53 protein-coding genes (1 of these 53 running past the window's edge) are annotated in these 56,405 nt (G+C 60.9%); 30 read left to right on the top strand and 23 right to left on the bottom strand.

All coding sequences use genetic code 11. The features are described 5' to 3' along the window. Positions 1–234 precede the first annotated feature (234 nt). From H2Z84_RS19625 to H2Z84_RS19640, 4 genes are all read left to right on the top strand, one after another. Complete coding sequence (locus H2Z84_RS19625; RefSeq protein ID WP_181837481.1) at positions 235–1,635, top strand: sensor histidine kinase; 1,401 nt, start codon at positions 235–237, stop codon at positions 1,633–1,635. 139 nt (positions 1,636–1,774) lie between these two features. Continuing rightward, a complete protein-coding gene (locus H2Z84_RS19630; protein ID WP_181837482.1) occupies positions 1,775–2,290 on the top strand; it encodes a hypothetical protein in 516 nt (171 codons plus the stop codon). Continuing rightward, entirely contained in the window at positions 2,287–3,633 is a 1,347-nt protein-coding gene (locus tag H2Z84_RS19635) for a sigma 54-interacting transcriptional regulator (RefSeq protein ID WP_181837483.1), read from the top strand. Before H2Z84_RS19630 ends, H2Z84_RS19635 begins: the two co-directional genes overlap by 4 nt. A 237-nt stretch (positions 3,634–3,870) precedes the next feature. Further along, positions 3,871–4,203, top strand: coding sequence for a BON domain-containing protein (locus H2Z84_RS19640; RefSeq protein WP_181837484.1), 333 nt, complete (start codon positions 3,871–3,873; stop codon positions 4,201–4,203). A 68-nt stretch (positions 4,204–4,271) separates the two neighbouring features. On the opposite strand, the gene H2Z84_RS19645 is transcribed toward H2Z84_RS19640, so the two are convergent. Beyond that, a complete protein-coding gene (locus H2Z84_RS19645) occupies positions 4,272–4,625 on the bottom strand; it encodes a DsrE/DsrF/TusD sulfur relay family protein (RefSeq protein ID WP_181837485.1) in 354 nt (117 codons plus the stop codon). A 289-nt stretch (positions 4,626–4,914) separates the two neighbouring features. Here H2Z84_RS19645 and putA point away from each other — a divergent pair, with 289 nt between their 5' ends. The 5 genes from putA to H2Z84_RS19665 all read left to right on the top strand — a co-directional run bounded on the left by putA (position 4,915) and on the right by H2Z84_RS19665 (position 11,431). Next, positions 4,915–8,511 carry a trifunctional transcriptional regulator/proline dehydrogenase/L-glutamate gamma-semialdehyde dehydrogenase gene (gene putA, locus H2Z84_RS19650; protein ID WP_181837486.1) on the top strand — a complete coding sequence of 1,199 codons (3,597 nt, stop codon included), beginning with the start codon at positions 4,915–4,917 and terminating at the stop codon, positions 8,509–8,511. A 203-nt stretch (positions 8,512–8,714) separates the two neighbouring features. After that, a complete protein-coding gene (locus tag H2Z84_RS19655; protein ID WP_181837487.1) occupies positions 8,715–9,944 on the top strand; it encodes a branched-chain amino acid ABC transporter substrate-binding protein in 1,230 nt (409 codons plus the stop codon). A 136-nt stretch (positions 9,945–10,080) separates the two neighbouring features. Further along, positions 10,081–10,824: a metallophosphoesterase gene (locus tag H2Z84_RS19660; protein WP_181837488.1), complete on the top strand. Its 744-nt coding sequence runs from the start codon at positions 10,081–10,083 to the stop codon at positions 10,822–10,824. Between the two features lie 125 nt (positions 10,825–10,949). Beyond that, positions 10,950–11,081: a hypothetical protein gene (locus H2Z84_RS21385; RefSeq protein ID WP_258869503.1), complete on the top strand. Its 132-nt coding sequence runs from the start codon at positions 10,950–10,952 to the stop codon at positions 11,079–11,081. Then, a complete protein-coding gene (locus H2Z84_RS19665) occupies positions 11,078–11,431 on the top strand; it encodes a cysteine-rich CWC family protein (protein WP_181837489.1) in 354 nt (117 codons plus the stop codon). Before H2Z84_RS21385 ends, H2Z84_RS19665 begins: the two co-directional genes overlap by 4 nt. A 14-nt stretch (positions 11,432–11,445) precedes the next feature. On the opposite strand, the gene H2Z84_RS19670 is transcribed toward H2Z84_RS19665, so the two are convergent. Then, positions 11,446–12,579 (bottom strand): M14 family metallopeptidase, encoded by a 1,134-nt coding sequence (locus H2Z84_RS19670; RefSeq protein WP_181837490.1) that lies wholly within the window; start codon positions 12,577–12,579, stop codon positions 11,446–11,448. 410 nt (positions 12,580–12,989) lie between these two features. Between H2Z84_RS19670 and H2Z84_RS19675 the strand changes: the two genes are divergently transcribed. Continuing rightward, entirely contained in the window at positions 12,990–13,811 is an 822-nt protein-coding gene (locus H2Z84_RS19675) for a response regulator (RefSeq protein ID WP_181837491.1), read from the top strand. A 66-nt stretch (positions 13,812–13,877) separates the two neighbouring features. Here H2Z84_RS19675 and H2Z84_RS19680 read toward each other — a convergent pair whose 3' ends face one another. The 12 genes from H2Z84_RS19680 to H2Z84_RS19735 all read right to left on the bottom strand — a co-directional run bounded on the left by H2Z84_RS19680 (position 13,878) and on the right by H2Z84_RS19735 (position 26,801). After that, a complete protein-coding gene (locus H2Z84_RS19680) occupies positions 13,878–14,813 on the bottom strand; it encodes a p-hydroxyphenylacetate 3-hydroxylase reductase component (RefSeq protein ID WP_181837492.1) in 936 nt (311 codons plus the stop codon). Between the two features lie 31 nt (positions 14,814–14,844). Further along, entirely contained in the window at positions 14,845–16,014 is a 1,170-nt protein-coding gene (locus H2Z84_RS19685; protein ID WP_181837493.1) for a p-hydroxyphenylacetate 3-hydroxylase oxygenase component, read from the bottom strand. Positions 16,015–16,340: 326 nt separating this feature from the next. After that, a complete protein-coding gene (gene hpaX / locus H2Z84_RS19690; RefSeq protein WP_181837494.1) occupies positions 16,341–17,678 on the bottom strand; it encodes a 4-hydroxyphenylacetate permease in 1,338 nt (445 codons plus the stop codon). A 143-nt stretch (positions 17,679–17,821) separates the two neighbouring features. Continuing rightward, positions 17,822–18,622 carry a 4-hydroxy-2-oxoheptanedioate aldolase gene (hpaI, locus tag H2Z84_RS19695; RefSeq protein WP_181837495.1) on the bottom strand — a complete coding sequence of 267 codons (801 nt, stop codon included), beginning with the start codon at positions 18,620–18,622 and terminating at the stop codon, positions 17,822–17,824. A 132-nt stretch (positions 18,623–18,754) separates the two neighbouring features. Beyond that, positions 18,755–19,558, bottom strand: coding sequence for a 2-oxo-hept-4-ene-1,7-dioate hydratase (gene hpaH / locus H2Z84_RS19700; RefSeq protein ID WP_181837496.1), 804 nt, complete (start codon positions 19,556–19,558; stop codon positions 18,755–18,757). After that, complete coding sequence (locus tag H2Z84_RS19705) at positions 19,552–21,021, bottom strand: NAD-dependent succinate-semialdehyde dehydrogenase (RefSeq protein ID WP_181837497.1); 1,470 nt, start codon at positions 21,019–21,021, stop codon at positions 19,552–19,554. Before H2Z84_RS19705 ends, hpaH begins: the two co-directional genes overlap by 7 nt. A gap of 5 nt (positions 21,022–21,026) precedes the next feature. After that, positions 21,027–22,220: a Bcr/CflA family multidrug efflux MFS transporter gene (locus H2Z84_RS19710; protein WP_181837498.1), complete on the bottom strand. Its 1,194-nt coding sequence runs from the start codon at positions 22,218–22,220 to the stop codon at positions 21,027–21,029. A 7-nt stretch (positions 22,221–22,227) separates the two neighbouring features. After that, positions 22,228–22,608, bottom strand: a complete 381-nt coding sequence (locus tag H2Z84_RS19715; protein ID WP_181837499.1) for a 5-carboxymethyl-2-hydroxymuconate Delta-isomerase — start codon at positions 22,606–22,608, stop codon at positions 22,228–22,230. A 63-nt stretch (positions 22,609–22,671) separates the two neighbouring features. Beyond that, positions 22,672–23,520, bottom strand: coding sequence for a 3,4-dihydroxyphenylacetate 2,3-dioxygenase (hpaD, locus tag H2Z84_RS19720; protein WP_181837500.1), 849 nt, complete (start codon positions 23,518–23,520; stop codon positions 22,672–22,674). A gap of 226 nt (positions 23,521–23,746) precedes the next feature. Further along, positions 23,747–25,207 carry a 5-carboxymethyl-2-hydroxymuconate semialdehyde dehydrogenase gene (gene hpaE, locus H2Z84_RS19725; RefSeq protein ID WP_181837501.1) on the bottom strand — a complete coding sequence of 487 codons (1,461 nt, stop codon included), beginning with the start codon at positions 25,205–25,207 and terminating at the stop codon, positions 23,747–23,749. 53 nt (positions 25,208–25,260) lie between these two features. Next, entirely contained in the window at positions 25,261–26,040 is a 780-nt protein-coding gene (locus H2Z84_RS19730; protein WP_181837502.1) for a fumarylacetoacetate hydrolase family protein, read from the bottom strand. Continuing rightward, positions 26,037–26,801 carry a fumarylacetoacetate hydrolase family protein gene (locus H2Z84_RS19735; RefSeq protein WP_181837503.1) on the bottom strand — a complete coding sequence of 255 codons (765 nt, stop codon included), beginning with the start codon at positions 26,799–26,801 and terminating at the stop codon, positions 26,037–26,039. The genes H2Z84_RS19730 and H2Z84_RS19735 overlap by 4 nt, the downstream gene beginning before the upstream one ends. Positions 26,802–27,160: 359 nt before the next feature. On the opposite strand from H2Z84_RS19735, the gene hpaA reads away from it, so the two are divergent. Then, positions 27,161–28,048 (top strand): 4-hydroxyphenylacetate catabolism regulatory protein HpaA, encoded by an 888-nt coding sequence (hpaA, locus tag H2Z84_RS19740; protein WP_181837504.1) that lies wholly within the window; start codon positions 27,161–27,163, stop codon positions 28,046–28,048. A gap of 7 nt (positions 28,049–28,055) precedes the next feature. Here the strand turns inward: hpaA and H2Z84_RS19745 are convergent, their stop codons facing one another. Further along, positions 28,056–29,006, bottom strand: a complete 951-nt coding sequence (locus H2Z84_RS19745) for a helix-turn-helix domain-containing protein (RefSeq protein WP_181837505.1) — start codon at positions 29,004–29,006, stop codon at positions 28,056–28,058. Between H2Z84_RS19745 and H2Z84_RS19750 the strand changes: the two genes are divergently transcribed. From H2Z84_RS19750 to H2Z84_RS19785, 8 genes are all read left to right on the top strand, one after another. Then, complete coding sequence (locus H2Z84_RS19750) at positions 29,005–29,370, top strand: hypothetical protein (protein WP_181837506.1); 366 nt, start codon at positions 29,005–29,007, stop codon at positions 29,368–29,370. The two genes, H2Z84_RS19745 and H2Z84_RS19750, sit on opposite strands and share 2 nt — an antisense overlap. Before the next feature lie 182 nt (positions 29,371–29,552). Continuing rightward, positions 29,553–31,052: an aldehyde dehydrogenase family protein gene (locus tag H2Z84_RS19755; protein WP_181837642.1), complete on the top strand. Its 1,500-nt coding sequence runs from the start codon at positions 29,553–29,555 to the stop codon at positions 31,050–31,052. A 130-nt stretch (positions 31,053–31,182) separates the two neighbouring features. After that, entirely contained in the window at positions 31,183–32,514 is a 1,332-nt protein-coding gene (locus H2Z84_RS19760) for an aspartate aminotransferase family protein (protein WP_181837507.1), read from the top strand. Positions 32,515–32,576: 62 nt separating this feature from the next. After that, positions 32,577–33,311 (top strand): helix-turn-helix transcriptional regulator, encoded by a 735-nt coding sequence (locus H2Z84_RS19765; RefSeq protein WP_181837508.1) that lies wholly within the window; start codon positions 32,577–32,579, stop codon positions 33,309–33,311. Between the two features lie 118 nt (positions 33,312–33,429). Further along, positions 33,430–34,941 carry an APC family permease gene (locus tag H2Z84_RS19770; RefSeq protein ID WP_181837509.1) on the top strand — a complete coding sequence of 504 codons (1,512 nt, stop codon included), beginning with the start codon at positions 33,430–33,432 and terminating at the stop codon, positions 34,939–34,941. Beyond that, on the top strand, positions 34,922–35,533 hold the full coding sequence (locus H2Z84_RS19775; RefSeq protein WP_181837510.1) for a DUF3156 family protein: 612 nt from the start codon (positions 34,922–34,924) through the stop codon (positions 35,531–35,533). Before H2Z84_RS19770 ends, H2Z84_RS19775 begins: the two co-directional genes overlap by 20 nt. Before the next feature lie 37 nt (positions 35,534–35,570). Then, positions 35,571–37,247 carry an arylsulfatase gene (locus H2Z84_RS19780; RefSeq protein ID WP_181837511.1) on the top strand — a complete coding sequence of 559 codons (1,677 nt, stop codon included), beginning with the start codon at positions 35,571–35,573 and terminating at the stop codon, positions 37,245–37,247. A gap of 1 nt (position 37,248) precedes the next feature. After that, positions 37,249–38,265: a formylglycine-generating enzyme family protein gene (locus tag H2Z84_RS19785; RefSeq protein WP_181837512.1), complete on the top strand. Its 1,017-nt coding sequence runs from the start codon at positions 37,249–37,251 to the stop codon at positions 38,263–38,265. Here H2Z84_RS19785 and hpaR read toward each other — a convergent pair. Further along, the gene (gene hpaR, locus H2Z84_RS19790; RefSeq protein WP_103522847.1) at positions 38,262–38,738 is read right to left on the bottom strand and encodes a homoprotocatechuate degradation operon regulator HpaR; all 477 of its coding nucleotides are present in this window, start codon (positions 38,736–38,738) and stop codon (positions 38,262–38,264) included. The two genes, H2Z84_RS19785 and hpaR, sit on opposite strands and share 4 nt — an antisense overlap. A gap of 158 nt (positions 38,739–38,896) precedes the next feature. On the opposite strand from hpaR, the gene H2Z84_RS19795 reads away from it, so the two are divergent. Further along, the gene (locus H2Z84_RS19795) at positions 38,897–39,685 is read left to right on the top strand and encodes an SDR family NAD(P)-dependent oxidoreductase (RefSeq protein ID WP_181837513.1); all 789 of its coding nucleotides are present in this window, start codon (positions 38,897–38,899) and stop codon (positions 39,683–39,685) included. Between the two features lie 168 nt (positions 39,686–39,853). On the opposite strand, the gene H2Z84_RS19800 is transcribed toward H2Z84_RS19795, so the two are convergent. The 3 genes from H2Z84_RS19800 to fabI form a co-directional block, all read right to left on the bottom strand. Next, complete coding sequence (locus H2Z84_RS19800; protein WP_181837514.1) at positions 39,854–40,633, bottom strand: SDR family oxidoreductase; 780 nt, start codon at positions 40,631–40,633, stop codon at positions 39,854–39,856. A 9-nt stretch (positions 40,634–40,642) separates the two neighbouring features. Then, positions 40,643–41,476: a MoaF C-terminal domain-containing protein gene (locus H2Z84_RS19805; RefSeq protein ID WP_181837515.1), complete on the bottom strand. Its 834-nt coding sequence runs from the start codon at positions 41,474–41,476 to the stop codon at positions 40,643–40,645. A 175-nt stretch (positions 41,477–41,651) separates the two neighbouring features. Continuing rightward, the gene (fabI, locus tag H2Z84_RS19810; protein WP_103522851.1) at positions 41,652–42,440 is read right to left on the bottom strand and encodes an enoyl-ACP reductase FabI; all 789 of its coding nucleotides are present in this window, start codon (positions 42,438–42,440) and stop codon (positions 41,652–41,654) included. A gap of 330 nt (positions 42,441–42,770) precedes the next feature. On the opposite strand from fabI, the gene H2Z84_RS19815 reads away from it, so the two are divergent. The 8 genes from H2Z84_RS19815 to H2Z84_RS19850 all read left to right on the top strand — a co-directional run bounded on the left by H2Z84_RS19815 (position 42,771) and on the right by H2Z84_RS19850 (position 51,426). Further along, positions 42,771–44,558 (top strand): extracellular solute-binding protein, encoded by a 1,788-nt coding sequence (locus H2Z84_RS19815; RefSeq protein WP_181837516.1) that lies wholly within the window; start codon positions 42,771–42,773, stop codon positions 44,556–44,558. Between the two features lie 2 nt (positions 44,559–44,560). Further along, positions 44,561–45,610 carry a microcin C ABC transporter permease YejB gene (locus H2Z84_RS19820; RefSeq protein ID WP_103522853.1) on the top strand — a complete coding sequence of 350 codons (1,050 nt, stop codon included), beginning with the start codon at positions 44,561–44,563 and terminating at the stop codon, positions 45,608–45,610. Further along, the gene (locus tag H2Z84_RS19825; RefSeq protein WP_181837517.1) at positions 45,607–46,638 is read left to right on the top strand and encodes an ABC transporter permease; all 1,032 of its coding nucleotides are present in this window, start codon (positions 45,607–45,609) and stop codon (positions 46,636–46,638) included. Before H2Z84_RS19820 ends, H2Z84_RS19825 begins: the two co-directional genes overlap by 4 nt. 1 nt (position 46,639) lies before the next feature. Then, entirely contained in the window at positions 46,640–48,211 is a 1,572-nt protein-coding gene (locus H2Z84_RS19830; protein WP_181837518.1) for an ABC transporter ATP-binding protein, read from the top strand. A gap of 157 nt (positions 48,212–48,368) precedes the next feature. Then, entirely contained in the window at positions 48,369–48,695 is a 327-nt protein-coding gene (trxA, locus tag H2Z84_RS19835; RefSeq protein ID WP_045847065.1) for a thioredoxin TrxA, read from the top strand. 122 nt (positions 48,696–48,817) lie between these two features. Next, the gene (gene rho / locus H2Z84_RS19840; protein ID WP_103522856.1) at positions 48,818–50,074 is read left to right on the top strand and encodes a transcription termination factor Rho; all 1,257 of its coding nucleotides are present in this window, start codon (positions 48,818–48,820) and stop codon (positions 50,072–50,074) included. A gap of 90 nt (positions 50,075–50,164) precedes the next feature. Beyond that, positions 50,165–50,803 (top strand): trimeric intracellular cation channel family protein, encoded by a 639-nt coding sequence (locus H2Z84_RS19845; protein WP_439823310.1) that lies wholly within the window; start codon positions 50,165–50,167, stop codon positions 50,801–50,803. Between the two features lie 14 nt (positions 50,804–50,817). Further along, positions 50,818–51,426 (top strand): CoA pyrophosphatase, encoded by a 609-nt coding sequence (locus tag H2Z84_RS19850; protein WP_181837520.1) that lies wholly within the window; start codon positions 50,818–50,820, stop codon positions 51,424–51,426. 1 nt (position 51,427) lies between these two features. Here the strand turns inward: H2Z84_RS19850 and H2Z84_RS19855 are convergent, their stop codons facing one another. Together H2Z84_RS19855 and nadC are read right to left on the bottom strand one after the other, a co-directional pair. Continuing rightward, positions 51,428–53,296, bottom strand: coding sequence for a sensor domain-containing diguanylate cyclase (locus H2Z84_RS19855; RefSeq protein WP_181837521.1), 1,869 nt, complete (start codon positions 53,294–53,296; stop codon positions 51,428–51,430). A gap of 132 nt (positions 53,297–53,428) precedes the next feature. Then, the gene (nadC, locus tag H2Z84_RS19860; RefSeq protein WP_181837522.1) at positions 53,429–54,271 is read right to left on the bottom strand and encodes a carboxylating nicotinate-nucleotide diphosphorylase; all 843 of its coding nucleotides are present in this window, start codon (positions 54,269–54,271) and stop codon (positions 53,429–53,431) included. A 107-nt stretch (positions 54,272–54,378) separates the two neighbouring features. On the opposite strand from nadC, the gene H2Z84_RS19865 reads away from it, so the two are divergent. Together H2Z84_RS19865 and H2Z84_RS19870 are read left to right on the top strand one after the other, a co-directional pair. Beyond that, positions 54,379–55,050 carry an energy-coupling factor ABC transporter permease gene (locus H2Z84_RS19865; RefSeq protein WP_181837523.1) on the top strand — a complete coding sequence of 224 codons (672 nt, stop codon included), beginning with the start codon at positions 54,379–54,381 and terminating at the stop codon, positions 55,048–55,050. Between the two features lie 45 nt (positions 55,051–55,095). After that, the gene (locus H2Z84_RS19870; protein WP_181837524.1) at positions 55,096–55,476 is read left to right on the top strand and encodes an MAPEG family protein; all 381 of its coding nucleotides are present in this window, start codon (positions 55,096–55,098) and stop codon (positions 55,474–55,476) included. A gap of 13 nt (positions 55,477–55,489) precedes the next feature. Here the strand turns inward: H2Z84_RS19870 and H2Z84_RS19875 are convergent, their stop codons facing one another. Next, a complete protein-coding gene (locus tag H2Z84_RS19875) occupies positions 55,490–56,119 on the bottom strand; it encodes an HAD family hydrolase (protein ID WP_181837525.1) in 630 nt (209 codons plus the stop codon). A gap of 27 nt (positions 56,120–56,146) precedes the next feature. Next, positions 56,147–56,405, bottom strand: partial view of a UDP-N-acetylmuramate dehydrogenase gene (gene murB / locus H2Z84_RS19880; protein WP_181837526.1) — the end only. 767 nt of this gene lie beyond the right edge of the window; only the last 259 of its 1,026 coding nucleotides appear in the window; its start codon lies off the right edge, out of view; its stop codon occupies positions 56,147–56,149.

The raw sequence follows: 56,405 nt of genomic DNA on the forward strand, positions 1-56,405 counted from the left end.
AGGACCGTGAAACGCCTTAGCGCCGATGATAGTGTGGCATTCGCCATGTGAAAGTAGGACACCGCCAGACTCCCCATTAGAAGCCCAGCTCAATCGAGCTGGGCTTTTTGCATGGCGGTGCTGCATTTCGGGCCCCCTGGGCGCGATGCCTCCGTAAGCCGCCCCCGTGCAGATTTGTTGTGCTGCCAACTCTGGCAGACAATAGCCCATCCTGTTGCACGCATGAGAGACATAATGCTATTGCGCCATTTGTCCTTTAAGACCTTGCTGGTTGCCAGCTTGTTTGTTGTTACTCTGATTCCATCCTTGGCTCTGGTGCAAACCTGGTGGCATTTGCAGCAATTGGCTGAATTAGTCGAGCAAAGCCAGAAACAGGCAGAGGGATTGGCAGAGCTGCAGCGCAGTTATGCTGAACAGAGCGATCTGTTTGAGCGGTCGACCCGTCAGTGGAATGTTCTGCACGAGGAGGCCTTTTCCCGTACCGCTACGCAGGCTGTCCTGAGTTTGCAGCAGTTAGCCGGACGTTTGCAGCAGCTGGATGAGGCCCGATTGCAGCAGTTGGGTGGCCGCCTGGTGGCATGGTGTGGGAAATCACGTAGCCTGCTGCTGGGTGCCGCTAGTCAGACAGAGCCATGGTCTGGTCAATATGAAGAACTGTCGCGGCTTGGCAATGAGCTGGATGCTCAGGTGAAACGTGTGAGTGCTGCGCGACGTCTGCAGTGGGATAGCAGTTTGCGTGAGAAGCGCCAACAAGCCGACCGGGTGGCGATATTGTCTTTGTGTCTGGCGGTATTGCTGGGACTATTGCTGGCATGGTTGCTGGTACGGCCCTTACAGCAGTTACGCGGCAAGATTGGCAGGCTGGCGTTGGGGCAGCGTGGCCAGCAATGGGGCATGTCGGCTCCAGCGGATATCTTGCAATTGGCAGCAGCCTTGCGTGAGCTGGATGGGCGGCTGGCACAGCTGGAACAAGATAAAGCCAGTTTTTTCCGGCACGTTTCACATGAGCTGAAAACTCCGCTGGCTGCAATTCAGGAGGCTTCCTCCTTACTGCATGATCAGATTCCCGGCCCCTTATTACCCTCACAGCAAGAAATCATTGGTATTACGCTGTCGAATACCCGCTTATTACGTCAGCGTGTAGATGCCTTGCTGCAACATGACGCAGCGAACTGGCTGGATCGTCCGCTGATGATGGCGGCGCATGATGTGCGCGATCTGGCCCAGCAAGCAGCCGCAGCCATGCAGCCTCTGTTACAACAAAAAAAATTACGGCTGAAGCTGCCTGAACAAGCCGTCGTATTGGAGGTTGATCAGGAAAAATTCCGAACCATTATTGATAATTTGCTTTCTAACGCCATACGATTTTCGCCGGAAAATGGCGTTATTTCTGTTGAGGCAGGGAGAAGTAATGATCAGTCATGGCTGCTGGTCGCCGATCAGGGGCGCGGAATTTCCGAACAGGAGCATAGCCTGATATTCCAGCCTTTCTATACCGGGAAAGTCCCTGCTGGTGAGTCGCCAGGTAGTGGTATCGGGCTGACCATGGTTAAAACTTTTGCCCAACTGATGGGGGGCGATGTCGAAAGTCTGCCTACCGAAAAGGGAGCAAGGCTGCGTGTCTGGTGGCCTTAGCGCGGCTAGCAAAACCCCTGCTACGGCATTTACTTGCTGGCCGTACTCTCGTGCAGTCTGCGTCGGCAGGCCTTGCCGCAGCAATGCTGCGCTATTTTGTTAGCGACTCATAATAACGATTGCAGGGCAGGAAAACAGAATGATGAAAAGATTGATGAGTGCCATGCTGGTGCTATGTGTACTGGCGGCTTGTAGCAACTTGGGCAGGCCGACTAGGGAGTCATCTGCAGCGACGGCTGGGAAATCGCTGGCCAGAGCCTGTCATGATGCTGAAGCCGTCTTGTCCGGGGTGCGTCGTGGTCGGGAACTGACCTGGCCCGGTAAGGATAGCTGTGCAGGCGAGCGCCTGCGCTATGTGGCGGTACAGCTGCTGAATACGGAGAGTAGGCCTGATATGGCACGGCTGCAGCAGCAACTTGACCTGGCTGCTGGGCAACTGCGTCAGGAGCCCTCGGATGGCTTGACCGGCCTTGCCGCATTATTGGCATCCCAGTTGAGTGAGCGCCGGCGTCATGACGAGACCGCTGCGCGGATAAGCGCACAATGGCTGGAGCAGCAGCGCCGTGCCGATGAGCTGGCAGCCAAGCTGGATGCTTTGCGTCTGATCGAACAGTCCATGGCCGACAAGGCCCAGAAAAAGAAGATACAACCATGAGACGAACCGGGCGGGTATTGCTGGTTGATGATGATGCCGACTTGCTGCGGCTGTTGAGTTTGCGGTTGGAGGCGGCTGGGTATCTGGTGGACAAGGCAGCCTCGGCTGAGGCTGCGCTGAGTGCGCTGGCCGTGCGGCGGGCCGATGTGTTGCTGACCGACTGGCGCTTGCCGGGAATGGATGGAATGGCCTTGTTTGAGCTGGTGAAGAAGAGTTATCCGGCGCTGCCGGTAATTATCCTGACCGCGCATGGCACGATTCCTGATGCGGTGGAGGCAGTAAGCCGAGGTGTCTTTGGTTATCTGGTGAAGCCCTTTGACAGCAAAGCCTTGCTCAGTAAAGTAGAGCAGGCCTTGTCGCTGTCCTCTCCTGCGGTATCCCAGGCCGGACAGGAGTACTGGCGTACCGAAGTGGTGAGTTGTAGCCCACTGATGGAAGAGTTGCTGGCGGAGGCGCGGCTGATTGCCGCCACCGATGCCAGCGTGCTGATCCGTGGTGAGAGCGGAAGTGGCAAGGAGATACTGGCACGGGCCTTGCACAGGGCCAGCCCACGAGCAGCCGGACCCTTTGTGGCAGTCAATTGCGGAGCGATTCCGGATAATTTGCTGGAAAGCGAATTGTTCGGCCATGAAAAAGGAGCATTTACCGGTGCGGCGACACGGCATGAGGGTTTGATTGCCCAGGCGGAGGGCGGCTCGCTGTTTCTGGATGAGATTGGCGACATGCCACTGGCCCTGCAGGTAAAGCTGCTGCGCGTGCTGCAGGAGAGAGAGTTACGGCCCGTGGGAGCCAGTAAATCGCGTGCGGTGGATGTGCGAGTGATTTCGGCGACGCATCGTGATCTCGAGGCGCTGATCAGTGATGGCCTGTTTCGCGAGGATCTGTTTTACCGGCTGAATGTGGTGGCCTTGAATCTGCCGCCGCTGAGCGAGCGGCGGGAAGATATCCCCTTGCTGGCGCAGCATTTCCTGACACAGCTGGCCGAGCGCTATGGCAAGGAGGTGGCCGGTTTTGCCCCAGATGCGATGGAGTATCTGTGCAGCTTGCGCTGGTCGGGCAATGTGCGGCAGCTGGCCAATGCGGTTGAGCAATGCTGTGTGTTGAACACCTCTGGCCTGATTCCGCTGACTGCAGTGCAGAAAGCGGTTTCCGACGGCATGGCCAGCATTGCCACGTTGGCCGAAGCGCGGCGGCAGTTTGAACGGGACTATCTGGAAAAGCTGCTACGGGTTAGCGCTGGCAATGTCAGCGTGGCAGCACGGATTGCTGATCGTAATCGCACCGAATTTTATCGCCTGCTACAAAAGCATGATCTGGTGGCTGCGGCCTTCAAGGACTTCTGAAGTCGTTGCGCTACCCGCGAACCCCTGTCGTTAATCAGCGACAGGGGTTTTTTCATATAAATCAGCAGCTTGGCGTGGAAAGCCTGTCAATTTGTCGCCATTTGGCGACAAATTGACAGGTATTGATAGCCTGTTTTTGTAGATTTTTATTCTAAGTATTTGATTTTTAATTGATTTATTTCCCTGGCATGGCGCTTGCAATACGTAGTGACAAACTGACCTGTCGGGAGTCATGCAATGAAAATAAATCATCTTGGATTAATGCTGTTGGTGCTGTTGCCGCTCAACCCGGTGCGGGCCATGGGCATGCTGTCGATTGATCCGGTGGCGGAGCATGTGGCAGTGTCGAATATTTCGGCTGATGAAAAAATTGCTTGGGAATTGAATGAAGTATTGAAACCACTGGCCGATGGCTCGGGCTCGGTGGTACGACCGCAGGTCAAGGCGGGGATGGTGAAATTGCTAGGCTCCAGCCCCAGCCGCGATACCGTGCGTCATTTGCTGGAAGTGGCCGCCAATGTACCTGGTGTGCGGGAGGTTCGCTCGGAAATACTGATACGTCCTATCTGAATCCTTGTTGCTTGAAGTGAACTGCCCTTTGGCCTGCCTTCCCCCCGAGAGGCAGGCCTCTTTTTTATTCAGAAGCTGAGCACCTTGTCGGCGGCCAGTGTCCATTCAGCCAGCTCAGGCATGGTGCCAATCTGCACCCCGGGCAGCAAGCGCTCTGCCAGCAGTCCGCGGGCATCGGCACAGCTACGGCAGACGTGTACCTGGGCCCCAAGTGCGATGGCTTCGCTCAGCATTTCTCCCAGATTGGGTGGTGTGGCGACAAGCTGCTGGTTCATGGCGGTGCTGACGGCATCGGACAGCAAAAATAGCCGGACACGGGCTGCGTCGGGGTGGTTGAGCAAGGCAAGAGTCAGCCGCAAGGCGCTGAGCATGCGCTCGCTACCATAAGGGCTGGCATTGACGGTCAATAAAATAGTTTGCATAGGGCTTCCTGTGATCGACTAAAACACTTGCAGGGGTGAGTGGCTGTGGCATGGGGCCGATTATTGACTGGCATGAGGTGCTGACGTTGTGGTCATGCAACAAAGCGGCATGCGCGGTCTGCTGTCGATAATAGGACAAGCAGCTTGATTTTCCTTGATCTGCGGCCAGTCACTAGTCGTGTCGCTACAAGAATATTTTATATTGTCGAACAAAGAAAAATACAATTGTATACAATAGGCAAATCTTAACCGGTACAAACCGGGCTGCGAACAAAATCGGGAGTTTTCCATGCAATTCGAGGTGTTTGCCCTAAACCAGAGCGCTTTGCGCGATGCCATTACATCCGCATATCGCCGTGACGAACAGGAATGTGTGCAAGCCTTGCTACCGCAAGCTGCCTTGCAGCCGGCCCAGGTCACTGCCACCCAGGAACTGGCGCGCCGTCTGGTCAGCCAAGTGCGTCGTGAGCGTACCCGCTCCAGCGGGGTGGATGCCCTGATGCATGAATTCTCGCTGGACAGCGCTGAGGGTATTGCCCTGATGTGTCTGGCCGAAGCGCTGCTGCGCATTCCTGACAAGGAAACCGCCGACAAGCTGATCCGCGACAAGATCTCCCGTGGCGACTGGAAAGCCCACCTGGGTAATAGCTCTTCGCTGTTCGTGAATGCCGCAGCCTGGGGCCTGGTGGTCACCGGTAAACTGGTGTCCTCGCATAGTGAGCAGGGCCTGTCCGCCGCCATGACCCGCCTGATTGCCAAGGGTGGCGAACCGCTGATCCGCAAGGGCGTGGACATGTCCATGCGCATGCTGGGCAAGCAGTTCGTTACTGGCGAAACCATCGAACAGGCGCTGGAAAACGGCCGTGAGCGTGAAGCCCGTGGCTATCGTTTCTCCTACGACATGCTGGGGGAAGCCGCCATGACCGAGGACGATGCCCAGCGCTACATGAAGGACTACGTGATGGCGATTCACGCCATCGGCAAGGAGTCCGCTGGTCGTGGTATCTACGATGGCCCAGGTATTTCGGTAAAGCTGTCCGCTATCCACCCGCGTTACAGCCGTGCCAAGCGCGAACGGGTGATGAGCGAACTGTACGACCGCCTCAAACAGCTGTTGTTGCTGGCCAAGCAATACAATATCGGCCTGAATATCGATGCCGAAGAAGCCGACCGCATGGAGCTGTCGCTGGACCTGCTGGAACAGCTGGCTTTTGATCCGGACCTGGCCGGTTGGAACGGTATCGGCCTGGTGGTGCAGGCTTACCAGAAACGCTGTCCTTTCATTATCGATTATCTGGTGGATCTGGCACGCCGTTCTGGCCACCGCTTCATGGTGCGTCTGGTCAAGGGCGCGTATTGGGATGCCGAGATCAAGCGCGCTCAGGTGGATGGTCTGCCGGGCTACCCGGTATACACCCGCAAGGTGTACACCGATATCTCCTATCTGGCCTGCGCCAAGCGCTTGCTGGCCGCGCAGGATGCCATCTACCCGCAGTTTGCCACGCACAACGCCTACAGCCTGTCGGCCATCTACCAGCTGGGTCAGGGCCTGGATTACGAATTCCAGTGCCTGCACGGCATGGGTGAGACCCTGTACGACCAAGTGGTAGGCAAGGACAATCTGGGCAAGGCCTGCCGTATCTATGCACCGGTAGGTTCGCATGAAACACTGCTGGCCTATCTGGTACGCCGCTTGTTGGAAAATGGTGCGAACAGCTCCTTTGTTAACCGCATCGTCGACGAAAATGTATCCATTGACGAACTGGTGACCGATCAGGTGGCCGAAGCGGCCAGCCATGCCGGTCAACCGCATCACAAGATTGCCCTGCCGGTTTCCCTGTATGGCAGTGAACGCCAGAATTCCAAGGGTTTGGACCTGTCCAGCGAGCACGTGCTGGCCGCGCTGCAAATGGGCCTGCAAGCCTCCGAGCAACAGCAATGGGCAGCCTTCCCGCTGCTGGGTGATGCTGATGTCAGCTCAGGCGACAGCCAGCCGGTACGTAACCCGGCCGATCATGCCGATATCGTCGGTCAAGTGATCGAAGCGACCCCGGAGCATGTGGAACGCGCGCTGCAACTGGCTGAATCTGCGGCTGCCCGTTGGGCCAATACCCCGGTTGTCGACCGTGCGGCCTGCCTGAACCGCATGGCTGAGCTGATGGAAGACCACATGCCGGCGCTGATGGGCCTGGCGGTGCGTGAAGCCGGCAAGACCCTGAGCAATGCCATTGCCGAAGTGCGCGAAGCGGTAGACTTCTGCCGTTACTACGCTGCACAAATCGTCGCCAACTTCGACAACGCTACCCATCAGCCGCTGGGTCCGGTGGTGTGTATCAGCCCGTGGAACTTCCCGCTGGCCATCTTCATTGGTGAAGTAACCGCCTCGCTGGCCGCCGGTAACCCGGTACTGGCCAAACCGGCCGAGCAGACCAACCTGATCGCCGCTTACGCCGTGCGCTTGCTGCACGAAGCCGGTGTGCCGCGTGACGTGCTGCAATTGCTGCCAGGCCGTGGCGAGATCGTCGGTGCCGCGCTGACCAGCGACCCGCGTATCCATGGCGTGATCTTTACCGGCTCCACCGAAGTGGCGCAGATCATCAACCGCACCCTGGCCAAGCGTGGCGAGGATGTGGTGCTGGTGGCCGAAACCGGTGGCCAGAACGCCATGATCGTCGACAGTTCGGCGCTGCCGGAACAAGTAGTGACCGATGTGCTGAGCTCGGCTTTCGACTCGGCTGGTCAGCGCTGCTCCGCACTGCGCGTGCTGTATCTGCAAAGCGATATCGCCGACAAGGTGATTGCCATGATCAAGGGTGCCATGGCCGAACTGACCGTGGGCAACCCGGCTCAGCTGAATACCGATGTCGGCCCGGTGATCGATGCCGAAGCCCAGGCCGGCCTGCTGGCACACATCGACAAGATGAAGTCGCGTGCACGCTGGACTTATCAGACCCCGCTGACCGAGGCTTGTCAGCACGGTACTTTCGTGGCGCCTACCCTGTTTGAAATCGACAACCTGTCCGATCTCACCCGCGAAGTGTTCGGCCCGGTACTGCATGTGCTGCGTTTCGAAGCCAATGAGCTGGATAAGGTGGTAGCCGAAATCAACAGTACCGGCTATGGCCTGACCCACGGCATCCATAGCCGTATCGACGAAACCATCAACGACATCGTCAGCAAGATCAAGGTGGGCAATGTCTACGTCAACCGCAATATCGTCGGTGCCGTCGTGGGTGTGCAGCCGTTTGGTGGTGAAGGCAAGTCTGGTACCGGCCCCAAGGCTGGTGGCCCGTTCTACCTGTATCGCCTGACCCGTGCCCGCTGGCAGCCCAAGCTGGCCTTGCAGCCGGTGAGTGCCGACCTGTCTGGTCTGGACAAGCTGGCTGGCCTTGCCACCAGCCTGGGAGTGAATGGCCTGGATGCGCGTATCGCAGCTGCCCGCCGTGCTTCGCCGCTGAGCCATCAGGTGTGCCTGCCCGGCCCGACCGGCGAAAAGAACACGCTCTGCTTTGCCGCCCGCGGCAGGGTAGGGTGCGTGGCCAGCAGCAGTGCAACGCTGGCCGAACAACTGGTGGCCGTACTGGCCACCGGTAATCTGGCAGTGCTGGCGGACTCGCCGGCCAATCGCCAACTGGCCAGCGCGCTGGCCGGCCACGTCGAGCTTACGCAAGACGTGCTGGCCGCAGAGCTGGATGCCGTGCTGTACGAGGGTGATGCAGCCGCCAAGGCGCGCCTGCAACTGGCGCAACGTGATGGCGCGCTGATTCCCCTGCTGTTGGCCGGTGAAGAAGGCTACAACCTGCATCGACTGGTGGTGGAGCGTGCTGTCAGCATCAACACCACGGCGGCAGGCGGTAATGCCAGCCTGATGAGTATCGGCGACTGATGTTTCACCCTCCCGCGACTACCCCGCTGTTTGGCGAGATTGGTCACAAAGCGGGAGGGATAATGACAATCTGTCAAACGCCACTTGTCATGTGCTGTCGGCATTGGAATAATGCCGCCAGCGTTTTAACTTACAACAAGCTCGCTGCATGAGATCTGTCCGCCACAAGCGGACAGGAGAGACCGAAAGATAGAGGATTCAAGATGCAATTCACCAAGCTGACTACCGTTACCATCGCTGTCGCTGCCGCTCTGGCACTGTCTGCATGTGGCAAAAAAGATGACGCAGCCGCCCCGGCTGGCGCTGCTTCCGCTCCGGCTGCTGCCGCTGCCGGCGATAGCGTCAAGATCGGCTTCGCCGCTCCGCTGACCGGCCCGCAAGCTCACTACGGTGAGGAATACAAGAACGGCGTGACCCTGGCCATCGAAGATGCCAACGCCGAGAAGCCGACTATCGGTGGCAAGCCGGTGATTTTCGAACTGAACGCCCAGGATGACCAGGCCGACCCGAAAACCGCTACCCAACTGGCACAGAAGCTGGTGGACGACAAGGTTGCCGGTATCATCGGTCACTTCAACTCCGGTTGCGCGATCCCGGCCTCCAAGATCTACTCCGACGCCGGCATTCCGATGATCTCCATGGCGACCTCGCCGGTGTTCACCGCACAAGGCTTCAAGAACACCTTCCGCTCGATGACCTCCGATACCCAGCAGGGTAGCGTGATGGGCAAATTCGTGGTGGATACCCTGAAGGCCAAGAAAATCGTCATCGTTGACGACCGTACCGCTTACGGCCAAGGCCTGGCTGACGAATTCGAAAAAGCCGTCAAGGCTTCCGGTGGCGATGTAGCCAAGCGCGAATTCACCAACGACAAGGCAACCGACTTCGCTGCCATCCTGACCTCCATCAAGGGCGTGAACCCGGATGTGGTGTTCTACGGTGGTGCTGATGCTCAGTCCGCTCCGATGGCCAAGCAGATGAAGCGTCTGGGTCTGAAGGCTCCGCTGATTTCCGGCGAAATGACCAAGACCCCGAACTTCCTGCAACTGGCTGGCAAGGACGCTGAAGGCAGCATTGCTTCGCTGGCTGGCCTGCCGCTGGAACAAATGCCCAAGGGCAAGGAATACGCCGACAAGTACAAGGCACGTTTCAAGACCGACGTAGCCACCTACTCGCCGTACGGCTATGACGCTACCCGCGCCCTGATCCAGGCGATGAAGGATGCCAACTCCACCGATCCCAAGGCTTATCTGCCGGTGCTGGCCAAGATCAAGTACTCCGGTGTGACTTCGGCCAACTGGACTTACGATGACAAGGGCGACCTGAAAGACGGCGGCATCACCGTGTACAAGGTTGAAGGCGGTCAGTGGAAGGTTATGCAAACCATCGGTGGCGGCGCAGCTGCTCCGGCGGCCGCTTCCGCTGCACAATAAGTTAGGGTTTACGCAATATGCCAACGGCGCCGATTCGGCGCCGTTTTTTATTGCCCGTGGCAAGACTCCTTCCCGCAACAGCTGGCGAGCCGGGCATAATGGATGCCGTATAGCCATCAGATCGGTGTGATTTCGCATGAGTGAGTTGTTTGTCAGCCTGCCGGCCAATCAGCTGGGACGGGATTTTGTCGTGGGCGATGTCCACGGTTGTTTTACCGAGTTGCGCGCCTTGCTGGAGCAGGTGGTGTTTGACGGCAGCCGGGACCGCCTGTTTTCGGTGGGAGACCTGGTGGACCGTGGCCCGGAGTCGCGCCAGGTGCTGGAGTGGCTGGCCAAGCCATGGTTTTATGCGGTGCGTGGCAATCACGAGCAGATGGCGCTGGATTTTGATCTGGCCGATACCGATGGCTGCGAACGCTATCTGCATAATGGCGGTGGCTGGTTTATCTGCCTGGATGAGCTGGACAAGCAGGCTTACCGCACTGCGTTCAGCCGCTTGCCGCTGGCCATCGAACTGCCCAGTCCGCACGGGCTGATCGGCTTGCTGCATGCTGATTGTCCACAGGACGACTGGAGTGCGTTGCGTGAGCAGTTGTCGCTGCCCCAGCCATGGGGTGAGGAGGGCGGGCGGCTATTGCGGCAGATCACCTGGTGCCGTCTGCGCGCTCGTGGTACGCCACGCCAGCCGGTACGCGGTGTGTTCATGCTGTGCGTAGGTCATACCCCACAGCGGGAAGTCCGCAGCATCGACAATGTACGCTACTTGGATACCGGTGGTGTGTATGGCCGTAGCCTGAGCATGCTGCAGCTGGATACGCTGCAGGTACACAGCATTCCGGTTGCCAACAAGGGCTATTCCAGTACCGAGCTAGATGGTTGAGTGCAGATTGTCTGCTTTAAATCACCATGTCATGCTGTGCCATTGATATCATGTCGTCTGTATTTCGGGTGCCTGGTCCCGCGTGACGGGTTAGTGCTGTTCCCCTTGTTACAGATTGTGCCTTCATGCATTTCTCTTCTAGCATTTCCGGTTTTGCCATGCCGGCCGTTGCCCGTGGCAAGGCTGCATTTCTCTCTATTTCCCTGCGCTGGCCTACTGGCATGCTGCCTGAGCCTGGCTGCGGGGTGGTGGCATGAGCGACACCATTCCTTCTCCTTGCCAGCAGCGCTGCCAGCTGGATGATGCTGGCGAGAGTTGCCTGAGCTGCCGCCGTACCCTCAAGGAAATTGCCGGCTGGCCCGGTTTCAGCGATTTCGAGAAAAAAGCCGTGTGGAATCGTCTGTTGGCCTTGCCGCCGCAGGGACAGTGCAAGCAGTGTCCGACGTGCGGCAATAGCTTCACCTGTCGTGCTGGCGATGCGGCCGTGGAGTGCTGGTGTGCCAGATTGCCGCACATCATGCCCTTGCTGCCTGAGGGTAGCGACTGCCTGTGTCCCGCCTGCCTGCTGCAGGCCATGGCCACTCAGCCACCCGCAGCAGACGTGTAAGGCGAACTGTCGCTTCAGGCCGACAGCAGCTTGCCTGATTTGAAGGCCTGTGCGGTGGCTACCTTGGCCACCGTCATGCCGGCCGTGGCATAGGGGTGCAGCTCATGGGCATACAGCATGCCGCCATGTGCCGAGCTTAGCACGCTTACCTTATCCTGCAAGGGGTCGATGACTTCTGCCACCGGCTGCCCGGCAGCCACCACATTGCCAGGCGCGATCAGGAAACTCACCACGCCAGGGTGGGGCGCAACCAGGTTTTCCGAGCCAGCCAGTGGCGTGGCCGGATAAGGCAGTGCTGGCTGCGCGGGGAGGCTGTCCGCGGCGATCAGGCCGCGAAAACGCAGGAAGTCCAGAATGGCTGCCGCATCCTGCCGCGCCAGCTGCGGGCTGACCTGATGCTGGCCGCGCAGCTCTACCGTGACCGACAGGCAGGCCATTTCAATCGGCACATCCAGCCCGTCTTGCTGGCACCGTGCCTGTAGTTCCCACCAGGTTTGGCTACACGCTTCATCGAAAGGATAGTCGCCGGATTCGGTGGCCAGCAGTTGCGCATGCGACTGCAGATAGCGCGCCAGCGGTTCGCATTGTTCCCACAGCGGGGTGCCGGTATACACGTGCAGGGCGGCGTTGCAGTCGCAATGCAGGTCGAGCACGATGTCGGCGTCGGCGGCCAGCTGCATCAGGTTTTTGCGCAGGCTGACCAGTTCGGTCGGCTCGGCCAGTTGTTGCAGATGCTGGCGGATGGCTGTGCGGATCAGGCGGGTATTGGCCTTGGCATCTGCTCCCAGATGTTCTTTCACGGCGGCATAGACTGCCGTGGTCAATTGCGGGTAGTGGCGGTTGAAATTCTGCCCGCTGGCCAGGTCGAAACGACCCATCTGGTAGCCCTGGATCGACTGCGCATGACCAATCGGATTGGCCTGTGGCACCAGGATGATTTCCCCGACAATTTTCCCCTGTTGTTCCAGTGCGCGCAGTGCCAGCTTCAGTTCCCAGGCAGTCAGCATGCCGGGTAGTTCGTCGGCATGCAGCGAGGCCTGGATATAGGCTTTGCCTGCCGGGCTGCCTGGCTGGCCAAAGTGGAAGCTGGATAGCTGACGCTGCGTGCCCAGGCAACTGGATGTCAGGGGATGCTGGTGGTGAATCATGCTTGCTCCGTGTTTGCCGCAATAATGTGCTGGCCTTGTGGCCTCTGACAGCAATGTAGCGCTTTGTATAGCGGCTGTCTGCACCGATGGCCGTCCCTGCGGCTGCGAACAGCCACTACTGGAGGCTGCTGTTGTCGGCTGAGGCTGCTTTGCCACACTGCCGGCCTGCCCCGGCACTATTTTTCTGCCTCGGGCGGTGGCGGTGGAATGATCAGAATTTTCCTATTGTTTGTTAGGAAAGAACCCGGATAGTGATGCCGTTCCCCTTTCTAAGCTTAAACAGGCGGCAGTGGGGCCGTGTAGTGCAGGCGGGCAGGCCGTAACATGATCTGCAGCTTGCCGGGGGTGGGAGTGTCTGGATAATTCAGAAAACAGGTGTCAGTGTCATGTCAAATAATCAAATGCTTTCGATGATGCGCGGTCTCGCCAGCAAACTGCTGGCCGGGGTGTCGGAATCCAGCCCTGGCGGCTATGGTCAGCCCGAGCCGCAAAATGTGCCGGAAGGTGCGCTGTGGGCCGAGGGCTTGCAGCCGCATGTTCTGGTGGCCGAAGATAATCTGGCCAATCTCTTCCTGCTCAACAGCCAGTTGCAGCGCCTGGGATGCAAGGTGATGGCCGTTAGCAACGGGCAGGAAGCTCTGGAGCAATGGCGGCAAGGGCAGTTCGACTGCCTGCTGACCGACCTGAGCATGCCGCAGCTGGATGGCTTCTGCCTGGTACAGCAGTTGCGCAGTGAGGGGGATCTGCGGCCGGTGATCGGCATCTCTGCGGATCCCACCGAACAAGATCAGCAGCGGGCCATGGCGGTTGGCTTCAATATACTGCTGGCCAAACCCGTGGCGCTGCCTACTCTGCATACCACCTTGCTGCGTTTCAGCCTGGGCAGCAGCATGCAGCGATTGCCGGTGTATGCCGGCAGCAGTCTGGCTGCCTTGTTTGATGGCGATGCGGTGCTGATGCGCAAGTTTGTGGCCAAGCTGCTGGCTAGCAATGAGCAGGATCTGGCCGAGGCGCAGTCCTTGTTCCGCGAGCGGCAACTGACCGAGCTGACACACGTCCTGCACAAGATCAAGGGTGCAGCCCGCCTGATTGATGCCCAGCAAGTGGGACGTGACTGCGAGCAGTTAGAGAAAGCCTGCAAGGCGGGTAATCCGGAGCAGATCGACATCTTACTGCAGGATCTTGCCTGCCGCCTGCAGGAGTTGGCGCAGCGTCTGCAGCGCATGGTGTAGCTGCAGTAAGGAAACAAGGGCAGGGAGCCTGGCTCCCTGCCCTTGTTGTTTGCAGCTGGCTTTTGATCAGCGCTGGCGGATGATGGCGCGCAGGATGTTCTTTAGCGCGGTCACCTCCGATTCGCTGAAGCCTGCCAGCATTTCCCTTTGCTGCTGTTCGGCCAGATCGTGTAGTGCCTCTGCCTGTTGCATGCCTTGTGCTGTCAGCTGGTAGTGCTGTTGTTGCCGACAGATCAGCTCCTTGCGTTGCAGCATGTCTATGGCCTGTTCCACTTCGCGCTCCGGCATATTGACTTCGCCATGCAGGGCGGCGGCCTCCAGGCCGTGCTCCAGTACCAGCAACATGCGCGCCTCGCTGATGCGCAGGCCGGTTGCCATCTGGCGTGGCTGGTAGTGGTGCTGGTAGGCCCGCACCGCCTGGGTCAGCAGGTAATAGATATTGTCATTCAGCCGCCGTTGCAGTGAATCACAGGCCGGTGGCGGGGCATCTTTTTTCTGCTGCAGGCTGTGGGGAAAGGCCATGGCATAACTGCCCTGGTGATACAGCAGCGGGGCGCGGCCAAAATCATCCAGTGCCACCACCTTGCCGATCACGATCCAGTGATCGCCCCCCTCATGCAGGGCGTGGCGCTCGCAGACAAAGCGCGCGGCACAGTCTTCCAGCAGCGGCACGCCGCCGGCTCCGGTTTGCAAGGCCAGGCCGGCAAACTTGTCCTCGGCCGGACGGGCAAAGCGGTTGGACAGCTCGATCTGGTCTGCCGCCAGGATATTCACGGCAAAATGGCTGGCATCGCGAAACACCGGGTAGCTGCCGGAGCGCTTGTCTATGCTCCACAGGATGAGTGGCGGATCGAGCGAAACCGAATTGAAGCTGTTGGCGGTAACGCCAACCTGCTGTCCGTCCGGCCCGCAGGCAGTCATCACCGTGACCCCGGTGGCGAAATTACCCAGGGCACGGCGGAACAGGCGCGGGTCATTGGCGCTGGCTGGTGTGTGAGTCATGCTGGTCTCCTTTATTATTTTCTTGCCGGCCTCAGACCATGCTCGGATCAGGCTCCAGGCCCATCAGCTCGCGTCCCAGTATCTGGGCGCAGACATCGTAATCGGTGTAGGCATGGGCGCCGGTCATGTGCGAATCGCGGAACAGGCGTTGCAGCTCGTTGCCCTCCATCCAGCTGGTGGCCCCGGCAGCGCTGAACAGGCGGTCTACTGCTTCGATGCACATCTTCACCGCATAAGCCTGATTGGTACGCCAGAAGGCCAGCGTCTCGCGGCTGGGGTATTCATGCCGACGGCCATGGGCGGCGTGGTCCTGCCAGGTTTTTTCCAGAAAGGCGCGGGCAGCGGCAATCTGGTGGGTGGATTCGGCCAAGCGCATCAGCGCCGGGGTAGCGGTGCCGACATTGACGCCGGTATAGGCCCGCACGCGGTTCAGGGTTTTCTCTTTGAAGGCCTGCAGCATGCGTTCGGCAAGGCCCAGGCTGATGGAGGCAAAGCCGCTGGCAAAATAAGGGCGATAGGGGGTATAGAAAATAGCGCTGTCCGGGTAGAGACCAAAGCCGCTGGAGCGGCCTTCCATCATGTCCTTGGCGGCTTCGATGCGGTGGTTGGGGATGAAGGCATTGCGGATCACCAGCATTTTGGAACCGCTGCCTTTCATGCCCATGGCGTACCAGTTGTCGCGGATTTCGTAGTCGCTGCGCGGCAGCACGCCAAAGCTGTATACCGCTTCGCCGGCGGCATTTTTGCGACGCATGCCGACAATGGCCCACTCGGCGTGATCGCAGCCGCTGCTCCAGCCCATCTCGCCGCTCAGATACACCCCGCCTTCGGCTTCTTCGATCTGACTGAAAGGAGCGATGCTGCTGCTGGCGGTGGCATCCGGATTGCTGCCCCATACTTCGTCTTGCAGACGCTGCGAGAACATGGCCAGCTGGTGGCTGTGGGTGCACAGCAGGCTGAAGGCCCAGGCGGTACCGCCGCAGGCACCGGCCAGCGCGGCGACGCAGTCGGCAAATTCCGGCAGGGAAATTTCCAGCCCACCATATTTTTTCGGCTGGAAGGCGCGGTGCATGCCTATGCTTTTCAGCAGGCGGATATTCTGTTCCGGTACCTGGCGTAGTTGTTCTGCTTCGTTGGCATTGGCGGCGATTTCCGGCAGGATGCGTTGCACTTCTGCCAAGAGGGGGTTGTTGGCGCTCATGATGTTCTCCTGTTGCAGCTGGATATTTAATTAACAAGTTAAGTAGTTGCCCGGGCCTGGGATGGCGGGCAGCTGCATGGCTTGTATAAAGGATGATGTTGTTGTTATCGGGACGAGACGAAACTGCATGGCGCAGATTCAGCATGCATTATGTGCTGCGGTTTTTTGCCATGAAATACAAGTTTCAGGTGCTTGCTTGTACTTTTCATGGAATACCGGCGTGGCAATCATTCTGGCGGGGCAGGGGTGCTGACAAAAAATCAGCAGGGCCGCGGACGCTACCCTGCTGTCAAAGGAGCTGCTGATGTGCTTGTGGGCAGCATGCCTTAGCGTGGTGCTGGTTTGACGATGGGGATCAGATAGATGATCAGTGCACCCAGCAGCAGGGCGGCGGCGCCAAACAACAGCCCGGAGCTAAAGCTGTGGGTAAGGTCTTTCAGCCAGCCCACCACCACCGAGCTGAGTGCCGAGCCGACATTGCCGGTGGCGTTGATGACGGCAATGCCGATGGCCTTGGCCTTGAGTGACAGCACCGCGTCTGGCGTGGTCCAGAAAATGGTCATGGCAGTAAAGGCCCCGGCCGAGGCCATGACGATGCCGGTCAGCCTCAGCAAGGGGTCATCGCTCCAGGCGCACAGCAGCCAGCCCGCCGCGGCAAACAGCATGGGCTGGATGGTGTGCCATTTGCGCTCTTGCTTGCGGTCCGAGCGTGCGCCCCACCACAGCATGGCGAGGATGGTGCCGATTTGCGGTATCGCGGCCAGCAAGCCGATGGTGGCATTGCTGCTGCCGACATTGAAGCTTTTGACGATTTGCGGCACCCAGATATTCACCATGCTCAGGGTGTTCACCAGGCAAAAATAGCCCAGCGCAAATTTGATGATGCTGGGGCTGAGCATTTCGCGCCATACGCTTTGCGGCCGAGCCGGGGGTGGGGTGGCGTCCTGTTCGGCCTGCAACAGGCCCTGCAGGCAGTCTTTTTCCGCGGTGCTCAACCAGCGAGCATTGGCTGGCTTGTCATCCAGATAAAACCATACGGCAATGCCGAGCAGGCAGGCGGGCAGCCCCTCCACCAGAAACAGCCATTGCCAGCCATGCAGGCCCCACAGCCCGTTCAGCTCCAGCAGATAGCCGGACACGATGGAGCCCGCGGCCGCAGTGACCGGCATGGCAATCATGAACAAGGCATTGGCGCGGGCGCGATAGCTGCGCGGAAACCAGAAGGTGAGGTAAAGCAGCATGCCGGGCAGGAAGCCGGCCTCGGTCACCCCCACCAGCGCGCGCAGGATATACAGGCTGTGCGCATCATAGGCAAACAGGGTGGCGGTGGAGGCGATGCCCCAGGCCACCATGATGATGGCGATCCAGCGCCGGGTGCCAAAGCGGCTGAGAATGATGTTGCTGGGAATGCCGCACAGCACATAGGCCACATAGAAGATGGTGGTGGCCAGGCCAAACATGGTGGCGCTCAGCCCCAGGTCCTGGCCCATGGTGAGGCCGGCAAAACCGATATTGATACGGTCCAGAAAGGAAAACACGAACAGGATGAACAAAAACCAGATCAGCCGTTTCGATACCTTGGCGATGACTTGCTGTTCCCGTTGCTGCTGCGTGGTGGTCAGTGGCGGATTGCCCGCCGTGGTGCTGCCTGAATTCGGGGTCATGCTGTTCTCCTCATGCTATGGCGCTACGCTCTGTGGCGTGTATGCAGTACTGTCGGTGTGAACTGTCCAAAAGTGAAGATATTAACTATGCGGGCCTCTGCTGCCTGCCGGCGGAGCCATGGCGATAGCTCCGCCGGCTGCTGCTAGTACACGCCGCTGCTGCCGACTGTGGAGCTTGTTGACTTGAAGCGGGCAGCCAATGCCTCGCTGCTGCGCGCCAGCACGGTGCTGTCCACGCCAACTGCAACAAACTGTGCGCCCAGCTCGATATAGTGACGGGCCAGTTTTTCGTCGGCCATCAAAATGCCAGCCGCCTTGCCCTGGGTGCGGATGCGGGCGATGGCCTGCTCGATGGCAGCTTGCACCTCGGGATGAGTGGGCTGACCGATATAACCCATGTCGGCAGACAAATCCGCCGGGCCGATGAATACGCCGTCCACCCCCGGCGTGGCGGCGATGGCATCCAGATTGTCCAGACCCTGTCGCGTTTCAATCTGCACCAGCACGCACAGTTCTTGCTCGGCCTGTTTCAGGTAGCCCTCGATACGGTTCCAGCGCGAGGCGCGGGCGATGGCGCTGCCCACGCCACGAATGCCATGTGGCGGATAGCGGGTGGCGGCTACCGCCAGCGCGGCTTCCTCGGCAGTCTGCACCATGGGCAGCAGCAGGGTTTGCGCACCGATATCCAGAATCTGCTTGATGCGCACCGGGTCGTTCCATACCGGCCGTACCACAGGGTGGCTGGGGTAGGGGGCGATGGCCTGCAACTGGCCCAGCATGTCATTCAGTTCATTGGGCGCGTGTTCGCCGTCGATCAGCAGCCAGTCGAAACCGGCGCCGGCCAGCAGCTCGGCGCTGTAGGGGCTGGCCAGGCTCAGCCACAGGCCGATCTGCACTTCGCCGTTTTTCAGCGCCGCCTTGAAGCGGTTGGGTGGGTTCTGCATGGAGTTTTCCTTAAAAAACAAGAGCAGCTAACAAAATAGCGCAGCGCCCCTGATGCAAGGCGCGCCGACGCAGACAGTACAAGGTGTACGGCCAGGAGGCGCAACGCAGCAGCAGGGTTTTTGTTCGCTGATCTAAACAAAGCGGCAGCTGATGGCACCCAGCGGGCCATAGTCCACATGGAAGGTATCGCCAGCGCGGGCCGGCACCGGACGAGTGAAGGAGCCACCCAGAATCACCTGACCGGGCTGGAGGCTGACATCAAACGGTGCCAGCTTGTTGGCCAGCCAGGCCACGCCGTTAGCCGGGTGGTTTAGCACCGCCGCCGCTACCCCGGATTCCTCGATCACGCCGTTGCGGTACATCAACGCGGAGACCCAGCGCAGGTCCAGCTCCGACGGCTTGACCGGGCGGCCGCCCATCACCACGCCGGCATTGGCGGCATTGTCGGAAATGGTGTCGAACACCTTGCGCGGCCGGCCGGAGGCCGGGTCGATGGATTGGCTGCGGGCGTCGATGATTTCCAGTGCCGGGATGACAAAATCAGTGGCCTGGTAGACATCGAACAGGGTGATGTTCGGGCCTTTCAGCTCCTTGCCCAGGATGAAGGCCAGCTCCACTTCCACCCGTGGCACGATAAAGCGGCTGGTGGGGATATCGCTACCGTCGTTGAAGAACATGTCGTCCAGCAGGGTGCCGTAGTCCGGTTCGTTGATCTGCGACGACATCTGCATGGCACGCGAAGTCAGGCCGATCTTGTGGCCCTTGATGGTGCGGCCCTCGGCCAGCTTCATCTCCACCCAGCGGCGCTGGATGGCATAGGCATCCTCGATGGTGATGTCGGGGTAGTCCAGTGAAATCTGGCGGATTTGCTCGCGTTGCTGTTCGGCCTGATGCAGGCGGCGGGCAGTGTCCTGGATGATGTCTGGTGTCAGCATGATGTCTCCTTGTTGGCGAGGCCGCCAAAGCACAGGTATTTGATTTCCATGAAATCCTCCAGCCCATGGCGTGATCCCTCACGTCCCAGTCCGGATTGCTTGATGCCGCCAAAGGGGGCCACTTCGGTGGAAATGGCGCCTTCGTTGATGCCGACCATGCCGGCTTCGATGGCTTCCGCCACGCGCCAGCAGCGGCCGATATCGCGGCTGTAGAAATAGGCTGCCAGGCCGGATTCGCCGCTATTGGCCAGGCGAATGGCTTCGGCCTCGTCGTGAAAGCGGATCAGCGGGGCCAGCGGGCCAAAGGTTTCTTCCTGTGCCACCTGCATCTGTTCGGTCACGTCGGCCAGCACCGTGGGCTGGAAGAAGTGGCCCCCGCGTGCATGTGCTGCACCGCCGGTCAGTACCTTCGCCCCCAGGCTGACCGCGTTGGCGATGTGGCGCTGCACCTTGGCCACCGCCGCCGGGCTGATCAGTGGACCTTGCTGCATACCGGGTTCGCTGGCCGGGCCAACCTGCAGTGCAGCCACCGCAGTGGCGAGCTTCTCGGCAAAGGCTGTGTAGATGCTGTCCTGTACCAGCAGGCGGTTGGCGCAGACGCAGGTCTGGCCGCTGTTGCGGAACTTGGCAAATAGCGCGCCCTGTACCGCAGCATCCAGGTCGGCATCGTCGAATACGATGAAGGGGGCATTGCCGCCCAGTTCCAGCCCCAGTTTTTTCACCGTGTCGGCACACTGGCGCATCAGCAATTTGCCCACGGCGGTGGAGCCGGTGAAGCTGAGTTTGCGCACCTGCGGGCTGGCGGTCAGTTCGCCGCCGATGGCTGCGGCATCGGTGCCGGTGACCACATTGAACACCCCGGCCGGCAGGCCAGCCTGCTCGGCCAGTGCAGCCAGTGCCAGTGCAGACAGGGGCGTTTCTGCCGCCGGTTTCAGCACCACGCTGCAGCCCGCCGCCAATGCCGGGGCCACCTTGCGGGTAATCATGGCATGCGGGAAATTCCATGGCGTGATGGCGGCCACTACGCCGATGCCCTGGCGGATGGTGAGCAGGCGTTTGTCGGCAAAGGGGCTGGGAATTACCTCGCCATAGGCGCGTTTGCCTTCCTCGGCAAACCACTCGAGATAGCTGGCTCCATAGGCGATTTCGCCCAGGCTCTCGGCCAGCGGTTTGCCTTGTTCCTGGCTGATCAGATCGGCCAGTTGTTGCTGGTGTTGCAGGATCAGCGCGTGCCAGCGTAGCAGTATGGTGGCGCGCTGCTTGGCGCTGAGTGCTTGCCAGGCGGGCAGGGCAGCATGGGCTGCGGCAATGGCGGCGCGGGTGTCCTGCGCATCCAGATCGGCTACTTCGGCCAACAGCTGGCCACTGGCCGGATTGCACACGGCAGACCGTGTCTGGCCGGACAACCACTGGCCATTGATATAGGCTTGCTCGCGTAGTAGGGAAAGAGGTTCGCTTTGCATGGGGTTCATTTCTGCCTCAGGGGAAGGCGGATTAATTGCAGGCACAGCCATGCGGCCAGGCCGCAGGCCATTACCAGCAGGTTCATGGCGCGCGGGCTGCCATCGAACATGCTGGCCACCAAGGCGCTGGCCAGCATGCCGCAGCCAAACTGGCCGGATACCGCCAGTGCCATGGCCGCACCCGCACGGTTGGCATGCAGCTGCAGCAGCCGCGCCATGGCATTGGGGCCAATGCTGCCGGTCATGCCCACGCTGAACAGCAGCGGCAGCACCGTCAGCCACAGGCTGTGCCCGCCGGCCAGCCACAGCACGATGCCGGCCACGGCGACGATGGCGCATTGCCATTGCAGCAGGGAGTCGACGTTGTGCCTGCGCAGCAGGTGGCGGTTGAGCAGGCTGAACAGCACGATGGCGATAATGTTCAGCCCGAACAGATAGCCGTAATGCTGTGCGGCCACGCCGAAGTATTCGATGTAGACAAAGGGCGAGCCGGTGATATAGGCAAACATGGCACCAAAAGTCATACCCAGCGCCAGGCTGTAGCCCAGCGTGCGCGGTTCGGCCAGCAAGTGGCCGTAGGCGCGGAAGGCTGCGCTCAGGCTGATGTTGCCGCGGGCACTGGCCGGGTAGCTTTCCGGCAAACGTAGTACGACTACGGCCAGGCAGCAGCCACCTAGCAGTGCCAGCAACACGAACAGGCTGCGCCAGCCGGCCAGCAATAACAGCCAGCCGCCCAGCAGTGGGGCCAGCAGCGGGGCAATCATGGTGATCTGCTGCATCAGCGACAGTACGTGGCTGGCCTGGCTCAGCGGGAAGGCATCACGCACGATGGCGCGCGCCATCACCGTGGCCGCCCCACCGCCCATGGCCTGCAGCACGCGCAGGGCAATCAGCTGTTCTGCCGTTTGCGCCGCAGCGCAAGCCAGGCTGGCGGCCAGATACAGGCTGAGGCCGGTCAGCAGCACTGGCCGCCGGCCATAGCGGTCGGATAGCGGGCCGTACAGCAACATGCCGCCGCAAAAGCCAGCCAGAAAACCGCCAATGGTCAGCTGGATGCGCGCCACCGGTGCGGCCAGATCAGCCGCGATGGCGGGCAAGGCCGGCAGATACATGTCGATGGACAGCGGGCCAAAAGCCACCAGTACCCCCAGCAGCACGATCAGCCGCATCTGCTGCTGCGGATTGTGGACAGAGTGCATGGGCCGGCTACTTGAAACGCTGGTGGACGTTGTTGTGCTTGTAGCTGAGCTGGGCATCCAGTTCGCTCAGTTCGAAGGTGAGCGCCAGATAGCGGGCATCAAACAGCGGCGCGAAGTGTTCCTTGATCAGTGCAAACAAGCCCTGCGCGGTGCGCTCGCGCTCTTCAAAAGTGCGGCCGTGGCCGATTTTCAGGCTCATGTGGACAAAGGCGTAGTCAGCCTCGCCATCGGCCATGCGCCAGGTGTCCAGCCAGATGGCACGGCTGCGGATGCCGGCTACCGGATACAAACCGGTGCCAATCAGGTAGGCGTGGGCTTTTTCGAACAGGGCAGGCAGGTCGGCTTGCTCACGAATATTGTCGGTACATTCGACGATGAAGTGCGGCATGGCATTCTCCAGGGCAATGCCAGCGGCCCGTTCAAGACCGGGCCGCTGGCGGTGGACGATAAATCAGACCGGCAGTACCACGTTGATCTGGCCGGTGCCCGAGCTGCCAAAGTAAGGGGTGATCACCTCGGCCTTGCCCTGGTATTCATCCCAGCCCAATGTGCCCAGCAGCATGGCGGTGTCGTGCATGAAGCCTTCGCCATGACACTTTTCCGCATACTCCGGCAACATGGCGCAAAAGGTTTTCCAGTCGCCGCGCTGCCACATGGCTACCACCTCATGGTCGAAGCTTTCCAGGAAGGGGCTCCACACCTTGTGCAGGTATTGCTCGGCCACGCCGTTCTGGGCAAAGCGGTGCGACAGCGAGCCGCTGGCGAGGAAGGCCACCTTGCCGTCGTACTGTTCTTCAACGGCCTGGCGCATGGCCATGCCCAGGCGGGCACTATCGGCCAGGCTGTGTACCGTGCACATGGCGGAGACCGATACCACCTTGAAATGCTGGTCGGCATTCATGTAGCGCATCGGCACCAGCGTGCCGTATTCCAGCGCCAGCGTGGTGGCATCGTGAGCGCGGGTGTGTACCCCGGCCGCGGTGGCGGCATCGGCCAGCAGCTTGCCCAGTTGCGGATTGCCGGCATAGGCATAGGGCAGGTTCTTGATGAAGTGCGGCAGTTCGTTCGAGGTATAGATGCCCTCGAAGGCCGGCGCGCAGTTGACGTGATAGCCGGAATTCACCAGCCAGTGGGTGTCGAACACCACGATGGTGTCCACGCCCAGCTCGCGGCAGCGGCGGCCGATTTCCTTGTGGCCGTCGATGGCGGCCTGACGGCAGCCCTGATGCTGGCCGGGCAGTTCGGATAAATACATCGACGGCACGTGCGTGATCTTGGCCGCCAGGGCGAGTTGTCCCATGGTGTGTCTCCTTTGTAGTCGTGAGGGCGGTGGGGCTGATGTGTGCCACTGCCAAGAGGCCGGGCGTTCTGTGGCGCCCTGGCCATCTGTTGTCTTACTGTTGTCTTAAGAGCTGCTAACAAAATAGCGCAGCGCCCCTGATGTAAGGCGCGCCGACGCAGACAGTACAAGTAGTACGGCTAGGAGGCGCAACGCCGCAGCAGGGTTTTTGTTAGTAGCGATAAGTTCACAGGCCCCAGCGCGGAATGTGGTGGCTACCCATCGAGATGCAGACGTTCTTGATTTCGGCAAATACCTCGAAGCTGTACTCGCCGCCTTCGCGCCCGGTGCCGGAGGCCTTCACGCCACCAAAGGGCTGACGCAGGTCGCGTACATTCTGGCTGTTGATGAACACCATGCCAGCCTCGATGCCACGCGCCAGACGGTGGGCCTTGCCGATGTCCTGGGTCCAGATGTAGGACGCCAGGCCGTATTCCACATCGTTAGCCAGCCGCAGCGCATCGGCCTCGTCGTCAAACGGCATCAGGCATACCACTGGGCCGAAGATTTCTTCCTGGGCAATGCGCATGCGGTTGTCCACGTCGGCAAACACCGTGGGTTGGATAAAGTTGCCACGCGCCAGGTGCGCGGGCAGGCCGGCCGGGCGTTCCAGACCACCAGCCACCAGCCGGGCACCTTCTTCCATGCCGATGCGGATGTAGCCGGTGACCTTGTCGTAGTGCTGCGGGGTGATCATGGAGCCGACCTGGGTGGTCGGGTCTTGCGGATCACCAACCCGCAGGCGCTTGGCGCGGGCAGCGAATTCCTCGACAAACTTGTCGTATACCGGGCGCTGGATAAAGATGCGGCTGCCGGCGGTACAGCGTTCGCCATTGAGCGAGAAAATGGTGAACAGCGCAGCGTCCAGGGCGCGGTCCAGATCGGCATCGGCAAAAATCAGGACTGGTGATTTGCCGCCCAGCTCCATGGAAAACTTCTTCAGCCCGGCATTCTGCATGATGCGCTGGCCGGTGGCGGTGCCGCCGGTAAACGACACGGCGCGCACATCCGGATGGCGTACCAGCGCATCCCCTGCGGTGGCACCATAGCCCTGTACCACGTTGAACACGCCGGGCGGTACACCGGCTTCCAGCGCCAGCCGGCCCAGTTCGTTTGCCGTGAGCGGCGACAGCTCGGACATTTTCAGCACCGCGGTATTGCCCAGCGCCAGGCAGGGCGCGGTTTTCCAGGTGGCGGTCATGAAGGGCACATTCCACGGCGACACCAGGCCGCATACGCCCACCGGCTGGTACAGCGTGTAATTGAGCATGCTGTCGTCCACCGGGTAGCTGTGGCCGTTCATGCGGGTACACACTTCGGCGAAGAAGTCGAAGTTGTGCGAGGCACGCGGAATCAGCACGTTTTTGGTCTGGTGAATCGGCAGGCCGGTGTCCAGCGTTTCCAGCTCGGCCAGCATGGGCACGTTCTGGTCGATCAGCTCGCCCAGACGGCGCATGATCTTGGCGCGCTCCTTGGCCGGGGTGCCGGCCCACTTGGGGAAGGCTTCCTTGGCGGCGGCCACGGCGGCGTTGATTTCGTCGGCACCGCCGGAGGCGACTTCGGTAATCACTTCGCCGGTGGCCGGGTTGACGGTTTCAAAGACTTCCTTGCTTTCGACCTCGCGGCCGTTGATCCAGTGCTTGATCATCTTGTGTTCTCCTGTGCGTGCGCAGCTGCTACAAGGCTGCGCCGGGTAATGTTTCACACGGTTTGAGCCTGACGTTCGGCGTATTGCGCCTCGCTGACAATGTGGTTGACCAGCCGGCCCACCCCTTCCACCTCGACAATCACCTCATCGCCCGGCACCACGTCGGCCAGCCCTTCCGGGGTGCCGGTGGCGATCATGTCGCCGGGGGACAGGGTCATGAAGCTGCTGAGGTATTCGATCAGGTAAGGAATGTCGAACACCATGTCGCTGGTGTTGCCCTGCTGGCGCAGCTCGCCATTCACCCAGGTGCGCAGGGTGAGGCTGGCCGGGTTGGCCACTTCGTCACGGTCTACCCACCAGGGGCCGATCGGGGTGAGGGTGTCGCGGTTTTTCACCCGCAGATTGGGGCGGTAGTAGTTTTCAAGGTAGTCGCGCACCGCGTAGTCGTTGCACACGCTGTAGCCAGCCACATAGTCCATGGCCTGCTCACGTTTCACGTTTTTGGCGGTCTTGCCGATGATCACCACCAGCTCGCATTCGTAATGCATGTACAGCAAATTGTCCGGACGTACCGATACTTGACGGTGGCCGGTGAGCGTTGCCGGTGACTTCAGGAAAACCAGCGGCTCGGTCGGGGCCTTGAACGCCAGTTCGGCGGCGTGGTCGGCATAGTTCAGCCCCAGCGCGAATACTGTGCCTTCGGCTGGTGGCAGCCACTCGACAGCGTCTTCGGCCAGGCGGCGGCCATCGGCCAGTTGTACCGAGTGGTCGTCATTCACCAGTACGGCATGAATCTCTGCCTCGCCGGGCAGGCGGATGCGGGCGTGTTTCATTGGGCGCTCTCCTCGGCGATCAAGCGGTTTTCCAGGCGGCCGATACTGTCGATTTCCACGGCTACGGTGTCGCCGGGGCGGATTTCCAATTGACGCAGCGGGGTGGCGGGGATGATCAGGTCACCCGGCTGCAAGGTCATGAACTGGCTGAGGGCGGCAATCAGCTGCGGCACGCTGCGCAGCCAGTCGCGGCTGTGGTTGGTTTCGGCCAGCTGGCCGTTCAGGTAGCTGCGGATTTCCACGTTCAGCGGGTCGAGGGCGGCAGCATCCACCAGCCACGGCCCCATCGGGCAGAAGCCGTCACGGCACTTGGCCTTGACGGCCGGGCGGTAAAAGCTGCTTTCTTCCAGGCTGATTTCATTCACCACGGTGTAGCCAGCTACCACCTCCAGTGCCTGCTCGACCTCCACCTTGCTGGCTACCTTGCCAATCACCACGCCCAGCGCACCACCGGCAAACACCTTGCCCGCCTGGGTGGGCAGGGCGATGGTGCTGCCGTGGCCGGCGTGGGTATTGCGCGGCTTGATGAACAGCACCGGTGTGGCCGGGGCTTTCTGGTAGGGCGGCTGCTGGAAGTCGGCTTCCAGCTTGTCCAGCAGGCTGCGGTGGTTCAGTGCCACGCCATAGACGGTGCCGGTAACGGGTGCCAGCCATTGCGGCTGGTCCGCCAGTGGGTTGCCGTTGTCCAGCAGTAGCTTGCCAGCGGCCAGCGGCGTCACGCGGCGGGCTTGCTGGTCCAGCACGATGCGGCCTTGCTTCATCGGTCTCTTCCTTGTCGTGGGCATGGCCTGCGACTGCCGGCCATTTATTTAATATGTTAACTTTATACGGTTGCGCTAACGGGTTTGTCAACGCAGCCACCCGGCCAGCCGCTGCCCTGACTGCCACTATGCCGGCAGTGAAGCAGTACTTTCTGGACGAACAATTGTACTTTCCATGAATATATGGATAGTACTAGCTGATAGCTTAAGCCTGGTTGATGCTGGGTTTTTCAGTTAAGTTGATGAAAATAAATGGATTAAATTTTCATGTTGGTGTCGGTGGCAAATGCTGGCTGTACAAAAGCCGACATGGTCGGATGGCTGTAGTATTTTCAGCACAACGATGCACTGGAGTGGACATGGGGCAGAACAGGCGTACACCGATACCCAATATCGACATCGGCAAGGTGTATGACAGCCGCTATGGCGAGTCGGACATCAATATCGAAGCCTTTGGCAAACTGGCGGAATTCTTTGGCCGCAATATGCCGGTGCATCGGCACGACCGCTTTTTCCAGCTGCATTATCTGGCCAGCGGGCAGATACGCCTGTATTTGGAAGAGCAGCAATACCTGGCGCGGGCCCCGCTGTTTTTCTTTACCCCGCCCACGGTGCCGCATGCCTTTATCACCGAGACGGATGCCGAAGGTTTTGTGCTGACGGTCAGGCAGGAACTGGTGCGCCAGCTCTTGCACACCTTGCCTGCACCGCAACTGGAGCCATGGTTGATGCAGCCGGCCTGCGTCGAACTGCAAGATGAGGTGGCAGCCCAGCGTCTGCCCTTGCTGCTGGGGCTGCTAAGCGAGGAGTTCATGGGCGAGGGGCGGGGGAGGGAGGCGGCCATGCAGGGCCTGACTCAGCTGATTCTGGTAGCAGCCCTGCGCTTGTCGCAGCATGCCGGGCCTACCGCGCACTTTCGCCGCGAAGATCTGCAAATCTTCCACCGCTTCAATGCGCTGATCGAACAACATTACCGTGAGCACTGGTCGCTATGGCGCTATGGCGAAGCCATGGGAGTGACCGAGTCGCGGCTGAATGACATATGCCGGCGCATGGCGGACCTGCCTTCCAAGCGGCTGATTCACGACCGCCTGCTGCAGGAAGCCCGGCGACTGCTGATTTTTTCCGCCAGCTCGGTCAACGAGATTGCCTATCACCTGGGCTTCAAGGACCCGGCTTACTTCTCGCGCTTTTTCCTGCGTGAAACCGGACTCAAACCCAGCGACTACCGCCGCTGCAATAGCTGATGCCTAGCTATTGCAACAAGCCGCGGCTGCGGGTGTCTGATGGCAACTCGCAAAACAGCTTGCGGTAGTCACGGGCAAAGTGGCCCAGATGGTAAAAGCCCCAGTACCCGGCCGCTTCACGTATGCCCCTGGCAGCATACTCGGGCGACAGCAGCATGCGCCGCACTGCGTTGAGCCGGATCGAGCGCAGATAATCCACCGGCGTGGTGTTGGCAATCAGCTGAAAACTGTTTTGCAGGGTGCGCCGGCTGATGCGCAATTGCTGGCACAGGTCGAGCACGGTGACCGGCTCGTCGCTGCTATCCATCACGATGGCCTGGCTGCGCCGCACAATATCGCTATGCGTGGCATAGGTCAGATTCAGCCGCTGCTCCGGCACACTGTCATGCAGCATGTCCAGCAGCAGGCTGATCAACTGGTGCTGCACCAGTTTCTGGCTGCCGGCAAACTCCAGCAGGTCGGGGTTTTCCAGCGCCTGTTCGAACACGCCAAGCAAGGTGCTGCGGGTCGTGGCCAATTGCTCCGGCCGCACCTGTATCACCGGCTGCCAGTGGCGTTTGCCCGATAGCTGCTGGTAAAACTCCGGAGCCAGTGCAGCCAGGTCTTCGTTGCGCACCGACAGCTGGATGGAGTCCACCGCTGGTGGCACGTGCATGATGAATTCTTCATTGCTGCGCAAGGCGGTAATGGCATGGCTGCCTACCGAGCGCCCTTGCAGGGTGAGTGGCAGCGGGGCGTGAATGGGGATGGCAAAGTGCACCATGTTGGCTGGCGCACGGCCATATTGCACCACGCGCTGGTTGAGCACTTCGCGAAACACCTCCAGATGGCCGGTGTTCAACAGCGATAGCGAGCTGCAAAAGCGGCCGCTGCTGATCTGGTCGTAAACCTGTTGCCAGCCGGGCAGATGGGCGGCATGGTGCTGTGCATCGTTGAAATGACGGATTTCGGCCAGCATGGTGGACCTCCTGAAGCATTGTCTCTCGGGCGGCGGGGCGGGCCCGGCCACTCCATTTCTCTATTGGCGTTTCTTAGTGATGGCTGACCGCTGGGCGGACATGGCGGGCGGCATCTTGGTGTCGCTCCTGCCGGTTTGGCGTGCCGAACAGCTTAAAGCAAATTCGGCCTGCCTTCGTATCTTCAGGGATTTGTCTGCTACCCGCAAAAAATACTTAACATATTATCTAATTTGGCAGGGCGCAGCGGATGCCGCACCAATCCAAGCCTTGTCTGGCAAGGCTTGCGTTGCCGTGCTGCTTGTTTCATCTCTGCAACAAGGCAGCCGTTTTTCAAGCTCACCCATCCGGCCTGTCTTTCAGTAGAGGTCGGTGCAGGCTTTGCCGATTTGGGATAAGCCCACGAAAAAGTGCCGCGTATATTGACCTGCAACAAGATACCTCGGGAGGACGCCTGCTAGGGCGGCGCCAAGGGGACATCAGAACACATTGCCGCGAGCGCTGGCCTGGCCGCTGCGATTGGCACATCTACTGAGGAGTAAAGCGTGATGGATCAAAACCTGGTGGCAGTATTGCCGCATGTCACAGCATTCATGCAGAAGGAACATGGTTTGTTGATTGATGGCCGTGCTGTTACGGCCTTGTCCGGCCAGCGCAGCGAGGTGCGTAATCCGGCAACAGGGCAGGTGATTGCCAGTGTGGCGGATGGCAATGAACAGGATGTGGATGCCGTGGTGCAGAGCGCCCATCGCGCCTTTCGCTCTGGCGTGTGGTCCGGCCTGCGCCCGGCTGACCGCGAGCGCATTCTGCTGAAGCTGGCCGATGTGCTGGAGGCCCATGCCGAGGAACTGGCCCAGCTGGAAACGCTGAACCAGGGCAAGTCCATCCATATTTCACGCGCCATCGAAGTGGGCGCGGCCATCGAATTTGTCCGCTATATGGCCGGCTGGGCCACCAAGCTTGGTGGCGAAACCATGGATGTGTCGATTCCGGTACCGCCCGGCACCCATTACACCGCCTATACCCGCCGCGAGCCTATTGGCGTGGTGGCCGGCATTGTGCCGTGGAATTTCCCGCTGATGATTGCCATCTGGAAGATGGTGCCGGCCTTGGCGGCTGGCTGTACCGTGGTGCTCAAACCCTCCACTGAAACCCCGCTGACCGCCCTGCGCCTGGGCGAGCTGGCGCTGGAAGCCGGCATCCCGCCTGGAGTGGTGAATGTGTTGACCGGGCGTGGTTCCCGCGCCGGCCAGGCGCTGGCGGCTCACCCGCTGGTCAGCAAGATTTCCTTTACCGGCTCTACCGAAATCGGCAAGACCGTTGGCCATGCTGCCATCGATAACATGACCCGTTTCTCGCTGGAACTGGGTGGCAAAAACCCCATGATCATGCTGGGCGACATCGATGTCGACAAAGCCATCCAGGGGGCCTTGATGGGCGGTTTTCTCAATCAGGGCCAGGTGTGCGCTGCGGCCTCGCGCCTGTACATCCATCGCAGCAAATTCAACCAGGTGGTCGAGGGGCTGGCTGCCGCCGCCAACAGCATGACGCTGGGCAGCGGGCTGGACCTGAACGCCCAGGTCAATCCGCTGGTGTCGGCACGGCAGCAGCAATCGGTGTGCCGGCTGATCGAGGCGGGTCGCAGCGAAGGTGCCAGCATTCTGGCAGGCGGCGGCGCGGCCGATCTGCCGGGTTACTTCGTCAAGCCCACCATCATGATCAATGCGGCACAGCACAGCACCATCGTGCAGGAAGAGGTATTCGGGCCAGTGCTGGTGGCGCTGCCTTTTGACAGCATCGAAGAAGCCGTTGCCATGGCCAATGACTCGCGCTATGGCCTGGCTGCCAGCCTGTGGACCAACGACCTGTCCGCTGCCATGCATATCGTGCCGCAAATCCAGGCCGGCACGGTGTGGGTCAACAGCCATATTCCACTCGACCCCAGCCTGCCGTTTGGCGGTTTCAAGCAGTCCGGCATCGGCCGCGAATTCGGCCGCGGCGCAGTGGAAAACTTTACCGAGACCAAATCGGTCTGCATCGCGCACTGAATCAGTAGAACCCCCGGTCCTGCCTGGCCATCCATCGCGTGATGCTGGCAAACAGGCAAGCAGGGCCGGGGGATGTATCAGATTTTGTCGGCCACGACTGGCCACGAACTGTCTTCAAAGGAGCAACACCATGTCTTACGACAAGTCCCGTTTCTGGCACCCCATGCTGCACCCCAATGAAATGAAGCAACGCGAGCCCATTCGCATCGTGCGTGGCGAAGGCTGTCATGTATTTGATGACCAGGGCCGCAAGCTGGTGGATGGCGTGGCTGGGCTGTGGAACGTCAACGTTGGCCACAACCGCCCCGAAATCAAACAGGCGATTGTCGCGCAGCTGGACGAACTGGAATATTTCCAGCTGTTTGACGGTATTTCGCACCCGCGTGCCGAAGAACTGTCCGCCACCATCATCGACATGCTGAAGCAAGAAGACATGGCGCGCGTCAGCTTCAGCTCTGGCGGATCGGATGCGGTGGAAACCGCACTCAAGCTGGCCCGCCAGTACTGGCGTGTTTGTGGTCAGCCGGACCGTACCAAGTTCATCTCGCTCAAGCAGGGTTACCACGGCGTGCATTTTGGTGGTGCTTCGGTCAATGGCAATACCGTGTTCCGTCGCAACTACGAACCCTTGTTGCCGGGCTGCTTCCATGTGGAAACCCCGTGGCTGTACCGCAACCCCTTCACGGAAGACCCGGAAGAGCTGGCGCAGATGTGTGCGCAGATGCTGGAGCGGGAAATCCAGTTCCAGAGCCCGGACACCGTGGCCGCCTTTATCGCCGAACCCATCCAGGGCGCTGGTGGTGTCATCGTGCCGCCGGCCAGCTACTGGCCGCTGATCCGTGCCGTGTGCGACAAGTACGGCGTGCTGCTGATTGCCGATGAAATCGTCACCGGCTTTGGTCGCTCCGGCTCCATGTTTGGCAGCCGGCTGTGGGGGGTGAAGTCAGACATCATGTGCCTGGCTAAGGGCATTTCTTCCGGTTATGTGCCGCTGGGCGCCACCGTGGTGAACCAGCGCGTAGCCGATGCCTTTGCTAAAAACCAGGATTTTGGCGGCGTCATCATGCATGGTTACACCTATGCCGGCCATCCGGTGGCCTGCGCCGCAGCCATTGCCAACCTCAAGATCGTGCGTGAGGAAAACCTGCCGGCCAAGGCGGCAGTGCAGGGTGAATACTTGCTGAACAAGCTCAAACCGTTTGCCGACAAATACGCCGCTGTGGGCGAAGTGCGTGGCAAGGGCCTGATGATTGCGCTGGATCTGGTACAGGACAAGCACACCCGCGAGCCCATCGACCCGATGGGCGGCTATGCCGGCAAGGTGGCGGAGATTGCCCGCGAGGCTGGCGTACTGGTACGCCCGGTGGGCACCAAGATCATCCTGTCGCCACCGCTGGTGATTGGCCAGTCCGAGTGCGATGCCATCGTGTCGGCACTGGCAGCCGGTTTCGACGCCGCCTGAGTTGTCTGATGACAGGGGGCGCGCCTGCCGGTGCGTCCTCTGCCTGCTGAGGGGGGCTTGTCATGCACACTCTTGTCGACTCCGCACCCACGGAACCGCAGTTGCAACGCAGTCTGGACGTGCTGCAGGATTTGCTGCCCTTGAGCGCCTGCGCCTTTTATCGGGTAAACCGGCAGCAACAGCCACATGGCTTCGTGCTGCGCAGCATGCCGGATGCGGTGCATCAGCGCTATGTCAGCCGTTACATGCAGCACGACCCCTTGCATCCGGCGCGGCTTGCCGTACAGCCACGCAATGTGGTGGCTCTGGGCGAGGTGCTGGCTGCACCCTTGCAGCCGGTGTCCCGCTACGGCCCCTTCCTGGCCAGCAGCCGGGTGGTGGACGTGGTGGAAATCCTGCTGCGTCGTGGCGGGCGGGTGGTGGCCGGTTTTTCGCTGCTACGGCAGGGCCGCATGCAGGGTTTTGCTGCCGAGGAACTGCGGTTGCTACAGCAGGTTTACGGCCTACTGGATATGGCGCTGGAACCCTGCCTGCAGCCAGGCCGTGAGCCAGGCACGCAGGTGGCACTCACCGGGCGCGAGGCCGAGATTGCCCGGCTGCTGTGTGCCGGTGCCTGTAACAAGAGCATGGCCCGTGAGCTGGATATTGGTCTGGCCACGGTCAAGACCCATTTGCTGCACCTGTTTCGCAAGTTTGCCGTATCCAATCGTACCGAACTGGCCTGCGCACTGTTTGCACAGCAGCAAGCGGCAGCGCCGGGCGCAGCCAGCCAGGTCTTCTCCGGAAGTCATCCATAACAATAAGGATTTCCGGTTTCAGCATGGGAAAGAAAGTCGCGGTGCGCCACAGACGGGCCAGCAGCCCGCTGCCGTGCTGACTTTGCCATGGTTAGCGTATTTCAGGAGGAGAAACCAGATGTCGATAGAGAAGAAACTGACCCAGCACCTGCAGCAAGGGGTGGTGGGATTTCCGGTGGCGCTGGCCAGTTCGGTCGGCGTGGTGATGGCCAGTCCGGTCATCCTTACCGTTACCAGCGGTTTTGGCATGGCCGGCAGTACGTTTGCCCTGGCCATGCTGATTGCCTTCATCATGATGCAGGCCCAGGCAACGACCTTTGCCGAAGCCGCATCTATGCTGCCCACCTCGGGTGCTGTCTACGATTATATTTCCGGTGGTCTGGGGCGCTTCTGGGCCATCACCGGCACCATCTCCGCCTATCTGCTGGTGCATGTGTTTGCCGGTACCGCCGAAACCATCCTGTCCGGCATCATGGCGCTGGTGAATTTCGAGCATCTGAACACCATGATGGAGCACAGCGGCACCTCCTGGATGGTGGGGGTGGGGCTGGTCATCCTGTTCGGCCTGCTCAATGCGCTGGGCATCACCATTTTCGGCAAGGCAGAGATCATCCTCACCTTCGTGATGTGGGCCACGCTGACGGTCTTCGGTGTCATCGGTCTGCTCAAGGCACCGGCTGTGTCGCTGCAGGGCTGGTTTGGCAACCCGCTGGATCTGTCCGACCCCAGCGGCGTGCTCAGCCTGATCGGCATGGCCATGTTCATGTTTGTCGGCTTCGAGCTGGTGACGCCACTGGCTCCCGAGTTGAAAAACGCTGGCCGCAATATCCCGCGTGCTGCCCGCTTGGGCCTGACCGGCGTGGCGGTGACCATGGCCATTTATGGCGCAGCCATGGTGCATCAGGTGGCCAATGTGGCGATGGACCCGAAAAATCCGGCCGGCCCGCATCTGCTGGATACACCGATGGCCATTCCCGCTTTTGCCGACCAGGTGATGGGCCCGTTTGGCAAGATCTGGCTGGGCATCGGCCTGCTGTTTGCCGGGGCAGCCACCATCAATACCCTGATTGCCGCTCTGCCGCGCATCCTGTACGGCATGGCCATCGATGGCGCACTGCCCAGAGCCTTCACCTATCTGCACCCGCGTTTCAAGACTCCACTGCTGGGCATTCTGGTGGCGGTCATCATTCCCTGCAGTCATGCCTGGCTGATCCAGGGGGATCTGGATCGCATCATGCCGCTGGTGCTGGCCGCCGTCTGTGCCTGGGGCGTGGCTTATCTGCTGGTGAATCTGGCGGTGGCGCGCTTGCGCTTTACCCGGCCTGATTTTCCGCGCGCCTATCGTTCGCCGTGGTTTCCGCTGCCGCAGATCGTGTCCTCGGTGGGCATTCTGATTGCCATCTGGTACATCACGCCGCCGGGCATGCATCCGCGTGATATCTATCTGCCCTTTGGCATCATGCTGGGCCTGACCGCGCTGTATGCGCTGGTGTGGACGGTGTGCGTGCAGAAGGTTAATCCCTTCCGTGCCGTGGCGCTGGAGGACATTCTCACTGCTGAGTTCGGCAAGGTGGGTGGCCATGCCTCGCTGATCGACGAGGAGCTGAAGCGTGTGGCAACGAGCGCTTGATTTTGCCTTGCGCCCCCGGCTGCCCAAGGGCTACCGGCCGGGGGTGACCCTGGCGCGGCTGGAGCGAGACCTGAGCGGCCTGGACTATCTGGGCGAGGAGGATGGCCAGCGTCGCTATGCACTGCCCGGCAGCAGCTGGAGCGTGCTGGTGAGCGAAGTGGTGGACAGCCAGCTCTTGCTGCATACCGTCAGCTGTCGCTTCAGCCTGCAGCTGCCGCTAGCCGGCCCAGCCCAGCCTTGCCAGCTGGTTTTCAACCACCGTGGCCATTGGCGGCGCAGCGGTATTGCCTGCCGTCTGCAGCGCGGTGATGCCGAAGCGCTGGCTGCCTTGCGGCAGCAACTGGAGCAGGATGCCGACCTGCACACCGCGCTGATGCCGCTGGATTTCAAACGCTGCGAGCTATTGGGTGATGCCACAGGCTGGCGCGTGGAAATCGAGCCTTTCGCCGCCAGCGAAGTGGTCGGCAGGTTTCCACCATTTCGCCGCTATATCCGTCTGATCAACACCCAGAAATTGGCAGTGCTGGCCTGTATGGCAGCATTGCGCCGCCTGCTTTTGGCGCAAGATGGCCCTCCCCTGAAACAAGACTAAGGGCGGCTGCCAGGGTAGTCCGTCCGGGAGGATGGACATGCGGCAGAGCAGATTTGTACTGGGCAGCGTGCTTCTCTGGCTGGCCACGGCGGTGCAGGCCGCCGGGCCGGTACCACGGCCCAATATCGTACTGCTGGTGGTAGACGATATGGGCTATTCCGATCTGGGGGCGATGGGCGGCGAAATCGACACCCCCCACCTGGATGCCTTGCTGCGTGAAGGCCGGCTGTTGTCCAGCATGTTGGTGGCACCCACTTGTTCACCCACCCGCGCCATGCTGCTGTCCGGCATGGACAATCATCTGGCTGGTGTCGGCAATATGGCCGAGATGATGAGCCCCACGCTGACCCCGCATCAGCTGGGGCAGGCCGGTTACGAAGGCTATCTGGCCAGCCGGGTGGTGGCCCTGCCGCAGCTGCTGCGCGAGGCCGGCTATCACACTTATATGAGTGGCAAGTGGCATCTGGGCATGGCCGATGGCCAACGACCGGAGAGCCGTGGCTTTGAGCGCTCTTTTGCCTTGATGAACGGCGGCGCCGCGCATTTCAACCAGTCGGCCCCGCAACAGATTGTGGCCGGCACGCCAGCGCCGACCTATCGCGAAGATGGCCACCTTGTTTCCTTGCCGGCCAATTTCTACTCCACCACGTTTTTCACGGACAAGCTGATCAGCTATCTGGATACACAGCCGGCAGATGGCCAGCCCTTCTTCGCCTATCTGGCCTACACCGCGCCGCACCTGCCCCTACAAGCACCAGACCGCTTCTTGCGGCAATATCGCGGGCGCTATGCCGCCGGTTACGAGGAAGTTTCCCGCCAGCGCATTGCCCGCATGCAGCAACTGGGCCTGATCGGCAAGCAGGTCAAGCCTGTTCCCATGCCGGCGGGTGTCCGACCCTGGGCCAGCCTCAGCCCGGCCGAGCAGGCCCGTTCCGCCCGTGATATGGAAGCCTATGCTGCCATGCTCAGTGCGCTGGATGCCGAGGTGGGCCGGCTGGTGGCGCATTTGAAGCAGCGCGGCCAGTTTGACAATACCGTCATCCTCTTCCTGTCCGACAACGGACCGGAAGGTAATGACTGGGCGGCAGATGGCGGCAACAAAAGCTGGATACCCGCCAACTTCGACAACCGGCTGGAGAATATCGGCCGGCCCAACTCTTTTGCCTTTCAGGGGCCGGCCTGGGGCCAGGTCAGCGCCCAGCCTTTCCGGTATTTCAAGGCATTTACCTACGAGGGGGGAGTGCGTTCGGCCTCGTTCATCCGCTATCCCGCCGCTATCAATGCTGGTCGCAGCACCCAGCTGCTGACCGCCATGGATGTGATGCCCACCCTGCTCGAGCTGGCAGGGGCGCGTCATCCCGGCCTGCTGTGGCAGGGACAGACCGTGCTGCCTGTGCAAGGGATGTCGATGCTGCCCTATCTGCAAGGCCGTGCTGCCGTGCACAATCCTGATTATGTGTGGGGTATGGAGCTGATGGGGCGGCAAGCCTTGCGCAAGGGCCACTGGAAAATCGTCTACCACTACCAGAATCGCAATCAGGGGCGCTGGGCCTTATACGATCTGCAGCAAGATCCGGGCGAACAGCATGATGTTGCCAGCCGCCATGCCGCCAAGCTGGACGAACTGCTGACGGAATGGGCGCAGTATGTGCAGCGCAATAATGTGCGCCCCGGTACGCGTGACACCGGCTATCCACTGACCGGAGACGAATGATATGCGGCGCGGCTTGATCGCAGGCGGGCTGCTGTGGGTGAGTCTGGCGGCGGCAGCCGCACCACTGCTGGGTAGTGCTGCGGCCTGCCGGCGCTATGGCGGTGTGCCAGACTCAGCTGCCACGGCACAAGGCTGGGTGCCGGGTGGGCGCTTCATCATGGGAGCGGATGATGCCTATCCCGAAGAAGCGCCGGCGCGCGAGGTCACCGTCGCAGGCTTCTGGATGGACAGACAGGAAGTCAGCAATGCCCAGTTTGCCCGCTTTGTGCGCGCCACCGGCTATCGCACCCTGGCCGAGCGCGGGCTGGATGTTAGGCGCTATCCCGCCGTGCCGGCCAGGCTGCGCCAGCCTGGCTCCATGGTGTTTATCATGCCGACCCGGCTGGCCCCGGGCCAAGTCAACTGGTGGCACTTTGTGCCCGGTGCCAACTGGCGGCAGCCGGAAGGACCGGGTAGCAGCTGGCGGGGACGGGAGAACCACCCGGTGGTGCATATCGCCCGTGAAGATGCCACAGCCTATGCCCGCTGGGCCGGGCGCAGCCTGCCTACCGAGGCTGAGTTCGAATATGCCGCGCGTGGCGGTGCCGACAGTCGTTTTCCCTGGGGAGATAGCCTGCAGCGACAAGGCCTGCAGATGGCCAATACCTGGCAGGGGCCTTTCCCCTTCAAGAACAATACTGAGGATGGCTTTGCCGCTACCGCACCGGTGGGCTGTTTTGCCGCCAATGGCTATGGCCTGTTCGACCTGATCGGCAATGTGTGGGAATGGACCGCTGATGACTGGAGTACGCCGCTGGCCAGCATCACGACGCTGCCGGCGTTGAATCTGGAGGATGCGCTGTCATTGCAGGGCCGTGGCAGCCAGCTTGGCACCATCAAGGGTGGTTCTTTCCTGTGCTCGCCGCTGTATTGCCAGCGTTACCGGCCCAGCGCACGTCATGCCCAGGAGCTGAGCCTGGGCAGCAGCCATATCGGTTTTCGCACCGTATCGCACGCGCCCGGCCCGGCAGGGCCTTAAGCTTCCTCTAGCGTGCTGCTTGGCAGTACTCCGGGTTGGGGGGCGGGTAGCTGTTCCAGCTCGCTCAGCAGGCTGATCAGCAGCTCCAGTTTTTCCTCGCCGAAATGGGCTTCGATCTGTTCGTAGCAGGCGGTAGATAGCGGGGCCACCTGGCGGGTCAGGCGGCGCCCCTCCTTGGACAAGGAGACGATCAGCCGGCGGCTGTCCACCTTGTCACGGCTGCGCAGCACCAGCCCGGCCTTTTCCATGCGCACCAGGATGCCGGTCAGGCTGGGTGACAGGATGCAGGCCAGGTCGGCAATCATGCCGGCTTCCATTTCACCGCGATCATCCAGCAGCCGCAAGATGCGCCATTGCTGTTCAGTCAGGCCCACGCTATTGAGCAGGGGGCGGAAATAAGCCATCACTGCTTCGCGGGCGCGCAGCAAATGTTGGGGCAGGCGGTGCTGGTGCTGGGGGTTCTGTTTGGGCATGGGGTACTGGATGAGCAATGTTTTTAACATCTTAACATTCAGTTTCCTGCAACCCAAGTTCGCTGCTGTGTGCACCGGGTACTCTCCACCATTTGATGGATAGGGCGCTGCCGCGCTGCAGCCTAGACTGGTCGCTTATCCACCAACAGGAGCAAGACATGAGCGAACAGGCCAAAACCATCGTCATTACCGGAGCCGGCAGCGGCATTGGTGCCGCCTGCGCCCGCCTGCTGGCCGTCGATGGCCACGCGCTGGTGCTGATAGGCCGCCGCGCCGCGCCATTGCAGGCAGTGGCACAGGATTGCGGTGCGCTGGCACTGGTGGGCGATGCCGCCAGCAGCGCCGACTGGCAAGCGATGCAGGCCCAGATCATGCAGCGCTACGGGCGGATTGACGGCCTGCTGTGCTGCGCCGGCGGGCTGGGCATGGGCAGTGCGCTGGCTACCGACGATGCGGCATGGCAGGCGGCCATGCGTGCCAATCTGGATTCGGCCTTTGTCAGCACGCGCGCCTGCCTGCCGGCCCTGATAAACAGCCGGGGGGCTGTGGTGTTGCTGGCATCGATTGCCTCGCTGGCCGCCGGCCCGGAAGTGTGTGGCTACACTACGGCCAAACACGCCTTGATCGGCCTCACCCGTTCGCTGGCGCGCGACTATGGCCCGCAAGGGGTGAGGGTGAATGCCGTCTGCCCCGGCTGGGTGACCACGCCGATGGCCGACGAGGAAATGCAACCGCTGATGCAACATTATGGCGACAGCCTGCAACAGGCTTATGCCCGGGTGACGGCCGACGTGCCCTTGCGCCGCGCCGCTGCAGCGGAGGAAATCGCCGCGGTATGCCGCTTTTTGCTGTCGGAGCAGGCCAGCATCATCACCGGCGCCGCCATTGTGGCGGATGGTGGCTCCAGTATTGTCGATGTGCCGACGCTGGCGTATGGCCGGCTCTGACACCATTACAAGTAGCAAGACCGCCGGGTGGCGGTCTTGCTTCGCGCTGCGAACAAAACCCTGCTGCAGCCTTGCGCCTCATGGCGGTACTGCTGCTACTGTCGGCGTCGGCGCGCCTTGCCCCAGGGACTGTTGTTGATTGCTCTGAATTGGCTAAACCGTTTTGGGTCAAGGCATGGCGGCACTGCTCTCCGGCAGCGTGGCCCCGCCATCCACCACGATGGTCTGGCCCGTGATATAGCCAGCAGCATCGGAGGCGAGAAACAGCATCGCCGCTGCGATATCCGTCGGCTCGCCCAGCCGGCCCAGCGGAATGCTGCCGGCAATAGCCGCATTCAGGCCGGCATCGCCCAGATTGTCCATGGCTGGTGTGCGTATCATCCCGGGCTCCACCCCGTTGACGGTAATGTGATCAGCCGCCAGTTCCAGTGCAGCGGCACGGATAAAGCCGTTGACCCCGGCCTTGGACGCGGCGTAATGCGCCAGCCCCGGATAGGCAACCCGTGGGCCGGTCACCGATGAAGTGGCAATGATGCGCCCGCCACCCTGGCCACGCATGGCCGGCTGTGCGGCCTGGCTCAGCCAGAACAATGCCTGCAGGTTGACGGCCAGCGTGCGTTGCAGCAGTGCCGGGCGGATATCGGCAAACGCCGTCAGCGGGAAATAAGCGGCATTGTGGATCAGCACATCCAGCCGGCCCTGTTGTTCCAGCACGCGGTCCACCAGTGCGGCGGCCTGCTCTGGCTCGGCCAGATCGCACTGGCAGGCACTGGCCTGCAGGCCTTGCGCCCGCAAGGCTGCGGCCGTGGCCTGGGCCAGTTCTCCCTGCAAGTCCGCCACCACCACCGTGGCGGCATGGCGGGCAAACAGCTGGCAGATGGCTGCACCTATGCCTTGCGCGCCGCCGGTCACCAGGACCACCTTGCCGGCAAAGTCGAGCTTGAGCATGGCCGCTCCTCAGTCGTGTAGCAGGTGGCTGGTGCGGTTGAGGACCTGCGCCTTTGCGCCCACCGGGAAATTGGAAATGGCAGTGAAGTCATTGCCCTGATAGCCGAAAATCTTGCCGTCGGTTTTCAGTTGCTGCAGGTCGATCAGCACCACGCCCAGCGTGGGGATGATTTTCTCGCGCCAGACAAACAGGTAGAGCGCCTCGTCCAGCTTGAAATAATGGCAACGGTCCACATCGGCCAGCCCCTGTTCCACGCCTTGCAAGCACTGCCAGGTATAAAAGTGGCTGTTCAGATAGATATGCTCGTAACACTCGGTGGGGCTGTAGCGGTACTGATTGCGCAGGCCGATCAACTCGTCGCTGACGTGGTGCAGGGCGGTGCTGGCCGTAAGCGGCTGATTCAGGCTGCCATGGGCAAACTGGCAGCGCACTGCGGTCAGCTCCTGACCCTGATTGACGCGACTGAAGGCGGATTGTGCCACATCCTGCGCGCTGGGTAATTGCCCAGCCACTGCGGTAAACACGGCACGCTCAATATCCAGCACCAGGCTGAGCGAGTGGCCATGTTGCTGGCGCGGGATGAAATCCAGCAGCACGATGCCGGGGCGCAGGCTGCTGGCGCGGTAAGCGCCCTGGCCGACAAAGCCCTCGGCGCTACCCTTGCTCATGGTTTCCAGCTGGCAATCCTGCTCGCCCACCTGCAGGCTGGCGCTGCTGCCATCGGCAAAGTGCAGCACAAACTGACGTCCTTGCAGGACTGCTGTGCTGGGAAGAATGTGGCTGTCCGGGGCGAAACCATCGGCCAGATCGCCGACGGGAATGAATACGGGTTGGCTGCTCATCTCGTTCTCCTGATGGGTAAAGGCCCGATAAGTGTGTGAGAGCAGCTTGGCTGACACCATCCACCATTTGGTTGAGTTTGTCGCACCCGCCATAGCAAAACGGGGCGGCTTCCCGTACAGGAAGCCACCCCGTGGCAGCAGTGTCAGCAGCGCAGCCAGGCTGCGCCGGGATGCATCAGGCGTCCGGTACGTTCATCGAGTTGATGCTGAAGCCTGCATCAACATAGGTGATTTCGCCGGTAATGCCGGAGGACAGGTCCGACAGCAGGAAGGCAGCGGTGTTGCCCACTTCCTCGGTGGTGACGTTGCGGCGCAGACAGGACTGGCCGGCAGCAATCGACAGCAGCTTGGAGAAGCCGGAAATGCCGGCAGCGGCCAGGGTCTTGATCGGACCGGCGGACAGGCCGTTGACACGGATATTGTCCTTGCCCAGGCTGGCAGCCATGAAGCGTACCGACGATTCCAAGCTGGCCTTGGCCAGACCCATCACGTTGTAGTTCGGGATGGCACGGATGGCACCCAGGTAGGACAGGGTCAGCAGGGCGGCATTGCGGCCTTGCATCATCGGGCGTGCTGCCTTGGCCAGTGCCGGGAAGCTGTAAGCGGAAACATCGTGCGCGGTGTGGAAAGCTTCGCGGGTCAGTGCGTCCAGGAAGTCGCCTTCCAGCGATTCGCGCGGGGCGAAGGCAATGGCATGCACCAGGCCGTCCAGACCATCCCACTGTTTGCCCAGATCGACAAACAGCTGGTTGATTTCATCATCGCTCTGCACATCGCAGCGGAAAACCAGCTCGCTGCCGAAATCCTTGGCCATTTCACGTACACGGTCTTCCAGCTTGTCCACCACATAGGTGAAAGCCAGCTCCGCGCCTTGCTTGTGGCACGCCTGGGCGATGCCATAGGCGATGGAGCGGTTGGAGATCATGCCGGTAATCAGAATTTTTTTGCCTTGCAGAAAGCCCATTTGGAGTCCTTCTTGGTAGAAACAGGGGGGCATTATACCCAAGCCTGCGCTACGCTGTCGTGGGGATTGTCCGACAGCCGTCGTGCACGCGGCGGCAAGGCCGCGAATCGCGCGTCCGGCAGACGGTCGGAAAAAGGTTTATATCGTGGTAACAGGCCGTGCGCCACGGGCTGGGGCGTTCCGCCGCCAGCCGGAAACAGGCTATCCTGTCCACAATGCATGATTATCCCGTTCTGCCCGGGCTGGGCGGCAGACTGTTGCCGGCAGACGCAAAACGGAAAACCGCAATGATAAGCTAGTCATGATTAATGCGTAAGCAGTCACAACAATATGAAACAACAACATTGGCTAGGGGTTTTGCTGCTGCTGTGGGCTGCCAGGGGGATGGCTGCTCCGGCTCAGGCCATGGGCTATACCCCGAAATACGCCGCCGGTTTTACACATTTTGACTATGTCGAGCCGCAAGCGCCCAAGGGCGGGCAGCTGGTATTGCCGGCGCAGGGCAGTTTCGACACGCTCAATCCCTTTACGCTTAAAGGGGACAAGGCCGATGGCGTGCAGGCGCTGCTGCTGGATACCCTGGGCGTGTCCAGCGAGGATGAGCCCTACAGCTGCTATGGCCTGCTGGCCGACGACATGCAATTGGCCGCCGACAAGTTGTCGGTACGCTTTCACCTGAACCCGCTGGCGCGCTTCTCCAGTGGTCGCCCGGTGCAGGCGGCCGATGTCGTCGCCTCCTTCAATACGCTGACGCAGGATCGCAGCGCCGCACCGCTATACCGCTTGTACTGGGGCGATGTAAAGCAGGCGATTGCGGTGGATGGCGCCACCGTCCGTTTTGACTTCAAGCGCAAGAATTCCGAACTGCACATGACACTGTGTCAGCTGCCGGTGTTTTCCCGGCAATGGCTTGCCGGTGGCAAGTCGCTGGCCGATGCAGCACTGTCGCCGCCTGTCGGCTCCGGCCCTTACGTGCTGGAGCGCTATGACCTGGGCAAGAACATCAGCTTCAAGCGCAACCCGCAGTACTGGGCAGCCAGGCTGCCGGTACGCCAGGGCATGTTCAATTTCGACCGCATCAGCTATCGCTATTACCAGGACGAAACTGCGCGGCTGGAAGCCTTCAAGGCTGGTGAATTCGATGTGTCGGCCGAAAACATGGCCAAACAATGGGCGCGTGGCTATGTCGGCCCCAAGTTTGACGATGGCCGCATCATCAAGAAAACCCTGACGCACCAGCGCAGTGCCGGCATGCAGGGCTTTGTGTTCAATCTGCGGCGGCAGCAGTTTGACGACAAGCGCTTGCGCCAGGCCATCAGCCTGGCCTTCGATTTCGAATGGGCTAACCGTAACCTGTTTTATGGCCAGTACCAGCGCAGCAACAGTTTTTTCACCAATAGCGATCTGGCAGCCCGTGGTCTGCCGGGGCCGGATGAGCTGAAGCTGCTCGAACCCATCAAGGGAAAACTGGACCCCGCCGTGTTCGGCCTGCCGGTGGAACCGCCGTTTACCGATGGCCGCTATGGCATCCGCCGTAATCTGCGGCAGGCGCGCCAGCTGTTGTTCGAGGCGGGCTGGCGCTACGAGGGCGGCCAACTGGTGGATCACCGTGGCCGGCCGCTACGCATCGAGTTTCTCACCTATTCCAAGGTATACGACCGGGTGGCCAGCGGCTGGCAGCAGAATCTGGCCAAGCTGGGTATTACCCTGACGGTGCGGCTGGTAGATCCTGCCATCTACCAGCGCCGGCTGAATGATTTCGACTACGACATGACGGTGGTGGTGTACGGCGCCAGCAATAGCCCGGGCAACGAGCAACTGGACTACCACAGCTGTCAGGCGGCGCAGACCCCCGGTTCGCAAAACTGGGCCGGACTGTGCGACCCGGCGGTAGAGGCACTGCTGCCCAATTTCCAGCGGTTTGCCGACCGTCGCCAATTGCAGGCGGCCAGCCGCGCGCTGGACCGGGTCTTGCGTGCCGGCTATTACCTGCTGCCCAACTGGTATCTGCCTTATTACCGCATGGCCTGGTGGAACCGCTTTGGCCAGCCGGCCAAGCTGCCTTTGTATTACAGCCCGACCACGTGGGCCATCGAAACCTGGTGGGAGAAGAAATGAGCATGTGGCGCTATATCCTCAAACGCCTGTTACTGATGATTCCCACCCTGATCGGCGTGCTGGCGCTCACCTTTGCCATCATCCAGCTGGTGCCGGGCGGGCCGGTGGAGCAGATGGTGCAGCAACTGGGCCACAGCGGTGTGGCCGGCGAGACGGTCAGCAGCGGCAGCCCGTATCAGAGTCGTGGTGGCCTGCAGCCGGAAGAGCTGCAGGCACTGCGCAAGCTGTATGGCTTTGACCAGCCGCCCTTGCAGCGCTTTGGCCACATGCTGGCCGGTTTTGCCCGCTTTGATCTGGGCGAGAGCTTTTTCCATCACCAGTCGGTGGCGCAGCTGATCCTGTCCAAGCTGCCGGTGTCGATGAGCATCGGCCTGTGGACATTTTTCATCACCTATCTGCTGTGCATTCCGCTGGGCATCGCCAAGGCGGTGCGCGACGGCAGCCTGTTCGATCTGGCCAGCAGCACGCTGATTCTGGTTGGCTATGCCATTCCCGGTTTCGTGCTGGGGGTGGCCTTGCTGGTGCTGTTCGGGGGCGGCAGTTTCTGGCAGCTGTTCCCGCTGCGCGGGCTGGTGAGCGACAACTGGTCCAGCCTCAGTCTCGTCGACAAGCTGCTGGATTATCTGTGGCACATCGTGCTGCCAGTGACTGCCTCGGTAGTGGGGAATCTGGCGGTGATGACCATGCTCACCAAGAATGTGTTTCTGGAAGAAATCCGCCGCCAGTATGTCTACACCGCCCGCGCCAAGGGTTTGTCCGAGCGCGCCATCCTGTACCGCCATGTATTTCGCAATGCGCTGATCCCGCTGATTACCGGTTTCCCGGCGGCCTTTATCGGCGCGTTTTTTACCGGCAGCCTGCTGATCGAAACCCTGTTCTCGCTGGACGGGCTGGGCCTGCTGTCTTACGAGTCGGTGATGCGCCGCGATTATCCGGTGGTGATGGGCAGCCTGTACGTGTTCACCTTGCTGGGCTTGCTGGCCAAGCTGCTGTCCGATCTGAGCTATGTGCTGGTGGACCCGCGCGTCAGTTTCGATGGAGGTGAGCGATGAGCCATGCGCCCAGCCTCACTCCCGGCCAGCGCGCCTGGCGGCGCTTTTGCCAGCACAAGCGCGGCTTTTTCAGCTTGTGGCTGTTCTTGCTGCTGTTTGTGCTGTCGCTAGGGGCCGAGCTGCTCTCCAACGACCGGCCACTGGTGGTGCGTTATCACGACCAGCTGTATTTTCCTTTGCTGTTCGATTACCAGGAAACCACCTTTGGCGGCGACTTTGATACCAGTACTGATTATCTCGACCCCTTCATCCAGGACCAGTTTGCCCGGCCAGGCAATTTCGCCATCTATGCGCCCAATCCCTACAGCTACAACACGGTCAATTATTTTGCCGACAACCCAAACCCGGCGGCGCCGTCGGCCGACAATGTGCTGGGCACCGATGATCGCGGCCGGGACGTGCTGGCACGGCTGATCTACGGCTTTCGGGTATCGGTGCTGTTTGCATTGGCGCTGACCGTGTCCGGCACCCTGCTGGGGGTGCTGTTCGGCTCGCTGCAGGGTTTTTTCGGCGGCAAGTTCGATCTTGTGCTGCAAAGGCTGCTGGAAATCTGGGGCAGCCTGCCCGAGCTTTACCTGCTGATTATTCTGGCCTCGTTGTTCAAGCCCAGCCTGCTGTTGCTGTTATTGCTGCTGACGGTGTTCGGCTGGATGGGGCTGGCCGATTATGTGCGGGCCGAATTCCTGCGCAACCGCCAGCTGGAATATGTGCTGGCGGCCCGTTCGCTAGGGCTGAACAGCCTGCAGATCATGTGGCGGCATTTGCTGCCCAACAGCCTGACGCCGGTATTGGCCTTTCTGCCCTTTCGGGTGAGCGGGGCGATCCTGGCACTCACCAGCCTGGATTTTCTCGGCCTGGGCGTACCATCCAGCACACCCAGCCTGGGTGAGCTGCTGGCCCAGGGCAAGGACAATCTGGACGCCTGGTGGATTGCTCTGCCCACCTTCGCCGTCCTCACCACCACCCTGCTATTGCTGATCTTCATCGGTGAAGGGCTGCGTGCCGCCATGGATACCCGGAAAGGCTGAGATGGAGACCCTGTTGACCGTTGCCGCACTCAATGCCCACTTTGGCCGCCAGCAAGTGTTGTCCTCTGTGGGCTTCAGCGTGGCTGCTGGTGAAAAGGTGGCGCTGGTGGGCGAATCCGGCTCCGGCAAAACCGTGACTGCCCAGGCCCTGCTGCAGCTCAATCCCGATGTCCGGCTCAGCGGCTCCATCCGCCTGGCCGGTGAGGAGCTGTTGGGGGCCGGCGAAAAGCGCCTGCGCCAGATACGCGGCCGTGACATCGCCATGATTTTCCAGGAGCCGATGCATGCGCTGAATCCCTTGTTCACCATTGGCCGGCAAATCGGCGAAACCCTCACCCTGCACCTGGGACTGACGGCGCGTGAAGCCCGTGCCGAAGCTATTCGCCTGTTGCTGCGTACCGGCATCAGCGAAGCCGCCGACAAGATCGACAGCTACCCCTTCCAGCTGTCCGGCGGCCAGCGCCAGCGCGCGATGATCGCCATGGCCCTGGCTTGCCGGCCGCGTTTGCTGATTGCCGACGAACCGACCACGGCACTGGATGTGACGGTGCAGGCGCAAATCCTGCAATTGCTGGACGAGTTGCAGCAGGAGCTGGGCATGGCGGTGCTGTTCATCACCCACGACCTCAATCTGGTGCGGCGTTTTGCCGACAAGGTGGTGGTGATGCGCGGCGGCCTGGTGGTGGAAAGCGGCAAGGTGGCACAGGTGTTCCGCCAGCCTTCCCATCCCTATACTGCCGAATTGCTGGCCAGCCGGCCGGATGTGCTGGATGACGCAGCAGCGCCTGCCGCGCCGCCGCGGCTGCAGGTGCGCAATCTGGCGGTCAGCTATCTACAGAAACGCGGCCTGCTCCGCCGGCACGAGCAGACGGTGTTGCAGGATGTGTCACTGAGCGTGCCGGCCGGGCGGACGCTGGGCATTGTCGGGGAGTCCGGCTCAGGCAAAACCACGCTGGGCCTTGCCCTGTTGCGGCTATTGCCATGCCAGGGCGAGATCAGTCTGGATGATGTCGATTTGCAAGGTTTGCGTGGTGGCGCTTTACGCCGGGCGCGCAAGGATTTCCAGGTAGTATTCCAGGACCCGTTCGCCGCGCTGTCGCCACGGCTGACCGTGGGGCAGATCGTGGCCGAAGGGCTGGAGCTGCATCAGCCGCAGCTCAGCCGTGCCGAAATCCGTCAGCAGGTGGTGGCCACCCTGGCCGAAGTTGGCCTGCATCATGAATTCATGGAGCGCTATCCGCATGAATTCTCCGGCGGCCAGCGCCAGCGCATTGCTATTGCCCGGGCATTGATTCTCAAACCCAAGCTCTTGCTGCTGGACGAACCCACCAGTGCGCTGGATGCCACCTTGCAAAAACAGGTACTGCAGCTGTTGCGCAGCCTGCAGCGCAAATACGGCCTCAGTTATCTGTTCATCAGTCATGATCTGGCGGTGATCCGCGCGGTAGCGCATCAGGTGCTGGTGTTGCAGGGCGGGCGGATAGTGGAGCAGGGCGATGCTGCCCAGCTGTTCGCTGCGCCACAGCAGGCCTATACCCGCCAATTGCTGGCGGCGGCCTTGCCGGACTCTTGAAAAGCGCCGCTGGCGCTCCCATTGTCTATGGATGGCCGTGGTTGACCGCACTGTGCAGGCCGGCAGGGCGGCAAAACCGCGGTTGCCCCGCAGGCAGTCAATTGTTAACATCAGCGGTTAACGACACTGCAAACCACCCCGAATACTAGAGGAAGCCATGAGCGATCTTATCCTGCACGTAACCGACGACTCCTTTGAACAAGACGTCCTGAAGGCCGATGTGCCGGTACTGGTCGACTACTGGGCGGAATGGTGTGGTCCGTGCAAGATGATCGCCCCCATCCTGGACGAAGTGGCCAAGGAATACGCCGGTCGCCTGAAAGTGGCCAAGCTCAACATCGACCAGAACGAGCTGACCCCGCCGAAATTCGGCATTCGCGGCATCCCGACCCTGATGATTTTCAAGGACGGCCAGGTTGCCGCCACCAAGGTGGGCGCACTGGCCAAGAGCCAGCTGGCCGCCTTCATTGACAGCCACATCTAAAGCGTCTATTCTCGACTGAACATTCTTCAAGCAGGCGGCGCATCAGCCGCCTGTTTCGTATCCGCATCTACACCCCACAAACAGCGTTCTGCTCAATCTTTACGAGTCGACCAACGGCCGCTATGCATTTATCTGATCTCAAACACCTTCATGTATCCCAGCTCGTGGAAATGGCTATTTCCAACGAGATCGAGGGCGCGAACCGCCTGCGCAAACAAGACCTCATTTTTGCGCTTCTGAAAAACCAGGCCAAAAAAGGCGAAAGCATCTTCGGCGAGGGCACCCTGGAAGTGCTGCCGGACGGTTTCGGTTTCCTGCGCAGCCCGGATACCTCGTATCTGGCTGGCCCGGATGACATCTATGTCAGCCCGTCGCAGATTCGCCGCTTCAATCTGCACACCGGGGACTCCATCGAAGGCGAGATCCGCACCCCCAAGGATGGCGAACGCTACTTCGCCCTGGTGAAGGTGGACAAGGTCAACGGCGAACCGCCGGAAAACTCCAAGCACAAGATCCTGTTTGAAAACCTCACGCCGCTGTTCCCGACCGAGCAATTCAAGCTCGAGCGCGACATCCGCAGCGAGGAAAACATCACCAGCCGCATCATCGATCTGATTGCCCCCATTGGCAAAGGCCAGCGCGCCTTGCTGGTGGCACCGCCCAAGTCCGGCAAGACGGTCATGCTGCAGCACATCGCGCACGCCATCACCACCAATCACCCGGAAGCGGTGATGATTGTGTTGCTGATTGACGAGCGTCCGGAAGAAGTGACCGAAATGCAGCGCTCGGTGAAGGGCGAGGTCGTATCCTCCACCTTCGACGAGCCGGCCACCCGCCACGTACAGGTTGCCGAAATGGTGATCGAAAAAGCCAAGCGTCTGGTCGAGCACAAGAAGGACGTAGTCATCCTGCTGGACTCGGTGACCCGTCTGGCCCGCGCCTACAACACCGTGGTACCGGCCTCTGGCAAGGTACTGACCGGTGGTGTGGATGCCAACGCCCTGCAGCGCCCCAAGCGTTTCTTCGGTGCTGCGCGTAATGTGGAAGAGGGCGGCAGCCTGACCATTATCGCCACCGCGCTGATCGATACCGGCAGCCGCATGGACGATGTGATCTACGAAGAATTCAAAGGTACTGGTAACTGCGAAATCCATCTGGATCGTCGCATGGCGGAAAAGCGCATTTTCCCGGCACTCAACATCAACCGTTCCGGTACCCGTCGCGAAGAACTGCTGGTGCCGCAAGACCAGCTGCAGCGCATCTGGGTATTGCGCAAGCTGCTGTACCCGATGGACGACATCGAGGCGATGGAATTCCTGCAGGACAAGATCAAGGCCACCAAGTCCAATCTGGCCTTCTTCGACTCCATGCGCCGCTAAGCCGGTAAGAACGGCATTCTGCGGAATGCATAAGCAAAACCCGACGCCGGGCCTGACAAGGTCTGGCGTTTTTGTTAGTGATGGTCTGTGATGGAAATCAGTAGCCGCTTTTTTCAAATGGAAGTGTTTTCCGCCCTGGGCACGGTTGCCTTCGCCTTTTCTGGTTATCTGATCGGCGTACGCAAGCAACTGGACCTGCTGGGCATCGTGGTGGTGGCCCTGCTCACCGCCATTGGCGGTGGCATCATCCGCGATGTGCTGGTGGCCAGGGTGCCACTGGTGTTTTTTGATTACACCAGTCTGGTGATCATTGCCGCCACCTTGCTGGTTTCGGCACTGCTGCGCCTGCACCGGCGGCAAAGCCGCACGCTGGAGCGGCTGTTCATCATCGCCGATTCGCTGGGGCTGGTGGCCTTCAGCATCACCGGTGCCCAGGTTGGGCTGATGTATGATCTGAACGCTTTTGGCGTGGTGCTGCTGGGTTTCATCACCGCCGTTGGTGGTGGTGTGGTGCGCGACATGATGGTGAATGACATTCCCTTCATCCTGCACAAGGATTTTTACGGCACGGTGTCCATACTGGTAGCAGGTGGACTATTTGTGCTGGACCAGCTGACCTGGGTTAGCACCTTGCTGTTGCAGCTGTTGTTTCTGGGCGGACTGGCGGTGCGTCTGTTTGCACACTGGAGCGAACTGGCTCTGCCCAAGATAGGCCCGCACACCAAATAAGAAGGATGACAGCCATGTGGCCGGCGGACAAAGAAAAAGCCCAGGACTGGATACGCCAGTGCCTGGCCAGGTTTGTCTTTGATGGACAGGCCGGTGACATCCCGTGGCGCGGGGTGCAAGAGGGCCAACGACCGGCGGCGGTGCTGGTGCCGCTGGTATGGCACGATAGCGGCCCCACGGTGCTGCTGACCCGGCGTACCGAGTCTTTGTCGACGCATGCTGGCCAGGTGAGTTTTCCGGGTGGCAAGGTGGACGCTGAGGATCGTTCAGTGATCGCGGCAGCCTTGCGTGAGGCGCGTGAAGAAATCGGGCTGGCGGAAGAGCAGGTGATCGTGCTGGGTACCTTGCCGCAGTACGTGACCATTACCGGCTTTGTCGTGACGCCGGTGGTGGCCATGCTGCAGCCACCCCTGCAGCTGCGTCCGGAGCCGGGCGAGGTAGCCGAGGTGTTCGAGCTGCCGCTGCAGCTGGCGTTGGATGGCCGGCAGTATGAAAAGCACAGCTATGTGCGCGATGGGGTGGCCGGGCATTATCTGGCCATGCAGTGGCAGCAGTTCACCATCTGGGGGGCGACGGCGGCCATGTTGCGCCTACTGTCGCAGGCACTGGACGCGCCCCGCTGAACTACTCGGCGTTGCCGTCGCTCAGCATCAGGTCGCGTCCGGCCATCTTGGCCTGGTAGAGCAGCTTGTCGGCGCGACTGAGCATGCCAGATGGCGTATCTCCGGGGCGCCAGTCGGTAATGCCGCCACTGAAAGTGACTTTCTCGTCGGTAAAGGGAAATACCGTGCTGGCCAGTACCTGCTGTATCCGCGCCATCACTTTTTCTGCATCACGCAAGCGGGTGCAGGGGAAAATCACCAGGAATTCCTCGCCGCCGATACGAGCACATACATCGGTGCTACGGGTGCAGTCCACCGCAGCATTGGCTACGGCCAGCAGCACATTGTCGCCAGCCTGGTGGCCAAAGCTGTCATTGAATTGCTTGAAGTGATCGATATCGAACACGGCGACTGACATGGGCTGGCTGTAGCGCTCGCAGCGCTGTAGTTCTTCCTTGAGGGTCTGGTCGGCATGACGGCGGTTGCTCAGCCGAGTCAGCGGATCGGTGATGGCCATCTGGTTGAGCAGGCGGTTTTTTTCTTCCAGTTCGTTTTCCAAAGCCTTGCGTTCGGAAATATCGTAGAGGGCAATCAGTGCCGCCGGGATCTGCTGTTGCGGCATCAGCTCCACCGAGACAATGGCCCACAGCTTGCTCTGGTCAGCGCGCTCCAGCTCGGCTTCACGGTTGGAGACGACTTCGCCGCTACGCAGCCAGTCGCAGACCGGCGACAATTGCAGCGGCAGATCCAGCATGGCTGACTGGCCATCGGCACGCTGCGGTGCGGCCGGCAGCTGCAGCATGTCGCGTGCCGGTGCGTTGGCACGCAGGATGCGCAGGCCATCGGTGGCTACCAGCACCAGGGCGACCGGAGCGGTGTCCAGGGTGAGCCTGGCCAGCTCTTCGCTTTCACGGATGCGCGCGGCGCTGGCTGAGAGCAGGCGGTTCTGGCGGATGCTGGCCAGATGGTTGCGCAGGGTCAGCATGGTCAGGCCGGCGGTAAACAGCCAGGCCAGAATGGCCAGCGTGGCCTTGTCGTTATAGGCGCGGGTGAAATCGCGTTCGGCAATGCCCACCACCACGCGGAAGGGAAAGCCCTCCATCAGGCGGGAGCTGTAGAGCCGTACTTCCTGATCCAGGATGGAACGGGCACGAAACTGCAGATAATTGTCGTGGCGGTCCAGCACATCGGTGCTTTGCAGTTCGTTCAGCGCCTGCTCAGTCTTGCCCTTCTGCGCGGGCCAGCTGGCTTGCAACACCTGGCGCTGATCCAGCACCAGGATTTCACCGAAACGGCCTACCGGCAACTTGGCTACTTCGGCCTGAAAGAAATGTTTGTCCAGCACGCCCACTACCATGCCGATGGCTTCGTCATCCTGGTTCAGCAGCTTCTGTACCAGCACGATGCCATCTTGTCCCTGTTCCTGGCGGGTAGAGGTAAAGCTGCTGTCCTGGCCTCCATTACGGTGATACCAGCGACAATAATCGGTTTTCAGCTGGGAGGATGGGCTGTGTTTCTGGCTGGAATACAGCACGTAGCAGGAGCTATCCAGAATGTCGATCTGCTTCAGGTTGGGCATCTGGCGCAGCTTGCTGCGCATCTGCACGTCGATGCGCTGTTCCTGCTCCTGCGACAACAAGTGCTTGTTCAGCAACAGCTGTACCAGATTACTGTCGCTGGCACTTTTCAGGATCAGGCTGGTTTCGCGCAAGCCGGACGAGAGCCGCTCTTCCAGTAGCTCAGACAAGCCGGCAGCCTGGTTGCGTGCCTCGCTCTCGCCCTGGCGGCGGGTTCCGGCCAGGTCAAGAATGACCACCAGCAAGGTGCTGGCCAGGAAGATCGCTGCCAACCATTTGGCGCGCTTGCCCTTTGCCTGTTGTTGCTTGCGCAAGATGTGGTTTTCCCCGTTTAAATAATCGCGGCCTGTATGGCCGTCTGATCGGTATGCTCTATCCGGTATACCTCGTAAACACGCGAATGGACACTTTTATACTGAGTGCGGCCATCCGCCGCCACGATGGTCTCAGTGCTGAAAGCGCATGGATAGGTCGATAGCCTGAATATCCTTGGTGAGCTTGCCGATGGAGATGCGGTCGACCCCGGTTTCGGCGATGGCACGCACGCTGCCCATGTCTACGCCGCCGGAGGCCTCCAGTAAGGCGCGGCCGGCGCTTAGCGCCACGGCGGCACGCATGTCGTCCAGCGACATATTGTCCAGCAAAATGAGTTTGGCACCGCCATCCAGTGCCTGTTGCAACTCGTCCAGGTTTTCCACTTCGATCTGCAGGCTGACGCCGGGAGGAATGATGCGGAAAGCCTGTTCCAGCGCCTGGCGGATGCCACCGGCGGCCATGATGTGGTTTTCCTTGATCAGGATGCCGTCGTACAGACCGATGCGCTGGTTGTCGCCACCGCCGACAGTCACCGCATACTTCTGCGCCAGACGCAGGCCGGGCAGGGTTTTGCGGGTATCCAGAATGCGCGCACGGGTGCCGGCCACCACATCCACATAGCGGCGGGTCTGGGTGGCCACGGCCGACAGGGTTTGCAGGAAGTTGAGCGCCGAACGTTCGGCCGTGAGCAGGGCGCGGGCCGGGCCGCTGATTTCGCACAGCACGCTGCCGGCAGCAATCTTGCGGCCTTCGCGGACCTGCCAGATGACGCTGCAGCGCTCATCAACCTGGCGGAAACACTCCTCAAACCACGCCTTGCCGCACACGACGGCCTCTTCGCGCAGCAGGACGGTGGCACAGCCTTCCTCGGCCTGCTCAATCAACTGGGCGGTCCAGTCGGCCTGACCAATATCCTCGGCCAGCGCAATGCTGACCTGCTGGGCGATAAGGTGGTGGGCTGGCTGCTTGCTCATGTCGGGACCCTGATGGCAAAAGCGCTATTGTACCCAGCCATGCCGGTGCTGTGGGGCTAATCGTCGCGGTGGTATCATGCGCAACACCTTGTCGGGCTGGAGTATTCATGGATTTGCCTGCTGTGTTGTTTCCCCTGTGGCTGCTGTGGACGGCGGCGGCCGTGGCCGGGCTGGTGCTGGGTTTCGCCGCCACCCGGGTGCGCTGGCGGCAGCTGGATGCCGCTGCCTGCAATGCCTGGATGGGCGCCGTGGTGTTGCTGCTGGGGCTGTGGTTGATGAAGGGCGGGCTCAAGCCTGGCCTGTCTTTCCACTTGCTGGGCGCCACGGTACTTACCTTGCTCATGGGCCCCTGGCTGGCCTTGCTGGCCATGGCGTTGCTGTTGCTGGCCCTGGTGGCCGGTGGTCATGGTGATGTGTTGGCGCTGGGGCTGAACTGGCTGTTGACCGCTGCACTACCGGTGGGGCTGAGCAGCCTGCTGTTGCAGCTGGCGCGGCGGCATCTGCCGGCACAGCTGTTTGTCTATGTCTTCCTCAATGCCTTTGTCGCTGGTGGCCTCAGCCTGTTTCTGAGTGGTGCCGCCGGCATGCTGGCGCTGGGGCTAGGTGGTGCTTACGCAGCGGACTATTTGCTGGAAGAAGCGCTGCCGTTTTATTTTTTGCTGTCCTGGTCCGAGGCTTTCATCAGCGGGCTGGTGATGGCCATTCTCATCGTCTACCGGCCGCAATGGGTTGCCAGCTTCGATGACGCGGCCTATCTGGGGCGCGGACCGGAAATCTGAGCCGGCTGCTGGCCGATGATTCACCCTTTTTCAGGAGAAACAGTCATGCCCTTTGCCTTGTGGAGTATCTTGCTGGTGTCGTTGCTGCCGCTGTTGTGGACCTTGCTGGCCAAGGCAGGTATCCCGTATGACAACCATCAGCCACGGGTCGGTCTGGCGGCGGCCACAGGCTGGCGCCAGCGTGCCAACTGGGCGCAGCAAAACGCCTGGGAGGCTTTCCCCAGCTATGCCGCAGCCATGTTGCTGGCCTGGATGATGAAGGTGCCGCCAGCTCGACTGGATCTGCTGGCTGGACTGTACCTGCTGCTGCGGCTGGGGCATGGCCTGTGTTATATCGCCGATCAGGCCACACTGCGTTCGCTGTGCTGGCTGGGGGGCATGGCCATGGTGGTGCTGCTGTTTGTCAGTGCGGCTGGCGTGTTTTAAGCACAGATCGACATCAAGTGCTTAGCAGGCCTTGTGCCTGCAAAGCCTGTTGCACTGCCGGCAGGCCCACGGTGTGAAATGCCTGCCAGCCAGCTTGCCGGGCCGCCTGCACGCATTCGATGTTGTCATCGAAAAACACGATTTGCCCTGCTGCCACTTGCAGTGCTTCTTGCACGTAGCGATAAGCGGCGGCATCCGGCTTGCGCAGGCCGATCAGGTGGGAGGCAAAGCAGGCTTCGAAGTGCTGCAGCACATCGAATTCGCGCTCGATCTTGCCCCAGTGCAGGGCATTGTTATTGCTCAGCACGGCCAGCCGGTAGTGCTGGCCCAGTTGCAGCAGCAGTTCATGGACGCCGGCAAACGGTCCTTGCAGCCAGTCGTCCAGCGCCTGCAGCATGGCCTCGCTGCTGATGCCCAGTTGCAGCTTGTCTGCCATCAGTGCGGCGAACTCGCGCGGTGTGGCCCGGCCGGTGTCCAGCAGGGCCACCTCAGGTGTGTGTAGCCAGAATTGTCTGGCCTGTTCGCGGCTGAGACGGCCTTGCGACAGCGCCATCAGCGGATCGATGCCGTTCCAGTCCACCAGGACACCACCCAGATCGAAGACCAGTACCGGCGCGTGTTGCAGTGTTTGTGTCTGTTGCATGATGGTTCGCTTTGTCGTGGCCGGGTTTTACCAGACCAGTGGTTCGGCTTCCAGTTCCACGCCATAGCGCTGCAGCACTGTCTCCTGTACATGGCGCGCCAGTGCCCACATCTGGCTGCCGCTGGCCAGGCCATGGTTGACCAGTACCAAGGCCTGGCGTGCATGCACACCGGCATCGCCCTGGCGATAGCCTTTCAGGCCCGCCTGCTCAATCAGCCAGCCGGCAGCCAGTTTCACCAGGCCTGGGCCAGCCGGGTAATGCGGCAGGGCAGGGAAGCGCAGCAAC

Source organism: Aquitalea aquatica, from assembly GCF_013911085.1.
Taxonomy (GTDB): domain Bacteria; phylum Pseudomonadota; class Gammaproteobacteria; order Burkholderiales; family Chromobacteriaceae; genus Aquitalea; species Aquitalea aquatica.

Coding starts and splice junctions, on each gene's coding strand:
- H2Z84_RS19625 (WP_181837481.1), top strand. CDS start 235: ATGCTATTGCGCCATTTGTCCTTTAAGACCTTGCTGGTTGCCAGCTTG.
- H2Z84_RS19630 (WP_181837482.1), top strand. CDS start 1,775: ATGATGAAAAGATTGATGAGTGCCATGCTGGTGCTATGTGTACTGGCG.
- H2Z84_RS19635 (WP_181837483.1), top strand. CDS start 2,287: ATGAGACGAACCGGGCGGGTATTGCTGGTTGATGATGATGCCGACTTG.
- H2Z84_RS19640 (WP_181837484.1), top strand. CDS start 3,871: ATGAAAATAAATCATCTTGGATTAATGCTGTTGGTGCTGTTGCCGCTC.
- H2Z84_RS19645 (WP_181837485.1), bottom strand. CDS start 4,625: ATGCAAACTATTTTATTGACCGTCAATGCCAGCCCTTATGGTAGCGAG.
- putA (WP_181837486.1), top strand. CDS start 4,915: ATGCAATTCGAGGTGTTTGCCCTAAACCAGAGCGCTTTGCGCGATGCC.
- H2Z84_RS19655 (WP_181837487.1), top strand. CDS start 8,715: ATGCAATTCACCAAGCTGACTACCGTTACCATCGCTGTCGCTGCCGCT.
- H2Z84_RS19660 (WP_181837488.1), top strand. CDS start 10,081: ATGAGTGAGTTGTTTGTCAGCCTGCCGGCCAATCAGCTGGGACGGGAT.
- H2Z84_RS21385 (WP_258869503.1), top strand. CDS start 10,950: ATGCATTTCTCTTCTAGCATTTCCGGTTTTGCCATGCCGGCCGTTGCC.
- H2Z84_RS19665 (WP_181837489.1), top strand. CDS start 11,078: ATGAGCGACACCATTCCTTCTCCTTGCCAGCAGCGCTGCCAGCTGGAT.
- H2Z84_RS19670 (WP_181837490.1), bottom strand. CDS start 12,579: ATGATTCACCACCAGCATCCCCTGACATCCAGTTGCCTGGGCACGCAG.
- H2Z84_RS19675 (WP_181837491.1), top strand. CDS start 12,990: ATGATGCGCGGTCTCGCCAGCAAACTGCTGGCCGGGGTGTCGGAATCC.
- H2Z84_RS19680 (WP_181837492.1), bottom strand. CDS start 14,813: ATGACTCACACACCAGCCAGCGCCAATGACCCGCGCCTGTTCCGCCGT.
- H2Z84_RS19685 (WP_181837493.1), bottom strand. CDS start 16,014: ATGAGCGCCAACAACCCCCTCTTGGCAGAAGTGCAACGCATCCTGCCG.
- hpaX (WP_181837494.1), bottom strand. CDS start 17,678: ATGACCCCGAATTCAGGCAGCACCACGGCGGGCAATCCGCCACTGACC.
- hpaI (WP_181837495.1), bottom strand. CDS start 18,622: ATGCAGAACCCACCCAACCGCTTCAAGGCGGCGCTGAAAAACGGCGAA.
- hpaH (WP_181837496.1), bottom strand. CDS start 19,558: ATGCTGACACCAGACATCATCCAGGACACTGCCCGCCGCCTGCATCAG.
- H2Z84_RS19705 (WP_181837497.1), bottom strand. CDS start 21,021: ATGCAAAGCGAACCTCTTTCCCTACTACGCGAGCAAGCCTATATCAAT.
- H2Z84_RS19710 (WP_181837498.1), bottom strand. CDS start 22,220: ATGCACTCTGTCCACAATCCGCAGCAGCAGATGCGGCTGATCGTGCTG.
- H2Z84_RS19715 (WP_181837499.1), bottom strand. CDS start 22,608: ATGCCGCACTTCATCGTCGAATGTACCGACAATATTCGTGAGCAAGCC.
- hpaD (WP_181837500.1), bottom strand. CDS start 23,520: ATGGGACAACTCGCCCTGGCGGCCAAGATCACGCACGTGCCGTCGATG.
- hpaE (WP_181837501.1), bottom strand. CDS start 25,207: ATGATCAAGCACTGGATCAACGGCCGCGAGGTCGAAAGCAAGGAAGTC.
- H2Z84_RS19730 (WP_181837502.1), bottom strand. CDS start 26,040: ATGAAACACGCCCGCATCCGCCTGCCCGGCGAGGCAGAGATTCATGCC.
- H2Z84_RS19735 (WP_181837503.1), bottom strand. CDS start 26,801: ATGAAGCAAGGCCGCATCGTGCTGGACCAGCAAGCCCGCCGCGTGACG.
- hpaA (WP_181837504.1), top strand. CDS start 27,161: ATGGGGCAGAACAGGCGTACACCGATACCCAATATCGACATCGGCAAG.
- H2Z84_RS19750 (WP_181837506.1), top strand. CDS start 29,005: ATGGTGGACCTCCTGAAGCATTGTCTCTCGGGCGGCGGGGCGGGCCCG.
- H2Z84_RS19745 (WP_181837505.1), bottom strand. CDS start 29,006: ATGCTGGCCGAAATCCGTCATTTCAACGATGCACAGCACCATGCCGCC.
- H2Z84_RS19755 (WP_181837642.1), top strand. CDS start 29,553: ATGGATCAAAACCTGGTGGCAGTATTGCCGCATGTCACAGCATTCATG.
- H2Z84_RS19760 (WP_181837507.1), top strand. CDS start 31,183: ATGTCTTACGACAAGTCCCGTTTCTGGCACCCCATGCTGCACCCCAAT.
- H2Z84_RS19765 (WP_181837508.1), top strand. CDS start 32,577: ATGCACACTCTTGTCGACTCCGCACCCACGGAACCGCAGTTGCAACGC.
- H2Z84_RS19770 (WP_181837509.1), top strand. CDS start 33,430: ATGTCGATAGAGAAGAAACTGACCCAGCACCTGCAGCAAGGGGTGGTG.
- H2Z84_RS19780 (WP_181837511.1), top strand. CDS start 35,571: ATGCGGCAGAGCAGATTTGTACTGGGCAGCGTGCTTCTCTGGCTGGCC.
- H2Z84_RS19785 (WP_181837512.1), top strand. CDS start 37,249: ATGCGGCGCGGCTTGATCGCAGGCGGGCTGCTGTGGGTGAGTCTGGCG.
- hpaR (WP_103522847.1), bottom strand. CDS start 38,738: ATGCCCAAACAGAACCCCCAGCACCAGCACCGCCTGCCCCAACATTTG.
- H2Z84_RS19795 (WP_181837513.1), top strand. CDS start 38,897: ATGAGCGAACAGGCCAAAACCATCGTCATTACCGGAGCCGGCAGCGGC.
- H2Z84_RS19800 (WP_181837514.1), bottom strand. CDS start 40,633: ATGCTCAAGCTCGACTTTGCCGGCAAGGTGGTCCTGGTGACCGGCGGC.
- H2Z84_RS19805 (WP_181837515.1), bottom strand. CDS start 41,476: ATGAGCAGCCAACCCGTATTCATTCCCGTCGGCGATCTGGCCGATGGT.
- fabI (WP_103522851.1), bottom strand. CDS start 42,440: ATGGGCTTTCTGCAAGGCAAAAAAATTCTGATTACCGGCATGATCTCC.
- H2Z84_RS19815 (WP_181837516.1), top strand. CDS start 42,771: ATGAAACAACAACATTGGCTAGGGGTTTTGCTGCTGCTGTGGGCTGCC.
- H2Z84_RS19820 (WP_103522853.1), top strand. CDS start 44,561: ATGTGGCGCTATATCCTCAAACGCCTGTTACTGATGATTCCCACCCTG.
- H2Z84_RS19825 (WP_181837517.1), top strand. CDS start 45,607: ATGAGCCATGCGCCCAGCCTCACTCCCGGCCAGCGCGCCTGGCGGCGC.
- H2Z84_RS19830 (WP_181837518.1), top strand. CDS start 46,640: ATGGAGACCCTGTTGACCGTTGCCGCACTCAATGCCCACTTTGGCCGC.
- trxA (WP_045847065.1), top strand. CDS start 48,369: ATGAGCGATCTTATCCTGCACGTAACCGACGACTCCTTTGAACAAGAC.
- rho (WP_103522856.1), top strand. CDS start 48,818: ATGCATTTATCTGATCTCAAACACCTTCATGTATCCCAGCTCGTGGAA.
- H2Z84_RS19845 (WP_439823310.1), top strand. CDS start 50,165: ATGGAAATCAGTAGCCGCTTTTTTCAAATGGAAGTGTTTTCCGCCCTG.
- H2Z84_RS19850 (WP_181837520.1), top strand. CDS start 50,818: ATGTGGCCGGCGGACAAAGAAAAAGCCCAGGACTGGATACGCCAGTGC.
- nadC (WP_181837522.1), bottom strand. CDS start 54,271: ATGAGCAAGCAGCCAGCCCACCACCTTATCGCCCAGCAGGTCAGCATT.
- H2Z84_RS19865 (WP_181837523.1), top strand. CDS start 54,379: ATGGATTTGCCTGCTGTGTTGTTTCCCCTGTGGCTGCTGTGGACGGCG.
- H2Z84_RS19870 (WP_181837524.1), top strand. CDS start 55,096: ATGCCCTTTGCCTTGTGGAGTATCTTGCTGGTGTCGTTGCTGCCGCTG.
- H2Z84_RS19875 (WP_181837525.1), bottom strand. CDS start 56,119: ATGCAACAGACACAAACACTGCAACACGCGCCGGTACTGGTCTTCGAT.